The sequence below is a fragment of the Kitasatospora indigofera genome (assembly GCF_014655955.1).
Lineage (GTDB): Bacteria > Actinomycetota > Actinomycetes > Streptomycetales > Streptomycetaceae > Kitasatospora > Kitasatospora indigofera.
In genome coordinates, this window is sequence record NZ_BNBO01000024.1 from 1 (window position 1) to 56,021 (window position 56,021).

A 56,021-nucleotide genomic window follows, 5' to 3' on the forward strand; every position below is an offset into this window, starting at 1 on the left:
GACTGCGTCGGCCGCGGCGGGTCAGTCGCGGCGGATCGTGGGCTTCAGCTCCATGAACCGCGCGAGCAGGCCGTTGACGAACGCCGGGGAGTCGTCGGTGGAGAACTCCTTGGCGATCTCGACGGCCTCGTCCAGGACGACGGCGTCCGGGACGCCGTCCTCCCAGATCAGCTCGTAGGCGCCGAGCCGCAGGACGTTGCGGTCCGCGATCGGCATCCGGTCGAGGGTCCAGCCCACCGAGTAGGTGGAGATCAGCTCGTCGATGCGACGCGCGTGCTGGACGTACCCCTCGATCAGCTGCATGGTGTACTCGCCGATCTGCGGGGTGCCCTCGTCCGGCTTGGGCTCCCGGGCGCGGGCCACCCAGTCGGCGAGGACGCGCTGCGGGTCGACGTCCCGGTGGTCGGCCTCGAAGAGGATCTGGAAGGCTCGCGTACGGGCCTTGCTACGGGCGGCCGACACGGACTTACTTCACCCGGCCGAGGTAGCTGCCGTCGCGGGTGTCGACCTTGATCTTCTCGCCGGTGACGATGAAGAGCGGGACGGCGATCTCGGCGCCGGTCTCCAGCGTGGCCGGCTTGGAGCCACCGGTGGAGCGGTCGCCCTGGACGCCCGGCTCGGTGTGCTGGATGAGCAGCTCGACCGAGGCCGGGAGCTCGATGTACAGCGGGGAGCCCTCGTACATCGCCACGACGGCCTCGAAGCCCTCGAGCAGGTACTTGGCGGCGTCGCCGACGACGGCGGGCTCGATGATGACCTGGTCGTAGGTGTCCGTGTCCATGAACACGAAGTTCGAGCCGTCCTTGTACGAGAACTGCATGCCGCGCTTGTCGACGCTGGCGGTCTCGACCTTGGTACCCGCGTTGAAGGTCTTGTCGACGACCTTGCCGGTCAGGACCTCCTTGAGCTTGGTGCGCACGAAGGCGGGGCCCTTGCCCGGCTTGACGTGCTGGAACTCTACGACGGACCAGAGCTTGCCACCGTCGAGCTTGAGGACCATGCCGTTCTTGAGATCGTTCGTGGAAGCCACGGGCGCACTTACTCCTGGATATAGCTGTCAAGGAACCAAGGGGTGCGTCCTGGCCCCCGCCGCGTCGGGTGACGCGGCAACGGGACTACAGGGCGAGGAGCTCCTTGGTGGTGATGGTGAGCAGCTCGGGCCCGCCCTCTTCGAGGGGGCGCACCACGAGGGTGTCCTCGATCCGGACCCCGCCCTTTCCGGGGAGGTGAACCCCGGGGCCGACGGTGACCGGCACGCGATTGTCCAGTTTACCCATGTCTGCGGGACCGAGACGCGGCGCCTCCCGGATCTCCAGCCCGATGCCGTGCCCGACGGGGTGCGGAGAGGCCTCGGAATGACCGGCCGCCTGCAGGATCTCGCGCGCGGCCAGGTCGGGTACGCAGCTTTCGACCCCCGGCCCGAGGGCCTCCCGCCCGGCCCGCTGGGCGCGGAAGACCAGCCGGTGGAGCTCCACCTGCCAGGGCGCCGGGGAGGCGCCGATGACGAAGGTCCGGGCGGTGGAGACGCCGTAGCCGCGGTACTGGGCGCCGAGCACGACGGTCAGGAAGTCGCCCTCCTCGACCCGGCGGTCGGTGGGCTGGTGGTTCTCCTGCCCGGAGTGGCTGCCGGTGCCGACCGACACCGGGAAGGCCGCCTTGTCCGCGCCGTGGTCGATCATGCGGCGTTCCAGCTCCATCGCCAGGTGCCGCTCGGTCCGGCCGACCAGGATCGATTCGAGCAGTTCGCTCAGGGCCTGGTCGGCGATCTCGGCGGCGATCCGCAGGTCGGCGATCTCGTGCTCGTCCTTGACCACCCGCATCCGCTCGACCGCCCGGCCCAGGTCCGCCAGTCGTACGCCCTCGGCGAGGGCGGCCACCGCGCGGTGCCGGGTGACGGTCAGGTCGTGCTCCTCCACCACCAGGTCGCCCACCCGCAGCTGGGCGGCGGCCTCGGCGGCCGCGAGCGCGGTGTCGGCGCCGGCGGTCACCAGCAGTTGGCTGAGGTCCTCGCCGAGCAGGTGCTCGCCGGTGTCGTCCGGGGGCAGGTCGTCCGGCAGCGCGAGCAGCGCGCGCTCCCGGGTGAGCAGCAGGGTGGCACCGCACGGGCCGCATCCGGTGAGGTAGCGGACGTTCGACGGCCGGGTGATCAGCGCCGCGTCCGCCCCCTTCCCGCTGCAGTTCTCCCTCAGACGCTCCCGCCGGCCCGCGTACGCATCAGACATGGGTCGAGCGTACGGAGAGCGGCGGCGGTTCGCCCGGCGAGCGCTCCGGACGGCGGCACCCGGCGGCCTCCGGGCCGGGCGGACGGGACACCGGGGGCGGCCGGCGAAGGCGTCGGGGCACCGGGGAATGCACCGGGGGGCGGCCGTGTTGGAGGAGCCAGTGGTGGAAATGACATCCATTTTACTACTCGCTCCACGAGCTCCACGAGCTTCACGAGCTCCACGCACCACCAGCTCCACCGCGACACCGAAGGAGAGCCCCATGGCCCGCAACGAACTGCGCCCGGTCGTCCGACTCCGCTCCACCGCCGGCACCGGCTACACGTACGTGACCCGGCTGAACCGGCGCAACGACCCCGACCGGATGGCGCTGCGCAAGTACGACCCGGTCGCGCGGCAGCACGTGCTGTTCCGCGAGGAGCGCTGACACCGCCCGCGACACCACCGAACCGCCCCGGCCGGCCCCGCCCGCGCCCGACACCCCCGAGGAGCACTCCGATGCAGACCGGCATCCACCCCGCGTACCGCCCGGTCGTCTTCCGCGACCGCAGCGGCGACCTGGCCTTCCTCACCCGCTCGACCATCGGCACCGGCACCGGCACCGGCACCGGCACCGGGCGGACCGTCGAGTGGGAGGACGGCCGCAGCTACCCCGTCGTCGACGTCGAGGTCTCCTCGGCGAGCCATCCCTTCCACACCGGCCGGACCCGGGTGCTGGACAGCGCCGGCCGGATCGAGGACTTCCACCGCCGCTACGGCAGGCGGCACGGCTGACCCGATCCGACCCGACCGGACAGGACCCGGTACGACCTGACGCGCCTGCGCGGCGCCACCCCCTCGGCGGGTGGCGCCGCGCGGGCGTTTGCGGGCGGGCCTCAGCGCGGCGGCGGCACCGAGACGACCATGGTCAGCCGCACCGGCACGGCGCCGTCGTTGCGGTAGCCGTGGGCCTGGGAGGCCTCGAAGGAGGCGGTGCTGCCGGCCGGGACCACATGGTCGCGGTCGCCGTGCGAGAGGGTCAGCTCGCCGCTCTCCACCCGGACGATCTCGACCGTGCCGGCCGGGTGCGCCTCCGACGCGTACCCCTCACCGGGTTCGAGGTGCCAGGCCCAGAGTTCCAGCGGCCCCGGCGCCTCCACCCCGCTGAGCAGGGTGCCGCTGCCGCCGTCCGGGCCGGTCCAGAGCGGGACGGCCTGGTCGGCGGTGACGATCCGCACCGCGGCGCTCTCGTCGTAGTCGAGCAGCCGGGCGATCGAGGCGCCGAGCGCGTCGGCGAGGCGCACCACCGTGGCGACGCTGGGATTGGTCCTGGCCTGTTCGATCTGCACGATCATCCCCCGGCTGACGCCGGCCCGGGCGGCCAGCGCGTCCAGGGTGTGGCCGCGCTCGGTGCGCAGTCGCTTGAGGTTCCGGGCGAGCGCCTGGGTGACGAGATCGGGATCCGGCACGGGACAGTCCAATGAATTGATTCGGATAGTTCACTATGTTGCACTACGCTGCGGTCCGGGCAAGAAGTCCACCCGACTGTACTGCGGAGGCCACTGTGCTGTCCCACTCCCGTCCGCCGGCCGCTCCGGCACCCACTCCGCACTCCCCCGCCGGCCGGCCGGCCGTGGCCCGATGAGCGCGCTGCTCGCCCTGAGCGCCAGCCTGCTCTGGGGCCTGGCCGACTTCGGCGGCGGCGCCCTCACCCGGCGGCTGCCGGCCCTGGCGGTGGTGGTCGCCTCCCAGCTGGCGGCCACCGTGGTGCTGGTCGTCGCCGCCCTGGCGACCGGCGCCCTCGCCGACGCCGGCCCGATGCTCTGGTACGCCGTCGCGGCCGGGGTGATCGGCCCGTTCGCGATGCTGGCCTTCTACCGGGCGCTGGCCCTGGGCCCGATGGGGGTGGTCTCGCCGCTGGCCACCGTGGGGGTGGCCGTCCCGGTCGGCGTCGGGCTGGTGCTCGGCGAGCGGCCCGGCCTCGTCCAGGCGGCCGGGATCGCGGTGGCGGTGGTCGGCGTCGCGCTGGCCGGCGGCCCGGAGCGCGGCGGGCGGTCCGCCGGCCGGACGGTCCTGCTGCTCACCCTGGGCGCCGCCTTCGGCTTCGGCGCCGTGATGGCCCTGGTCGCGCACGCCTCCAGCGGCGGCGGGCTCCTGCTGACCCTCTGCGTCCAGCGGCTGTGCAACATCGCCGTCGGCGGCGCCGTGCTGGCCCCGACGCTGCGCCCGGCCGGGGCCGGCCGCGCCCTCGGCCGGGAGCTGCGCGGGCGGTTGCCCGCGCTGACCGCGGTGGGCGTGGCCGACGTGGCGGCGAACGGCGCCTACGCGATGGCCGCGCACAGCGGGTCGACCGCCGCGGCCGCCGTGCTCGCCTCGCTCTTCCCCGTCGTCACCGCCCTGATGGCGCGCGGTGTGCTCAAGGAGCGGCTGCGCCGGGTCCAGGTGCTGGGCGCCGGCCTGGCGGTGGCCGGGACGTTGCTGCTCGCCGCCGCCTGAGCCGGACCGGGCTCGTGCCCGGCCCGCGGCCCGGACCCGCACCGGGCGACCGCCCGGAGCCGGGTCAGGGCCGGGCGGCCCAGCGCTGCTCGACCCGGCCCAGCCGCCAGTACGCGATCGCCGCCGCCCAGACCACCACGAACAGGCCGACGATCACGTACCCGACGTTGTCGAGCGAGAGGCCGGCGATCCAGCCGCTGACCGGGTCGGTCAGGTCCAGCTTCTCGTGCAGCACCCCGACCAGTTCGATGGTGCCGATGATGAAGGCGACCGCGATCGACAGGCCGGTGATGGTCAGGTTGTAGTACACCTTGCGCACCGGGTTGGAGAACGCCCACTGGTAGGCGAAGTTCATGAACGTCCCGTCCAGCGTGTCGAACAGGCTCATCCCGGCGGCGAACAGCAGCGGCAGGCAGACGATCGCGTACCACGGCAGGCCCGCCGCGGCGCCGCTGCCGGCCATCACCATCAGGGTCACCTCGGTCGCGGTGTCGAAGCCGAGGCCCAGCACCATGCCGACCGGGAACATCTGGCCGGGCCGGGTGATCGAGCGGGTGGCCCGGTTCAGCACCCGGTTGAACAGGCCCCGGGAGTTGAGGTGCTCCTCCAGCTCCGCCTCGTCGTAGCGCCCGTCCCGCATCGCCCGGAACACCCGCAGGATGCCGAAGAGGGCGGCCAGGTTGAGGGCGCCGATCAGGTAGAGGAAGGCCCCGGAGGCGCTGGTGCCCAGCACCCCCAGCCACTGGTGGGTCACCGAGTCCTCGTCCATCAGGGTGGTGGCGAGCTGGGCGCCGCCCGCCACCAGGGCCGCCATCAGCACCACCATCGAGGAGTGCCCGAGCGCGAACCAGAAGCCCACCGAGACCGGCCGCCGGCCGTCCGCCATCAGCTTGCGGGTGGTGTTGTCGATCACCGCGATGTGGTCGGCGTCGAAGGCGTGCCGCATCCCCAGCGTGTACGCGGTGATGCCCAGGCCAACCCCGAAGACCTGGGTACCGACCGCGTACTCGTGCGGGGCGACCAGGAAGAACAGCGTCCCGAACGCCACCACGTGCATGGCCAGGATCACCGCCATCAGCCCGGCCGTCCGCACGGTGTCCTCGCGCCGCCAGCGGAAGGCGGGGAGCGCGGGGGCGTCCGCGGGCACCGCCGTTCGGGCAGCACCGATTTCGGGCAGGGTCATCCGGTCACGCTCCAGCACCTCGTGGATCACTTCGTGAGATGCCGTGGCCGGTCTCCTGGCTTTGGGGCACACCCGGCCGCGCGGTGGCGGCGGGTGCTGCGTGACCGCGCCAGGCCTTCCCGGACGCCTTAGCGTCCAGTGACCACCCGCCCGGGGGCGGGTACGGCACGGAGACTTCCCGTTCACAGTGGCGAGGGCCGCTCCGGGCTGGGACCTCTGAAGGTCCGTCACCGGTCTTCCCGAACACCACGGCGGGCCACACCGTACGGGGCGTCAGGTCATTTGTGCAAGGCTGCGCAGCTGCGCAGGTGTTCAGGATCACAGGCGGCCCCCGGACTGCGACAATGGCCCGCATGCATCTCGTACCGCCCGAGCGCGCGGAGCACCGGACCATCGACGGGCACCGGGTCTGCGAGGCCATCGCCGCCATCGGCGACCCCGCCCGGGTGCGCACCTGGGCCGAGCGCTTCTCGCTGCTCGCCGACCCCGGCAGGCTCGCGCTGCTGCTCGCCCTGCACCGCGCCGGGCCGCTCGCCGTCGGCGACCTCGCGGTGGCCACCGGCATGCGCGACCCGGCCGTCTCGCAGGCGCTCCGGCTGCTGCGCACCGCCGGTGTGGTGGCCGGGGACCGGGACGGCCGGGTGGTGCGCTACCGGGTCGTCGACCAGGAACTCGGCGCCCTGCTGGCCCCCTGCGTGGCGGCCGGGCACGTGGAGCCGGAGCCGGCCGTCGGCCGGCCGCGGGCCTGACGCCCGCCGGGGCCGGCCCGGGCGGGCGTCAGGCCTGCTGGCAGGTGGGGCACCAGAAGAGGTTGCGGGCGGCGTGCTCCTCGGTGCGGACGTCCGTCCCGCACACCAGGCAGGGCATCGCCGCGCGGCGGTAGACGTAGACCTCGCCGCCGTGGTCGTCCACCCGCGGGGGGCGGCCCATCGCCTCGGGGGTGTGCTCGGGGCGGACGGTGTCGATCCGGCCCGCGCCGACGCCCTCGTGCATCAGGCCCACCAGATCGGCCCAGACGGCGTCCCACTCGGCGCGGGTGAGGTCGCGGCCGGCCCGGTGCGGGCTGATGCCGAGCCGGAACAGCACCTCGGCGCGGTAGACGTTGCCGACCCCGGCCAGCACCTTCTGGTCCATCAGCAGGGCGGCGACCGTCGTCCGGCTGGCGGAGATCCGCCGCCAGGCCAGCACCGGGTCGGCGTCCGCGCGCAACGGGTCGGGCCCGAGGCGGGCGTGCACGGCGGCCTTCTCGGCGGCGGTGAGCAGCTCGCAGGTGGTGGGGCCGCGCAGGTCGGCGTACGCGTCGTCGTTCTCCAGCCGCAGGCGCACCACGCCGACCGGCGCGGGGGCCGGGCCCTCGCCGAAGGTGAAGCCGCCGTACAGGCCGAGGTGGACGTGCAGCCAGGCACCCTCCTCGAAGCCGAGGAAGAGGTGCTTCCCGGTCGCCTCGGCCGTGGCCAGCAGCTGGCCGTCGATCAGCTTGGCGCCGTCGGCGAACCGCCCCTGCGGGCTGGAGACCCGGACGGGACGGCCGCCGAAGGTCTTGAGGTTCTCGGCGGCGAGGCGGTGGATGATGTGGCCTTCGGGCACGGACTCGGCTCCCCCGGTGGATCAGCAGGACAGGTCCATCATCCCAGCCGGTACTGACAGCCGGCCCTGGCCGCCGGGCGTTGCCGGACCGGCCGGTGCCGGGCGGGCCGGTGCGCGCGTACGTACCGCACCGGGCGGCCGGGGGGAGCGTGCTCAGCGCACCGGGCGGCCCAGCAGCCGGGCCAGGATGACCTGGTCCAGGGCGGCGGCGGTGGCCGCGACGTCCAGCTGCGAGTTGTCGATGATCGGCAGCCCGGAGTTGTACCAGCCGGCCATCCGGCCGTGGATCCGGGCGACCTCCTCGTCGCTGAGGCGACGGTTGCCGCTGCGGCGGGCGTTGCGGGCGAGGACGGAGTCCAGGCCCGGGAGCAGCACCACGGGGATCATGCCGGGGCCGATGTGGCGCTTCCAGCCGCCGAGGCCGATCGCCGGGCGGTCGGGGAAGACCGCGTCGTCGATGATGCAGGAGATGCCGTTGGCGAGGTAGTTGCGACAGGCGAAGCCGCAGGTGCGGCGGGCCAGCCGGTACTGCGCCTCGGAGGCGTTGTTCCAGCCGGACTGCGGGTTGGCGAAGCCGGACTGCACCCACTCGCGGACGTCGTCCAGGCTGATGTGCGCGGTCGGGGACGGGCGGCGCTCGGCCCAGTGCCGGGCGACGGTCGTCTTGCCGGCGCCGGCCGGGCCGATCAGCAGGACGGCGATGGGGCCGGTGGGGGCGTGCTGCTGCGGGTGCGCCGGGAGCTGCACGGGCGCGCCGGACGGCAGCAGGAAGTGCCCGGTCGCACCGGCGGGCACGGGCCGGCCGGGCGGGCCGGGGGCGCCGTGCGCGCGCAGGGCCGGGTTGCCGTACGGGTGCTGCGGGGCGGAGTGGCCGGGGGGCGGCCCGGCCGCGTTGGTGCTGACGAGGAGCGGGGGCGCGGTCAGGGCGGCCGGCGCGGGGGCGGCGGTCCCGGGCACCACGGGCATGAGGGGGACGGTGGGTACGCCGGACGCGGCGGGCGCCGGCGGGTGCGCGACCGGTACGGGTCCGGCGGGCGGCCCGGCAGGTACGGCACCGGCGGGCGGCGCTGCGGGTACGGCCGGTCCGGGGGCGGCCGGTCCGGGGGCGGCGGCGGGACCGACGGGCGCGAATCCGGCGGCTGCGGGACCGGCGGGCGCGGCCGGGGCCGGCGGGGCCACCGGCCGGGGAGGCAGCTGCCCTCCCCCTGTGTACTGCGTCACGGTCACCTCCCGACACCGTCTCCGACGGGGACACTACACGTCGGCCCGGTGGCGGGCACAGTCCGCCACCGGGCCGATGATCTTGCGTCAGCGCGTGGTGAGCTGCTCCGCCAGGGCACGCAGGGCCAGCTCGTACGAGCCGAGGCCGAAGCCGGCGATGGTGCCGGAGGCCACCGCGGCGATCACCGAGGTGTGCCGGAACTCCTCGCGCGCGTACGGGTTGGAGATGTGCACCTCGATCAGCGGCGCCGTCCGCTGGGCGGCGGCGTCGCGCATCGCGTACGAATAGTGCGTGAAGGCGCCCGGGTTGATCACCACCGGCACCCGGCCGTCGGCCGCCTCGTGCAGCCACTCGACCATCCGCTGCTCGGAGTTGGTCTCGTGCACCTCGACCTCGAAGCCGAACTCCTTGCCGAGCGCGGTGCAGCGCTCGACCAGTCCGGCGTACGAGGTGGCGCCGTAGACGTCGGGCTCCCGGCTGCCGAGCCGGCCGAGGTTGGGGCCGTTGAGGACCATCACCCTGGTCACGCGGAGACCTCCGCGTAGGCGGCGGCCAGCAGCGACGGGTCGGGGCCCTCCAGCACGGAAGTCCTGGCCAGGCCGTCGAGGACGATGAAGCGCAGCAGGTCGCCGCGCGACTTCTTGTCGATCTTCATCGCGTCCAGCAGCTTCGGCCAGGCGTCACCGCGGTAGGTGAGCGGCAGGCCGACCGAGGCAAGCACCGTGCGGTGCCGGTCGGCGGTCTCGTCGTCCAGGCGCCCGGCGAGCCGGCCGAGTTCGGCGGCGAAGACCATGCCGACCGAGACGGCCGCGCCGTGCCGCCACTTGTAGCGCTCGTTGCGCTCGATGGCGTGCGCGAGGGTGTGCCCGTAGTTGAGGATCTCGCGGCGGCCGGCCTCCTTGAGGTCCCCGGAGACCACGTCGGCCTTGACCTGGATGGCCCGCCGGATGAGCTCCAGGGTGTGCGGGCCGGCCGGGCTCTTGGCGCCCTCGGGGTCGGCCTCGACCAGGTCGAGGATGGCCGGGTCGGCGATGAAGCCGGCCTTGATGACCTCGGCGAGCCCGGAGACGTAGTCGTGCCGGGGCACCGTCTCCAGGGTGTCCAGGTCGGCGAGCACGCCGGCCGGGGGGTGGAAGGCCCCGACCATGTTCTTGCCCTCGGCGATGTTGATGCCGGTCTTGCCGCCGACGGCCGCGTCCACCATGCCGAGCAGCGTGGTGGGCATGGAGATCCAGCGCACCCCGCGCAGCCAGGTCGCGGCGACGAAGCCGGCCAGGTCGGTGGTGGCGCCGCCGCCGAGGCCGACGATCACGTCGCTGCGGGTGAAGCCGGTCTGGCCGAGCACCGACCAGCAGTACGCGGCGACCTCGGCGCTCTTGGCGTCCTCGGCGTTGGGCACCTGAAGGGCGATCGCCTCGTAGCCCTCGGCCGCGAGGTCCTCGCGGATCGCCTCGCCGGTGGCCTCCAGGGCCTCCGGGTGGATGATCGCGACGCGGCGGGCCCGGGTGCCGATCAGCTTGCCGAGCTCGCCCAGCAGCTGGTGCCCGATCAGCACGTCGTACGGGTCGTGGCCGGCGCTGCCACCGACGTGGATGGTCACGGTGTCAGTCATGCGCCCCTGCTCGTTCATTTCGGCTGCAGCTCCAGTGCTTCGAGTACGGCGTCGGCGACCTGCTCCGGGGAGCGCCCCTCGGTGGCGACGACGGCGGTCGCCACCTCCAGGTACAGCGGCCGCCTGGCCTCCATCAGCTCGCGCCAGCTGGCCCGCGGGTTGACCGCGAGCAGCGGGCGCGGCGCATCCAGGCCGACCCGCTTGACCGCGTCGGCGAGGGCGACCTCCAGGAACACCACGGGCAGGCCCGCCAGCACGGCGCGGGTGGCCTCGGCCAGCACCGCGCCGCCGCCGAGGGCGAGCACACCGGGGTGGCTGGTGGCGGCGTCGCGGACGGCGGCCCGCTCCAGCTCCCGGAAGTGCGGCTCGCCCTCGTCGATGAAGATCTCCGAGATCGGCTTGCCGGCCAGCGCCTCGATGTCGGCGTCGGTGTCGCGGAAGCCGACCCCGAGCCGCGCGGCCAGCTCCCGCCCGACGGTGGTCTTGCCACTGCCGGGCGGGCCGACCAGCACGAGGACCGGTGCGGTCACCGGACGACCAGGTTGTCGAGGTAGCCCCGGACGTTGCGGCGGGTCTCGGAGACGTTGTCGCCGCCGAACTTCTCGCTCACCGCGTCGGCCAGCACCAGCGCCACCATCGCCTCGGCGACGATGCCCGCGGCCGGCACGGCACAGACGTCGGACCGCTGGTGGTGCGCCTTGGCCGGCTCGCCGGTGCGCACGTCCAGGGTCTGCAGGGCGCGCGGGACGGTCGCGATCGGCTTCATCGCGGCGCGCACGCGCAGCAGCTCGCCGGTGGACAGGCCGCCCTCGGTACCGCCCGAGCGGCCGGAGGTGCGCCGGACGCCCTCCGGGGTCGGGACGATCTCGTCGTGCGCCTGCGAGCCCGGGATCCGGGCCAGCTCGAAGCCGTCGCCGACCTCGACGCCCTTGATCGCCTGGATGCCCATCAGCGCGGCGGCCAGCCGGGCGTCCAGCCGGCGGTCCCAGTGCACGTGCGAGCCGAGGCCCGGCGGCAGGCCGTAGGCGAGCACCTCGACCACACCGCCGAGGGTGTCGCCGTCCTTGTGGGCCTGGTCGATCTCGGCGACCATCCGCTTGGAGGCGTCGGCGTCCAGGCAGCGCACCGGGTCCTCGTCCAGCCGGGCCTCGTCCGAGGGCAGCGGCAGCACGCCGGCCGGGGCCTTGGCGGCGGCCAGCTCCACGACGTGCGAGACCAGCTCGATGCCGCAGGTCTCCTTGAGGTAGGAGCGGGCGACCGCGCCCAGCGCCACCCGGGCGGCCGTCTCGCGGGCGCTGGCGCGCTCCAGGATCGGCCGGGCCTCGTCGATGGAGTACTTCTGCATGCCCGCCAGGTCGGCGTGGCCGGGGCGGGGGCGGGTGAGCGCCTCGTTGCGGGCGAGGCCGGCCAGGATCTCCGGGTCGACCGGGTCGGCCGACATGACCTGCTCCCACTTGGGCCACTCGGTGTTGCCGACCATGACCGCCACCGGGCTGCCCATGGTCAGGCCGTGCCGCACACCGCCGAGGAAGGTGACCTCGTCCTGCTCGAACTTCATCCGGGCACCGCGGCCGTAGCCGAGCCGGCGGCGGGCCAGCGCGTCGGCGACGAGCTCGGTGGTCACCGGTACGCCGGCGGGCAGGCCCTCCAGCGTCGCGACGAGTGCGGGGCCGTGCGACTCCCCCGCGGTCAGCCAGCGCAACGTACCCAACGGAGCTCCTTCGTCAGCGGACCGGCCGCTGCGCGCACCGCGCGGGCCGACCGGGCATTCTTACCGCGGGTCCCAGGTCGTGCCGGTCCCGCGTCTCTCCCCCGAATCCTTTCATGCCCGGGCGGCCACCGGACGCACGGTCCGCGTTGCGGACAGTGGCCGCCACCGGCCGGGACGGCACCGGGCGGGGCCGCCCGGCCGCCCGCGGCGCACCGGGAGGGGGCCGCGGCTCAGCCCGCGGCGAGGGCCGCCTCGCCCGCCTCGCGCATCGCGGCCAGCGGGCCCGGGGTGATCCCGGTGAACGCCTCGCTCTGCAGCACCGCCTGGTGCACCAGCAGGTCGAGCCCGCCCAGCACGGTGGCGCCGCGCTCCGCGCAGGCCGCGACCAGCTTGGTCGGCCACGGGTGGTAGAGCACGTCGAAGAGCGCGCCGGGCGCGGCGGGCAGGCCGGCGGTGAACCCGTCGGTGGCCCCGGCCGGGGTGGTGGAGACGGTCAGCGGACGCTCCAGCGCCTCGGCGCCGCGCTCCCAGTCGGCGGTCCGCAGGTCGAGGCCGAGCCGCTCGCCCAGTTCGGCCATCTCCCGGGCCCGCTCGGCGCTGCGGACGTAGACCGTCACCTCGCCGGTGCAGATCTGGGCCAGCGCGGCGAGCGCGGAGGAGGCGGTGGCCCCGGCCCCGAGCACGGCCGCGGCCGGGACGCTGCCGACGCCCCGCTCGCGCAGCGCGTTCACCAGGCCCGGGACGTCCGTGTTGTCGCCCGTCCGGCGCCCGTCCGGGTGGAACAGCACCGTGTTGACGGCGTCCACCGACCTGGCGGTGGCGCTCACCTCGTCCAGCAGCGGGATCACCGCCCGCTTGAGCGGCATGGTCAGCGAGAGCCCGGCCCACGCGGCCTCGTCCAGCCCGGCGAGGAACCCGGCCAGCCCGGCCTCGTCCACCTCGAAGCGCTGATAGCTCCACCGCTCCAGGCCGAGCGCCCGGAACGCCGCCCGGTGCAGCACCGGTGAGAGGGAGTGCGCGATCGGCGATCCGAGCACGGCCGCCCTGTGCTTGCTGTCCACGTTCCTTCGTCCTGCTCGTCCCGGGTGTCGGTGCCCGGTGCTGGGGCTACTTGGTGACGCAGTGGCCGCGGGCCTTGTCGAAGCCCTGGCCCGCCGCGGTGCAGTACTCCTGCACGTTGACCAGGTGCTGGGCATAGGTGTCGGCGAACCGGGTCTCGGTCGGGGACATCGCGATGAAGAACAGCCACTTCCCGTCCGGCGGGTTGAGCACCGCCTTCAGGGCGTCCGCGCCGGGGTTGGCGATCGGCGTCGGCGGCAGGCCCGCGTTCAGGTAGGTGTTGTACTTGTTGGACGCGTCGTCCATCTCCTTCTCGGTCAGGTTCTTGCGACCGAGGGAGTACTGGAGCGTGGTGTCCATGCCGAGGCGGTGCTGCGTCTGCGCCTCGTCGGCCAGGCGGTTCTGGATGGTGCGGGCCATCCTGCCGAAGTCCGCGGCGTTGTTGCCCTCCTTCTGGAGGATGCTCGCCTCGATGACCACCTCGTAGGCGTTCTTCAGGCCGATCTTCTGCGCGCCCGCGTCCAGGTTCAGGGCCTGGTACTGCTCGGTCGCCTTGGCGACCATCTGCTTGAGCAGCTCGACCGGCTTCATGTCCTTGGCGATGGCGTACCTGGTGGGGAAGAGGAATCCCTCCGGGTTGCCGCCCGCGAAGGCGGGCAGGCCGAGCTCGGCGACCTGGGCCTTGGCGACGCCGGCCGTGGTGCCCTTGGGCTGCTTCAGCTTGTCGTCGATCTTGGCGTAGATCTCCGCCGCGCTGAGGCCCTCCTGGAGGATCAGGTTCTCGCCGCCCGCCGAGTCGATCAGGATCTTCAGCGCGGCCGCGGCCGACATCTCCCGCTTCAGGGTGAAGAAGCCCGGCTGGATGCCCTGGGACTTCGGGTCCTTGCCGAAGGCGTCGGTGAAGGCCTCGACGCTCTTGACGACGCCCGCCGCCTTGAGCGCCTGGCCCATCTGGCCGCCCGAGGAGCCCAGCTTGATCTCGACCTGGACGGACGTGGTGCCGTCGCCCGCGAAGTCGGCGGGCGGCCCGAAGTGGCTCTGGTAGAAGCCGTAGCCCCACCAGCCGCCGCCGGCCACGCCGCCCATCAGCACCAGGGCCACCAGCAGGCAGGCACCGCCGTTGCGGCGGCCGGACTTCTTGCCCTTCTCCTTGCGCTTGCGCTTGGCCTCGCGGGAGTCGTCCAGGTCGCCGAGGAAGGAGCCCTGCTCCTCCTCCTGCTCGTCCTGGAACTCGTCCTCCGCGCCGTCCCACTGCTCGGCGTCGGGCTCGGCCCCGGCCGGCGCGGCGGCACCGGCCTCCAGTGCGGCGGCCTCCGCCTCCCAGTCGATGCCGTCCGGGCCGGGGCCGGCGGGCTCGGCCGGCTGCGGGCGGCGGCCCTGCTGGGCCGGCTGCTGCGGCCGGCCGAACGGCTGCTGCTGCCGGCCGGGGAAGCCCTGCTGCGGCTGGCCCTGCTGGGTCTGGCCCTGCTGCGGCAGCTGGCCCGAGGTCTGCGGCCCGCCCTGCTGCTGGTAGCCCTGCTGGCCGAACTGCTGCTGGCCCTGCGCGTACTGCTGCCCCTGCTGCGCGGGGTTCGGCTGCACCGGGTTCGGCTGCTGCTGGTAGCCCTGCTGGCCGAACTGCTGCTGGCCCTGGACGTACTGCTGCTGCCCCTGCTGCATCGGGTTCGGCTGCACCGGGTTCGGCTGCTGCTGGAAGCCCTGCTGGCCGAACTGCTGCTGGCCGTAGCCCTGCTGCCCGTACTGCTGCTGGCCCTGCGCGTACTGCTGCTGCTGGCCCTGCTGCTGGTGCGACTGCTGGGGGTAGCCGTGCTGGCCGTACTGCTGCTGGCCCTGGCCGAACGGATCGGGCTGCTGCACCGGGTTCTGCTGCCAGCCGCCGTCCTCCTGGCCGGGGACCGGCTGCTGCTGACCGCCGTACACCGGATCACCAGGGCGCCACGGCTCGGAGCCCTGGGAGCCGTAGCCCCGACCCAGATCAGTCATCGATCCCCTTATGCCGACGGAGACGACCGACGGATCCGACCGGTCGTCCGGGACGGCGTCCCGGCAAGTAACTCGAACCGGCGTGCTACCGCAACGCCTGAAGGGAGACGTTACCGTACCGCAGAACACCGAACGGCTCCCGGCGGGCCCCGTCAGTGCTTCTCGGCCCCCGGCGACGGACTGCCCTGCGCGGCCCGCAGTGCGTTGAACTCCGCGACGTTGCGGGCATGTTGCTCAAGACTGTCGGTGAACCGGGTGTCGCCGGGCTTGACCGTCACGAAGTAGAGCCAGTCCCCCGCCGCGGGCTCCGCGGCGGCCCGGATCGCCTGCCGGCCCGGGTTGGAGATCGGCGTCGGCGGCAGCCCCTGGTGCAGATAGGTGTTGTACGGGGAGTCGAGCTTGGTGTCGGTGACGGTGGTGTCGAGGGTGCTGCGCCCGAGCGCGTAGTTGATGGTGGAGTCGAGCTGCAGCGGCATCTTCTGCGCCAGCCGGTTGTAGATCACCCGGGCGACCTTGGCCATGTCCTCCGAGTTGTCCGCCTCGCCCTGGACGAGGCTGGCGACCGTCAGGACCCCGTACGGGGTCTGGCCCATGGCGGCCGCGACCGTCTCCACGTCCTCGCTGGCGAAGTCCTTGCCCGCCTGCTGGACCATCTGCTTGAGCAGGTCCACCGGCGTGGTGTCGCCGGTGACGCTGTAGGTGGCGGGGAAGAGGTAGCCCTCCGGCCGGCCGTTGGTGACCTCCGGCAGGCCCAGCTCGGCGACCTGCTCCTGGGCGGCCCGCTCGGTGGTGCCCTTCGGCAGCTTGAGCTTCTGGTCGATCGCCGCGAAGACCTGGGTGCCGCGCCAGCCCTCGGGGATGGTCAGGCCGTTGGCGTTCGCCGGGTCGATCAGGACGGCCAGCGCCGAGGCCGCCGACATCTTCAGCCGCAGGGTGTAGGTGCCCGCCTGGATCCGCCCGGCCGCCGACCCGCTGCCCGCCGCGGCCTTGGTGAAGGCCTGCGAGCTGGCCACCACGCCCTTGCGCACCAGCGTGCCGGCGATCTGGATCAGGCCGGCGCCCTGCGGGACGGAGATCTCCACCACACCCGTGCCGCCGCCGGCGTAGTCGGCGGTCGGCTGCTTGCGCTGGCCCTGCCACCAGGACCAGCCGGTCAGGGCCGCCCCGCCGATCAGCACCACCAGGGCCAGCGCGGTCAGCGCGCAGGCGAGGCCGGTGCGCAGCCGCTCCGGGTCCGGCGGCTCGTGCAGCGGGCCCAGGCCCGGCGGGCGGCCCTCCGGCTCGTTCGGGGGCGCCCCGAGGTGGCCGGGGGTGAGCCCGGGGGTGAAGTCCTGGTCGGTCATGGCGGTGCCCCCTCGGCTGTCCCGGACGGGCTTGCCGGACGAGTTGGCGGTGCCCGAACGCGCTTGGGAAAGGAAGAGGGGCCCGTGCGGACGCGTCCGCACGGGCCCCTCGTCAGGGACGCTAGTCCAAGCCGATCAGATGACCGGCTCGACGCTCTCACCAGGCGGTCTGCCGCTCACCCGTTCAGCCTCCAGGGCACTCTGCAGGATCACCACGGCGGCGGCCTGGTCGACCACCGAACGCCCCTTCTTCGCCTTCACGCCCGAGGCGCGCAGCCCGTGCGTCGCCGTGACGGTGGACATCCGCTCGTCCACCAGCCGGACCGGCACCGGCGCGAGCTTCACCGCCAGCTGCCCGGCGTACAGCCGGACCTTGGCGGCCGCCGGGCCCTCCTTGCCGCTGAGCGAGCGCGGCAGGCCGACGATCACCTCGATCGCGTCGTACTCCTCCGCGATGGCGAGGATCCTGGCCTGCGAGCGCCCGCCGGCCGGGACGGTCTCCACGGGCGTCGCGATCATCCCGTCGGGGTCGCAGGACGCGACCCCGATCCGGGCGTCACCGACGTCGACGGCGATCCGCCGGCCGCGGCGCCAGGGCGGGCGCGCCTCCGGCTGCGGCTCGGCCTCGTGCGAAACGTCCCGGTAGCGGTCGTTCATCAGGAGGCGCGCTCCGCCACCAGGGCGCGGACCGCGGCGATGGCCTCGTCCACGGCGGACGGGTCGGTGCCGCCGCCCTGGGCGACGTCGTCCTTGCCGCCACCGCCGCCGCCGAGGGTCTTGGCCGCGGTGCGGACCAGCTCGCCGGCCTTGACGCCGCGCGCGCGGGCGTCCTCGTTGGTGGCGATCACGGTCAGCGGGCGGTCGTTCGCCACGGTGAAGGCCGCGACCACGGCCGGGCGGGACCCGAGCCGGTTGCGGACGTCCAGCACCAGCTTGCGCAGCTCGTCCGCGCCCACGCCGTCGCTGACCCGGGCGGCGACCAGGGCGACGCCCCGGACGTCCTCGGCCGCGTCGGCCAGGCCGGCGGCGGCGGCCAGCACCTTCTCGGCGCGGAACCGCTCGATCTCCTTCTCGGCGTCCTTGAGCTTGGCGAGCATGCCCGAGATCTTCTCCGGCAGCTCCTCCGGGCGGCCCTTGACCAGCTCGGTGAGCTGGGCGACCACGGTGTGCTCACGGGCCAGGAACTTGTACGCGTCCACGCCGACCAGCGCCTCGACCCGGCGCACGCCGGAGCCGATCGAGGACTCGCCGAGCAGCTTCACCAGGCCCAGCTGGGCGGTGTTGCCGACGTGCGTGCCGCCGCACAGCTCCTTGGAGAAGTCGCCGATGGTGACGACCCGGACGGCGTCGCCGTACTTCTCGCCGAACATCGCGATGGCGCCGGCCTTGCGGGCCTGGTCCATCGTCATGACCTCGGCGGTGACGTCGAGTTCGCGGACCAGCACCTCGTTGATCTTCTGCTCGACGTCGGTCAGCACGCTGCCGGGCACGGCGGCGGGCGAGCCGAAGTCGAAGCGGAACCGGCCCGGCGCGTTCTCGGAGCCGGCCTGGGCGGCCGTCGGGCCGAGCGCGTCGCGCAGCGCCTGGTGGGTCAGGTGGGTGGCCGAGTGGGCGCGGGAGACGGCCCGGCGGCGGTCCACGTCGATGCTGGCGTACGCGGAGGCACCGAGCACGACCTCGCCGAACAGCACCCCGCCGGAGTGCACGGTCACGCCGGGCACCGGCTGCTGCACGTCACGGATCTCGACGACCGCGCCGGACTCCAGTCGGATCCGGCCGTGGTCGGCGAGCTGGCCGCCGCCCTCGGCGTAGAACGGGGTGCGGTCGAGGATGATCTCGACCTCGTCGCCCTCGGTGGCGGCGGGCGCCGGAACGCCGTTCACCAGCAGGCCCACCACGGTGGCCTCGCCCTCGGTGGCGGTGTAGCCGGTGAAGACCGAGGCGCCGGACCTGTCGGCCACCTCGCGGTAGGCCGCGACGTCGGCGTGGCCCATCTTCTTGGCCTTGGCGTCGGCCTTGGCGCGGTCCCGCTGCTCCTGCATGAGGCGGCGGAACCCGGCCTCGTCGACCTGGAGGCCCTGCTCCTCGGCCATCTCCAGGGTCAGGTCGATCGGGAAGCCGTAGGTGTCGTGCAGCTTGAACGCCTGGTCGCCGGAGAGCACGGCGCCGCCGGACTGCTTGGTCTCGGTGACCGCGGCGTCCAGCAGGTTGGTGCCGCTGCGCAGGGTCTGGAGGAAGGCGCTCTCCTCGGCGACCACGACGGTCTCGATGCGCTTGCGGTCGCTCTCCAGCTCCGGGTACTGCGGGGCCATCGCCTTGATGGTGATGTCCGTGAGGTCCTTGGCCACCGTGCCGGTGGCGCCCAGCAGGCGCATGTTGCGGATGGCCCGGCGCAGGATCCGGCGCAGCACGTAGCCGCGGCCCTCGTTGCCCGGGGTCACGCCGTCGCCGACCAGCATCACGGCGGTGCGGAAGTGGTCGGTGACCACGCGCAGCGAGACGTCCGACCTGTGGTCGGCGCCGTAGGTGTGGCCGGTGAGCTCGGCGGCGCGGTCGAGGATCATCCGGCTGGTGTCGATCTCGAAGAGGTTGTCGACGTCCTGCAGGATCGCGGCGAGGCGCTCCAGGCCGAGACCGGTGTCGATGTTCTTGCTCGGCAGGTCGCCGAGGATCTCGAAGCCGTCCTTGCCGTCGCCGTGGCCGCGCTCGTACTGCATGAAGACCAGGTTCCAGATCTCCAGGTAGCGCTCGCCGTTGACGGCCGGGCCGCCCTCCTCGCCGTAGGCGGGGCCGCGGTCGTAGTTGATCTCCGAGCACGGGCCGCACGGGCCGGGGACGCCCATCGACCAGAAGTTGTCCTTCATGCCGAGGCGCTGGATGCGCTCGGACGGCACGCCGATGACGTCACGCCAGATCTGCTCGGCCTCGTCGTCGTCCTGGTAGACGGTGATCCACAGCTTCTCCTTCTCCAGGCCGTAGCCGCCGTCCGCGACGGAGCCGGTGAGCAGCTCCCAGGCGAACTTGATGGCGCCTTCCTTGAAGTAGTCGCCGAAGGAGAAGTTGCCGCACATCTGGAAGAACGAGCCGTGCCGGGTGGTCTTGCCGACCTCTTCGATGTCCAGCGTGCGCACGCACTTCTGGACGCTGGTGGCGCGCGAGTACTGCGGCTTCACCTCGCCGAGGAAGTACGGCTTGAAGGGCACCATGCCGGCGTTGACCAGCAGCAGGGTGGGGTCGTCGGCGACCAGGGACGCCGACGGAACGACGGTGTGCCCGCGCTCCTCGAAGAAGCGCAGCCAGCGGCGGCGGATCTCTGCCGACTCCATTATTGGTCCTTCCGGTTCGGGGTGCTGCCCCGCGGCGAAAGCGGCCGGCGGGGCGTCGGTTCGATGGCTCTGGGGGTGGGACGGGCACTGCTGGACGGAGGCAGGGCGGCGGCCGGACTGCCGGGCGCCGCCGAGATAGCTCGGTACTCGGGCTCGCCGCGCAGCGCCCGGTGCCGGCGGGGCTCGACCACGGCGGTGCCGTCCAGGCCGAGGTCGGCGCGCAGTTGCTCCTCGCGCTCGGCCATGCCCGCGCGGACGTCGCCGGCGAAACGCTTCGCCACGTCGCCCAGGTGCAGCGCGCCGCGGGCGGCGGTGCCCGAAAGACTGTCAGGGGTGAGCCGGTGGACGGCCTCGTTGGCCTTGTTCATGGCCCAGACGGTGGCGCCGGCGCCGACCGCCATCCAGAAGATGCGCCGAACCATGCCGTCAGCCCCTCACCGCGCGCCGGACCCTGGAGAGCAGGCCGCCGCGCGGCGCGGTCGCGGCGCGCACCTCGGCCCGGACCAGCCGGGCCAGCGCCTCGCGCTCGGCCGGCTGCTGCGGCAGGCCCGCGGTGCCGTTCTGCTTGGCGACCGCCTTGCGGACGCCGTAGCTGAAGGCCGCGACCTTGACCAGCGGGCCGCCCAAGGTGGCGGCGACGGTGGAGGAGAGGGCGTTGGCGTTGGCGGCGGCGTCCTGCACGTTGGCGGTGATCTCGTCCACCCGCGCCAGCTGCTCGTTGGCGCTGCGGACCGCGCTGCCCGCGTCGACCAGCAGCGGGACGGCCTGCTCGGTGACGGCGGACACCAGGGCCGCGGCCTCCCTGAGCACCCGTGAGAGCCGGACCAGGACGACCGCGAGCAGGGTGACCAGGACCGCCCAGAACACGGCGACGAGCAGGCCGGCCAGCTCTCCCACGGACACCTTGCGCGCTCCCTCGCCTTGTCGGGTTCCCCCTCAGGGGGAACCCTATCGCGATCGCGGCCGGTTTCCGGACCGGGTTACGGGCAGGCGCGCGGCGCCCCACCTGCGGGCACGGGCACGGCCGGGCCGTCCGGCGGCGAACCCGGCCGGCCCGCGGGGCGGGCCCCGGGCGGGCGGACCCGGCCGGGACGTCCGCGCGTAACCTACCCGCCGGTCACCTCGTTGGGCCGGTGGGCCGGTCGTGCCGGCCCGCGCGGGCGCCCCGGCCGGTGGGCGCGCGGGCCACCGAGCGCGGACCGCAGGACGCGGACCGGGCGGCGCGGACCACGGGACCGCGGACCACGGAACGGGAGCGGCGGGTTGTCCAGCGAGTCAGCAGCAGGGCGGCGGGGGGCGGCGGCCGGCGGCCTCCCGGCCGAGGTGACCAGCTTCGTCGGGCGCCGGGAGGAGCTGACGGCGCTGGCCGGACTGCTGGCCCGGGCCCGGCTGGTGACGGTGACCGGCCCGGGCGGGGTCGGCAAGAGCCGGCTGGCCGTCCGCGCGGCCGCGCGGGCCGCCCGGAGCTTCCCGGACGGCGTCCAGCTGGTCGAGGTGGCCGAGGTCCAGGACGCCCTGCTGCTGGGCCACGCGGTGCTGGAGGCCCTGGGGCTGACCGACTCGACGGCCCGCCCGCCGCTGGACGTCCTGGTCGAGCAGCTGGCCGGGCGCCGGCTGCTGCTGGTGCTGGACGGCTGCGAACACCTGGTGGCCGCCTGCGCCGAGCTGGTGGACACCCTGCTGCGGGCGCTGCCGGGCCTCCGGGTGCTGGCGACCAGCCGGGAGTCCCTGCAGTCGGCCGGCGAGCACCTGCTGGCGGTCGCTCCGCTGCCGGTGGCGTCCGGCCCGGCCGGGCTCCCCGACGCGGTGCAGCTCTTCGCCGACCGGGCCCGGGCGGTGCTGCCCGGCTTCGCCCTCGGCCCCGCCGACGAGCCCGAGATCACCCAGCTCTGCCGGCGCCTGGACGGTATCCCGCTGGCGGTCGAACTGGCCGCCGGCCGGTTGCGCGCGCTGTCGGTGGAGCAGATCGCCGCCCGGCTGGACGACCGCTTCAAACTGCTCACCGGCGGCTCGCGCGGCGCCCTGCCGCGTCATCAGACCCTGCGGACGACCATCGGCTGGAGTCACGAACTCTGCACGGTGCAGGAACGTTTACTCTGGGCCCGCCTCTCGGTCTTCGCGGGGAGCTTCGAGCTGGAGGCAGCCGAGTACGTCTGCGCCGGGGACGGCATCGAGGCCGACGAGATGCTCGACCTGATCGGCGACCTGATCAACAAGTCCGTGCTGCTCCGGGTGACCGAGCCGGCCGGCCGGCCGGCGGGCCCCGGTACGCCGAGGCGGCCGGCCCGCTGGAGCACCGGCGCCGCCGCCGTGCGGTACCGGATGCTCGACACCCTGCGCGAGTACGGCGGCCAGTGGCTGCGGGCCACCGGCGACGAGCAGCGGCTGCTGCGCCGCCACCGCGACTGGTACCTGGGGGTGGCCACCTGGGGCGAGGTCGAGTGGTTCGGCCCGCGGCAGGCGGAGACCGCCGAGCGCACCGAGCTGGCGCACCCCAACCTCCGGGCGGCGCTGGAGTTCTGCCTGGCCGAGCCGGGCGAGGAGCAGATCGCGCTGCTGATGGCCGGCACCCTGTGGTTCTACTGGGTCGGCTGCGGGCACCTGGGCGAGGGCCGGCACTGGCTGGACCGCGCCCTCGCGCTCGCCCCCGAACCGACCGAGGCCCGGGCGAAGGCCCTCTGGGTCACCGGCTACATGGCCACCCTGCAGGGTGACCTGCACCGGGCCGGGCCGGCCCTGGAGGAGTGCCGGCGCCAGGCGCTGGCCACCGGCGACGACCGCGCCCTCGCCTACGCCCTGCACCGGCAGGGCTGCGCGGCGCTGATCGGCGACGAGCCGGGCCGGGCCACCGAGCTCTTCGAGGAGGCGCTCTGGCACTACAACACCATCGGCGAGCTCAACAGCAACGTCCTGATGGCGATGTTCGAGCTGGGCGTCGCCCACCTCTTCCAGGGCGAGACGGAGACCGGCGAGCTCTGGTTCGGCCGGGTCCGCGAGGTCTGCGAGGAGCACGGCGAGCAGTGGGCGTACGCCTACGGGCTCTACGCGATGGCGTACGCGCAGTGGCTGGCCGGGGACGTCCGGCTGGCACGGGCGTACGCGCGCGAGTGCGTCCGGCTCAACTACCTCTTCCGGGACCTGCTGGGGATCGTGCTGGGGGTGGAGGTGCTCGCGCTGCTGGAGACCGAGCCGGCGGGGCCGGGCGAGGACTGCGACCTGGTGGAGGCGCGGGTGCTGCAGGGCGCGGCGCACCGGATCTGGCAGGGCGTGGGCAAGCCGTTCTTCGGCTCGCGGACCTTCAACGGCGCGCACCAGGAGTGCGAGGCGCGGGCCCGGGCCGGGCTGACCGAGCAGGAGTTCCTGGAGGCCTTCGAGCTGGGCGCCGTCCTGGACCTGGACGCGGCGGTCTGCCGGGCGCTCGGGGACGAGGAGCGGCCGGGCGGGCCGGGCCGGCTGCCGGGCCCCCGGCCGTCGCCGCGCACGCCGTCGCCCTGGCCGGTGCGCAACCCGTGAGACGGTGCGGCCCGGTCAGGGGCACCGTCGGTGGCGGGGGGTCGGTGGCGGGGGCGTCGGGGGCGGTGGCGGTGGCGGTGGCGGGGGCGTCGGGGGCGGGTCGGCGGCCGCGAGGGCGGGCGCGGAATAGTTGAAGCTTCACCATTGCTGTGGGCGGCAGCACCCGCGAGAGGAGCACCTGCCATGACCATCACGACCACCCCGGCGATGACCGCCGGCCACGACAGCTCCAGGGAGTACGCCCTGGCGCGGTTCCACTTCGACGCGAAGGCGTACACCGACGCCGCCCGCCTGCTGGAGGGCGTACTGGCCGAGGAGCCGGGCAACCTCTCGGTCCGGCTGCTGCTCGCCCGCAGCCTGTACCACTCCGCGCAGCTCTCCCGGGCCGCCGACGAGCTGCGCCGCGTCCTGGAGCAGGACCCGGCCGAGGACTACGCCCGGCTGATGCTCGGCCGCACCCTCCAGCGCCAGGGCCGCCCCGACGAGGCCCGGGTGCACCTGCGGCTGGCCGCCGCGATGGGCGCCGAGACGGTCTGAGCGCGGCCGGCGGACCGGACGAGCCGGCGGACGCGTATGACCGGCGGACAAGAGAACGAGCCCCCACCGCCTCGAAGGGCGGTGGGGGCTCGTCCGGGTCCTGCTGCCGGCCGCACGGGGCGGCCGGCGCTCGCGGGTCAGCGCGAGTAGTACTCGACGACCAGCTGCTCGTCGCAGATCACGGGGATCTCACGACGCTGCGGGGCGCGGTCCAGGCGGAAGGCCAGGGCCTTGAGGTTGACCTCGAGGTACTTGGGGGTCTGGCCCTCGCCCGCGTAGCCACCCTCACGGGCGACCTGGAACGGAACCTTCTCCTTGCTACGGTCGCGAACGGTCACGACGTAGCCCGGCTTCAGCTGGAACGAGGGCTTGTTGACCTTGCGGCCGTTGACCTCGATGTGGCCGTGAACGACCATCTGGCGGGCCTGGTAGATGGTGCGGGCGATGCCCGAACGCAGCACCAGGGAGTCGAGGCGCACCTCCAGGTCGGCGACGAGCGCCTCACCGGTCTTGCCCTCGGCCTTCTTCGCGCGGTCGAACGCGCGGGCCATCTGGGTCTCGCTCAGGTCGTACTGCGCGCGCAGACGCTGCTTCTCGAGCAGACGGACCTTGTAGTCCGAGTTCTGCTTGCGGCCGCGGCCGTGCTGGCCGGGCGGGTACGGGCGGGCCTCGAAGTACTTGACGGACTTCGGGGTCAGCGGGATACCCAGCGCACGGGCAATCTTGACCTTGGGACGCTTCTGGTTCGCCATGAACCAAACCTTCCTTGCTCTTCCAATACGGCTTCACCAGGTGTTGACGGAGGTCGCTCCTCGCGACCCGGAGAAAAACCACCCCGAGGGGTGATCAGCCGCTCTCCGGAGCCGGGCACGGAAGTGCTTGCACACGAGTGGCCCACCGACGCGAACGTGGTGGGCTGCCCGCGACACCGAAACGGTGCGCGACGCTCCTGGAGGCCCCGTGAGGAACCTCGGGCCGATGCCCCGCTGGTGCGGCCGGTCAGATCAGGGTGACCCCTGCTGCCGTCCCGGGACATGGCACTCCGACCGAGTATACCCGGCGATCACTCGCTCTTTTCCCCGGTGCCCTTCTCCCCCGCGCCGCCCTCGGCGCCGCTCCCCTGCCCCGCCCCGCCCTCGGCCACCGCCGCCGTCGGCGCGGGCCCGGGGGCCGGGCCCTTCCGCGCCGGCTCCCGGGGGCCCTTCTCACGGGGCGGAGCGGCCGGTGCGCCGGACAGCCGGCCCCTGGTCCACTCCACCACGTCGGCGTAGCGGGCCTCGCCGCCGTGCCGGGTCGGCCGGTAGTAGACCTTGCCGTGGACCGTGTCCGGCGCGTACTGCTGGGCCGCGATGCCGCCGGGCAGGTCGTGCGGGTACTGGTACCCCTGGCCGTGGCCGAGCTTCCCGGCGCCGCCGTAGTGGGCGTCCCGCAGGTGCGGCGGCACGGCGCCGGCCAGGCCCTGCCGGACGTCGGCGAGGGCCGCGTCGATGGCCAGGTAGGCCGCGTTCGACTTGGCCGCCAGGGCCAGCGCGATGGCCGCCTGGGAGAGGATGATCCGCGCCTCCGGGAAGCCGATCAGCGCCACCGCCTGGGCGGCCGCCACCGCCGTCTGCAGGGCGGTCGGGTCGGCCAGGCCGATGTCCTCGCTGGCGGAGATCATCAGCCGCCGGGCGATGAACCGCGGGTCCTCCCCCGCCTCGATCATCCGGGCCAGGTAGTGCAGGGTGGCGTCCACGTCGCTGCCCCGGATCGACTTGATCAGCGCACTGGCGACGTCGTAGTGCTGGTCGCCGTCCTTGTCGTAGCGCACCGCCGCCTTGTTGACGGCCGTCTCGGTGGTCGCCAGGGTGATGGCCGGCTCGGACTTCTCCAGGGCCGCCCCGGCCGCGGCCTCCAGGGTGGTCAGGGCCCGCCGGGCGTCCCCGCCGGCCAGCCGGACGAGGTGGTCCTCGGCCTCCGGGCTCAGCTCCAGCGCCCCGCCGAGCCCGCGCTCGTCGGCCACCGCGCGGTGCAGCAGGGCCCGGACGTCGTCGTCGGTCAGCGACTCCAGGGTGAGCAGCAGCGAGCGGGAGAGCAGCGGGGAGATCACCGAGAAGTACGGGTTCTCGGTGGTGGCGGCGATCAGGGTGACCCAGCGGTTCTCGACGGCCGGGAGCAGCGAGTCCTGCTGCGCCTTGGAGAAGCGGTGGATCTCGTCGAGGAAGAGCACCGTCTCCTTGCCGCTCATGCCGACCGCCCGGCGGGCCCCCTCGATGACGGCGCGGACCTCCTTGACGCCCGCGGTGATCGCGGACAGCTCGACGAAGCGGCCCTCCACGGCCTGGCTGATCACGTGCGCCAGGGTGGTCTTGCCCGTCCCGGGCGGCCCCCAGAGGATCACCGAGCTGGTCGCGGCCGGGCCGCGCGAGCCGCTGACCAGGCGGCGCAGCGGTGAGCCGTCCTTGAGCAGCTGCCGCTGGCCGGCCACCTCGTCCAGGGTGCGCGGGCGCATCCGTACGGCGAGCGGGGCCCGCCCGGGCTCCTTGGCCTGGCGTTCCTCGGCTGCTGCGGTGAAGAGGTCCGGTTCGTCCACACCGGCAGCCTATGCGAGGGCGCCGACAGTCCGGCGCCGGTGAGCGGGGCCGGGACGGCGGGGGCCGGGGCCGGGACGGCGGAGGCCGGGGCCCGGGGTCAGCCCGCCAGGGTGGCCGCGTGGTCGGGGACGTACTTCTGCAGGTCGCGCGGCGGCCGGCGGTACCCCTCGGACGGCGGGCGGGCCGGCAGCTCGATCTCGGGCCGGACCACGTCGCGGTACGGGACGACCGACAGCAGGTGGGCGATCATGTTGATCCGGGCCCGGCGCTTGTCGTCGCTCTCCACCACGTGCCAGGGCGACTCGGGGGTGTCGGTGTGGACGAACATCGCGTCCTTGGCCCGGGAGTACTCCTCCCACCGGGTGATCGACTCGGTGTCCATCGGGGAGAGCTTCCAGCGCCGCATCGGGTCCTCCAGGCGGCCCCGGAACCGGCGCTCCTGCTCGGTGTCGCTGACCGAGAACCAGTACTTGCGCAGCAGGATGCCCGACTCGATCAGCATCCGCTCGAAGGTCGGGCACTGGTTCAGGAACTGCCAGTACTCCTCCTCGGTGCAGAAGCCCATCACCTTCTCCACCCCGGCCCGGTTGTACCAGCTGCGGTCGAACAGCACGATCTCGCCGGCGGCCGGCAGGTGCTCGACGTACCGCTGGAAGTACCACTGGGTGCGCTGGCGCTCGGTCGGGGTGGGCAGCGCGGCGACCCGGGCGATGCGGGGGTTCAGGTACTCGGTCACCCGCTTGATCGCGCCGCCCTTGCCGGCCGCGTCGCGGCCCTCGAAGACGACCACCAGCCGGGCCCCCTCGGCGCGCACCCATTCCTGGAGCTTCACCAGCTCGGCCTGCAGCCGCAGCAGCTCCCGCTCGTAGGGCTTCTTCGCGAGGCGTTCGTCTGCGGCCCTGCCTGCCATCTGGGTGCCCTCCCGAGCGAAGTCCCGCCCGGCGAGGTCCGGGAGGTGCCGATGAGCACTCACGCTAGGCCGGATCGGGGGCGGGCGCAGGTCATGTCCGGGGCCGGCGGCGTGGCGCGGGCCGGCCGGGGCGTCACGGGCGGGCCGCACGGGCGGTCGCGTCCGGTGGGCCGGAGGACCAGGGGCCGGAGGGCCAGGGGCCCCGGGGCCCGGTGGGTGGGGGCGGGGCGGGGCGGGACCGGGCGTTGGAAACCGGCCCCCCGTCCGACTCCCAACGCCACCGCCCCCGTTCGCCCGGCGCAAGCCCCCCACGGCGCGCCGGGCAGCCGGCAGGCGGCCCGGATCCCCCCTGGCCGCCGTCCCCCGTCCGGCTGGCCAACTCTGGCCCAGACCCGCCCGACGGGTCCAATTCCTCGTTCCATAACCTGGCGGCATGGACATCGACACCCGCCTGCTGCGCTCCTTCGCGGTGGTCTGCGACGAAGGACAGCTCACCGCGGCGGCGGCCCGGCTGCGGGTGTCCCAGCCGGCGCTCACCAAGCAGATCCGGCAGCTGGAGGAGCGGGTCGGCGCGGAGCTGTTCCGGCGTTCGCGGGCCGGGATGACCCCGACGGCCGCCGGCAACGCGCTGGCCGCCCACGCCGCCGAGCTGCTCGGCTCCTGGGACGACGCGCTGCGGGCCGTCCGGGACGCGGCGGCGCAGGGCGGGGCGAAGCTCCGGGTGGGCTTCGAGGGCGGCACGATCAACCTCGTCGGCCGGCAGACCGTGACGGACTTCACCACCAGGATGCCCGGCTGGCAGGTCGAGATACGGCAGAACAGCTGGTTCGACCCGGCCGCCGGGCTCACCGCCGGCGAGGTGGACCTCGCGCTGTGGCACGCGCCGCCGTGGATGGCGGAGCGCTACGCGACCAGCCTGCTGGGGACGGACCGGCGCTGCATCGCCCTGGCGGCCGGCCACCGGCTGGCCGGGGAGGGTGTGCTCGACTTCGCCGAGCTGCTGGAGGAGCCGTTCGTGGCGATGCCCGCGGAGGCCGGCCACTGGCGGGAGTACTGGCTGGGGGCGCAGGAGCGCGGCGGGCGGCCGGCCCGGATCGGCGCGGTCGCGCACAACGCGGACGAGTGGCTGGCGGCGGTGGCCTGCGGCCAGGGCATCGGCATCGCGCCGGAGACCATCAGCCGGCTGAGCACCCGGCCCGGCGTGGTGTACCGGCCGGTCCGGGGGCTCGGCCCGGGCCAGGTCGGGCTGTACTGGCCCCGGGAGCGGCCGTGCACGCCCGCGATGACCGCCTTCATCCGCAGCTGCCGCGCGACGGTGGAGATCGGCGGCCCGGCCGCCGCCGGGCCTCAGACCGCGTCGAAGGGCTCCGGGTAGCGACAGAGTCCGCGCGGACCGCCGTCGTACGCGGAGAGGGTGAGTGCCTGGAAGTAGCTGTCCGGCACCTCGAACGGGCCGGTCAGGTCGTGCTCGACGGCCGGGGCGAAACCGAACCGGCCGTAGTAGTCGGGGTCGCCCAGCACCACCACCACCCGCTCGCCCGCCTCGTCGGCGGCGGTCAGCGCGGCCCGGACCACCAGCTCGCCGACCCCCTTGCGCTGCCACTCGGGCGCCACCGCGACCGGGGCGAGCGCCAGGCCGTCCCCGTCGCCGACCCGGAGCCGGGTCAGCAGTGCGTGGCCGATGACGAGTCCGCCCTTGTCGACCGCCACCAGGGACAGTTCGGGCAGCCAGGCCGGGTCGCGGCGCAGCGCGTCGACGAGGTCCGCCTCGTCCGGCCCGGGGAAGGCCGCCATGTGGACCCGCCGGGTGGCCGGGGCGTCCTCAGGGGTCTCAACTCTCGTACGCAGGGTCATTCCCCGCTCCTTCGGTGTCGCACGCCATTGTGGACCGGCCCCGGCCCGGACGCGTCGTCCGCGTCCGTTCCGGGGCCGTGAAGGTATACCAGACCGGGCGTCAGGCCTGCTGCTCGGTCTCGCCCTTGGGCTTCGCTTCCTCACGAACCTTGGGCTGCGCGTCGACGCCCGCCTCGCGGCGCTGCGCCGGGGTGATCGCCGTGGGGGCACCGGTCAGCGGGTCACCGCCGGTGGACGTCTTCGGGAACGCGATGACGTCCCGGATGGTGTCGTACCCGCCCAGCAGCGTGACGATGCGGTCCAGGCCGAAGGCGACCCCGCCGTGCGGCGGCGGGCCGTAGTTGAAGGCGTCGAGCAGGAAGCCGAACTGCGACTGCGCCTCCTCTTCGGAGAGGCCGATCGCGTCGAACGCCCGCTTCTGCACGTCCCGCTGGTGGATACGGATCGAACCGCCGCCCAGCTCCGAGCCGTTGAGCACCAGGTCGTACGCGTTGGAGAGCGCGCTGCCCGGGTCGGTGTCGAAGGTGGCGAGCGACTCGGCGGTCGGCGCGGTGAAGGGGTGGTGGACGGCGTGCCAGCCCTGGAACTGCCCCTTGTCGTCCTCGATCGGCTCGAACATCGGGAAGTCGACCACCCAGAGGAAGGCCCACTGCGACTCGTCGATCAGGTCGCAGCGGCGGCCGATCTCCAGGCGGGCCGCGCCGAGCAGCTCCTGCGAGGCGGTCTTCTTGCCGGCCGCGAAGAAGATCGCGTCACCGTTCTTCGCCCCGGCGGCGGCGGCGAGGCCGGCCAGATGCTCCGCGTTGAGGTTCTTGGCGACCGGGCCGCGCAGCTCGCCGGTCTCGGCGTCGATGACGACGTAGGCGAGGCCGCGGGCGCCGCGCGCCTTGGCCCAGTCCTGCCAGGCGTCCAGCTGCTTGCGGGGCTGCGAGGCGCCGCCGGGCATGACGACCGCGCCGACGTACGGGGCCTGGAAGACCCGGAACTCGGTGCCCTTGAAGTACTCGGTGAGGTCGGTGAGTTCCTGGCCGAAGCGGACGTCCGGCTTGTCGGAGCCGTAGCGGTTCATGGCGTCCGCGTAGGTCATCCGGGGCAGCGGGTTCGGGATCTCGTACCCGTGCACCTCGCGCCAGATGGCGGCGACGGTCTTCTCGCCGAGGGCCAGGATGTCCTCCTGGTCGACGAAGGAGGCCTCGATGTCCAGCTGGGTGAACTCCGGCTGCCGGTCGGCGCGGAAGTCCTCGTCCCGGAAGCAGCGGGCGATCTGGTAGTACTTCTCCATCCCGGCCACCATCAGCAGCTGCTTGAACAGCTGCGGCGACTGCGGCAGGGCGTACCAGTGGCCCGGCTGCAGGCGGACGGGGACGAGGAAGTCGCGGGCGCCCTCGGGGGTGGAGCGGGTGAGGTACGGCGTCTCGATGTCGAGGAAGCCGTTCTCCTCCATCACCGTGCGGATGACGTGGTTGACCTTGGAGCGCAGGCGCAGCGCGCGGGCCGGGCCCTCGCGGCGCAGGTCCAGGTAGCGGTACCGGAGGCGGACCTCCTCGTTGACCGTGCCCGGCTCGTACTCGGCGACCGGGAAGGGCAGCGGGGCGGCCTCGGAGAGCACCTCGATCTCGCTGACGACGACCTCGACGGCGCCGGTCGCGATCTCGGTGTTCTCGTTGCCCTCGGGGCGGATCCGGACGTCGCCGGTGACCTTGACGCAGTACTCGGCGCGCAGGCCGTGCACGGAGTCCAGGTCGCGCACCACGATCTGCACGGTGCCGGAGGCGTCGCGCAGGTCGATGAAGGCGACGCCGCCGTGGTCGCGGCGGCGGGCGACCCAGCCGGCCAGGGTGATGGTGGTGCCGGCGTGCTCCGCGCGGAGCGTGCCCGCGTCGTGCGTGCGGATCACTGCTGCTTCTCCTTCAGGGTGGTGACGAGTGCGTCCAGGGCGACGGGGTTCTGCTCGCCGGTGGTCATGTCCTTGAGCTGCACGACGCCTTCGGCGAGGTCGCGGTCGCCCGCGATCAGTGCGAAGCGGGCGCCGGAGCGGTCGGCGGACTTCATGGCGTTCTTGATGCCCTTGACGCCGAACGCCAGGTCGGTGGCGACGCCGGCCCGGCGCAGCTCGACGACCTTGGCGAACAGGACGTTCTTGGCCTCCTCGCCGAGCGCGACGGCGTAGACGGAGGTGGTGGCGGGCAGGTCGAGGACGATGCCCTCGGCCTCCATCGCCAGGAAGGTGCGGTCCACGCCGAGGCCCCAGCCGACGGACGGCAGCGCGGGGCCGCCGAGCATCTCGGAGAGGCCGTCGTAGCGGCCGCCGCCGCCGATGGCGGACTGCGCGCCGAGGCCGTTGTGCACGAACTCGAAGGTGGTGCGGGTGTAGTAGTCCAGCCCGCGGACCAGCTTGGGGTCGTCCACGAAGGCGACGCCGGCGGCGGTGAGCAGCTCACGGACCTGCTCGTCGTACGCCTTGCAGTCCTCGCAGAGGAAGTCGCGCAGCTTGGGCGCGTCGGTCAGCTGGGCCTGCACGCTCTCGCGCTTGTCGTCCAGCACGCGCAGCGGGTTGATCCCGGCCCGGCGGCGGGTGTCCTCGTCGAGGTCCAGGCCGTCCAGGAACTCGACCAGGGCGGCCCGGTAGACCGGGCGGCACTGCTTGTCGCCGAGGCTGTTGAGCAGCAGCGAGTAGTCGCGCAGGCCGAGCGAGCGGAAGGCGTCGTCGGCGAGGATGATCACCTCGGCGTCGAGCGCCGGGTCCTCGGTGCCGATCGCCTCGGCGCCGATCTGGGCGAACTGGCGGTAGCGGCCCTTCTGGGCCCGCTCGTAGCGGTAGAAGGAGCCGGAGTACCAGAGCTTGACCGGCAGGTTGCCGAGCTTGTGCAGGTTGGCCTGGAGGGCGGCCCGGACGACGGAGGCGGTGCCCTCGGGGCGGAGCGCGAGTTCGTCGCCGCCCTTGGTGGTGAGGGTGTACATCTCCTTGTTGACGATGTCGGTGGACTCGCCGACACCGCGGGAGAAGAGCTTGACGTCCTCGAAGACCGGGGTCTCGATGTAGCCGTAGCCGGCCCGGCGCAGCGGCGCGGAGAGGCGCTCGCGGATCGCCAGGTACGTCGCGGAGCTCGGCGGCAGCAGGTCGTAGGTGCCCTTGGGGGCGGTGAAGGTGCTCAACTTCTCTTCCGTCACATTCCTCGTCGCGGGAAGCCGGGCGCGCCCTGCGCACCGGCCGCCTGCTGGAGGTAGGGGTTGGTGGCGCGCTCGCGGCCGATGGTGGTCTGGGTTCCGTGGCCGGAGAGGACCACGGTGGCGTCGTCGAGGGGCAGGCAGACCCGGGCCAGCGAGCGCATGATCGCGTCGCCGTCGCCGCCCGGGAGGTCCGTGCGCCCGATGGAGCCGGCGAAGAGCAGGTCGCCCGAGAACAGCACCGGAGGGAGGTCCGCTGCCGCCGGCGTCCTGAAGGTCACCGACCCCTTGGTATGGCCCGGGGCGTGGTCGACGGTGAGCCGCAGCCCGGCCAGGTCGAGGACGCTGCCGTCCTTCAGCTCGCGGACGTCGTCGGGCTCGCCGACGGTGATGGAGCCCATCAGCTGCTGTCCGAGGGACCGGCCGAGCGCCCGCTCCGGGTCCGCCAGCATGTAGCGGTCCTCGGGGTGGATCCAGGCCGGGACGCCGCGGGCGCCGCAGACCGGCACCACGGAGGCGACGTGGTCGATGTGCCCGTGGGTGAGGACGACCGCGACCGGCTTGAGCCGGTGCTCGCGGATGAGGTCCTCGACGCCCTGGGTGGCCTCGTGGCCCGGGTCGACGATCACGCACTCCTCACCGGGAGCGGGCGCGACCAGGTAGCAGTTGGTGCCCCAGGCTCCCGCGGGGAATCCGGCGATGAACACGCGAGTCCTCTGTGGTCGGCCGTCGGTCGGATGGTGCTTCCGTACAAGTCTCCGTGCAGCCTACCGGCGCCGTGGCACCGGTTGCGAACCAGATAGGCGGCGCCGCCCCGGCTCGTCCACGGACCACCCGGGCGTGCCGGAGGGGCCGGCCGCGGCGCCTCACCTCCGTCTTACGCGCGAGGTCCCTACACTTGGCCGCCAATGGGTGCGATGATCCGCAGGCGGCACCCGCAGGCACAGCAGTCCCAGAGTCCCTCCTCGTCCGCCAGTGGGCGGGGGGCCCACAGCGCATATGTAGGAGACACGGCCGGTGGTCACCAGCGAACAGCGGCGGCGGCAGCTCGCCCGCGAGAAGTACGAGCGTCAGGCCGAGCGCCGGGCCGAGGCCCAGAAGAAGGCCCGTCGTCGCAACAGCATCATCGGCGCCGCGCTCGCGGTCGTCGTGCTCGCGGGCGGCGGCGCCGTGATCGGCGGGGTGTTCGACTCGGGCGACACGAAGGACAAGACGGCCCAGGCCGCCCCCACCCCGACGGTCGCCGACCCGACGGCGGCGCCGACCCGCAAGCCCGTCGAGGGCTGCGCCGCCCCGGCGGACGGCAAGCCCAACGGCAAGCAGTGGACGGCCGAGCCGGCCCTGACGGTCGACACCAAGGCCGCGTACACCGCGACCCTGGACACCAACTGCGGCAAGGTGACGATCGCGCTGGACGCCGCCAAGGCGCCGCACACCGTCAACTCCTTCGCGTTCCTCTCCGGGGAGCAGTACTTCGACCACGTGAAGTGCCACCGGCTCACCACCGACGGCATCTTCGTGCTGCAGTGCGGTGACCCGACCGGCAGCGGATCCGGCGGCCCGGGCTACAAGTTCGCCGACGAGAACCTGACCGGCGCCACCTACCCGGCGGGCACCGTGGCGATGGCCAACGCCGGCGCGGGCACCAACGGCAGCCAGTTCTTCCTGGTCTACAAGGACACCCAGCTGCCGCCGAACTACACCCCGTTCGGCAAGATCACCGGCGGCCTGGACACCCTCCAGAAGATCGCCGCCGCGGGCACCCTGGACGGTGGCTCGGACGGCGCGCCGATGGCCGACGTCACCCTCAACTCGGTGGCCACCGCCAAGGGTTGATCCATTCCGTGCCGCGCGGCCGGTACCCTGCGGGGGCCGCCGCGCGGCGCGTGGCCGAAATCGCCCGGCCGGGTATGCGGACAGCACCCGCCCCGGTCGCCTATGTTGGCGTTGTATAGGGTGCCCAGACCCGTCGGCCGTCACCCTCGGCATCAGTACACGACGGGCGGGACGGCGGACTCATCGGTCCGCCGCACATCAACTGTGGACGACGGACGCGTGCCGCCCCGGCGCGGGCGCGACGTCATGTGGAGGACGCGCTATGAGCAGCGACCCGTGGGGCCGTGTCGACGAGCAGGGGACCGTCTATGTCAGGACGGCGGACGGCGAACGCGTCGTCGGCTCCTGGCAGGCCGGCTCCCCCGAGGAGGCCCTCGCCTACTTCGAGCGCAAGTACCAGGGCATCGCCGTGGAGATCGGCCTGCTGGAGAAGCGGGTACGGACCACCGACCTTGCGGCCAAGGACGCCCAGGCGGCCCTGGAGCACCTGCGTGCCCAGGTCGTCGAGGCGCACGCGGTGGGTGACCTGGACGCGCTGGCCAAGCGCCTGGACGCGCTGGGTGCCGACATCGAGACCCGCCGTGAGGAGCGCAAGGCCGCCCGCGCCAAGGCGCAGGACGAGACCCGCGCCGCCAAGGACAAGCTGGTCGCCGAGGCCGAGCAGCTCGCCGAGTCCACCCAGTGGCGGGAGGCCGGCGACCGGCTGCGCGCCCTGGTGGACACCTGGAAGGCGCTGCCGCGCCTGGACCGCAAGAGCGACGACGAGCTGTGGCACCGCTTCTCGCACGCCCGGTCGGTCTTCTCCAAGCACCGCAAGGCGCACTTCGCGACCCTGGACGCCGAGCGTGACCACGCCCGCGCGGCCAAGGAGAAGCTGGTCGCCGAGGCCGAGGCGCTCTCCGGCTCGACCGAGTGGGGCGACACCGCGGCCAAGTACCGCGACCTGATGACCCGCTGGAAGGCCGCCGGCCGCGCCCAGCGCGACATCGAGGACGAGCTGTGGGCGCGGTTCCGCGGCGCGCAGGACGTCTTCTTCCAGGCCCGCTCCGCCGTGTTCAGCGAGCGCGACGCCGAGCAGGTCGAGAACCAGAAGCTCAAGGAGGTGCTGGCGGCCGAGGCGGAGACCCTGCTGCCGATCGGCGACCTCAAGGCGGCCAAGGCGGCGCTGCGTGACATCAGCGAGCGCTGGGAGGCCATCGGCCACGTCCCGCGCGACGCCCGCCCGAAGCTGGACGCCCGCCTGGGCACCGTCGAGCGCGCGATCCGCGAGGCCGAGGACGCCGAGTGGCAGCGCTCCAACCCGGAGGCCAAGGCCCGTGCGGCCGGCATGGCCGGCCTGCTGCAGGCCAAGGCCGACAAGCTGAACGCCGACCTGGAGAAGGCCCGCGCGGCCGGCAACGCCTCCCGGGTGGCGAAGCTGGAGGGCGAGCTGGCCGGCCTGCAGACCCTGCTCGACCAGGCCCAGAAGAGCCTGGAGGAGTTCAGCGGCTGACCTGCCGCTCCGCTCCACGTGCGAGGGGCCCCACCGCCGCGGCGGTGGGGCCCCTCGTACGTCCCGGCCTACTTGTTGCGGGCCGAGGTGACCCGGTAGACGTCGTAGACGCCCTCGACGCCGCGGACGGCCTTCAGCACGTGCCCCAGGTGCTTGGGGTCACCCATCTCGAAGGTGAAGCGGCTCATCGCCACCCGGTCGCGGGAGGTCTGCACCGCCGCCGACAGGATGTTGACGTGCTGGTCGGACAGCACCCGGGTGACGTCCGAGAGCAGCCGGGAGCGGTCCAGCGCCTCGACCTGGATGGCGACCAGGAAGACCGAGGACTGGGTGGCCGCCCACTCGACCTCGATCATCCGCTCGGGCTGCTGGCTCAGCGACTCCACGTTGACGCAGTCCGCGCGGTGCACGGAGACGCCGTTGCCACGGGTCACGAAGCCGACGATCGGGTCGCCGGGCACCGGGGTGCAGCAGCGCGAGAGCTTGACCCAGAGGTCCTCGACGCCCTTGACGATGATGCCCGGGTCGCCCTTGGCCCGGCGCCGCATGGTGCGGCCGCCGTCGTGCGTCGGGGTGGCCGTCTCGGCGAGGTCCTCGGTGGCACCCTCCTCGCCGCCGAGCGCCTGCACCAGCTTCTGGACGATGTTCTGGGCCGAGACGTGGCCCTCGCCGATCGCCGCGTACAGCGAGGAGATGTCGGGGTAACGCATCTCGTGCGCCAGCGTGACCAGCGAGTCCCCGGTGAGGATCCGCTGGATCGGCAGGCCCTGCTTGCGCATCGCGCGGGCGATGGCCTCCTTGCCCTGCTCGATCGCCTCCTCGCGGCGCTCCTTGGAGAACCAGGCCTTGATCTTGTTCCGGGCGCGCGGGGACTTGACGAAGCCCAGCCAGTCCCGGGAGGGGCCGGCGTTCTCCGCCTTGGAGGTGAACACCTCGACGGTGTCACCGTTCTCCAGGGTGGACTCCAGCGGCACCAGCCGCCCGTTGACCCGGGCCCCTATGCAGCGGTACCCGACCTCGGTGTGCACCGCGAAGGCGAAGTCCACCGGGGTGGCCTGGGCGGGCAGCGCTATCACGTCGCCCTTGGGGGTGAAGACGAAGACCTCGTTGTTGGAGAGGTCGAAGCGCAGCGACTCCAGGAACTCGCTCGGGTCCTCGGTCTCCTTCTGCCAGTCCAGCAGCTGCCGCAGCCAGGCCATCTCGTTGACGGCGCCGGCCTTGTCGTCCTTGCGGGTCTGCGAGGGCGTGTCGGTGCGGACCTTGGAGGCGCCGGCCACCGCGCGCTGCTTGTACTTCCAGTGCGCCGCGATGCCGTACTCGGCCCGGCGGTGCATGTCGAAGGTCCGGATCTGCAGCTCGACCGGCTTGCCGCCGGGGCCGATCACCGTGGTGTGCAGCGACTGGTACATGTTGAACTTGGGCATCGCGATGTAGTCCTTGAACCGCCCCGGCACCGGGTTCCACCGCGCGTGGATGGTGCCCAGCGCCGCGTAGCAGTCGCGGACGGTGTCGACCAGGACCCGGATGCCCACCAGGTCGTAGATCTCGGCGAAGTCGCGGCCCCGCACGATCATCTTCTGGTAGACCGAGTAGTAGTGCTTCGGCCGGCCGGTGACGGAGGCGGTGATCCGCGCGCCCCGCAGGTCGCCCTGCACCTGGTCGATGACGGTGGCCAGGTACTCGTCCCGCTTGGGGGCGCGCTCGGCGACCAGCCGCACGATCTCGTCGTACATCTTGGGGTAGAGGATCGCGAAGGCGAGGTCCTCCAGCTCCCACTTGATGGTGTTCATGCCCAGCCGGTGCGCCAGCGGGGCGTAGATCTCCAGCGTCTCGCGGGCCTTCGCCTCCTGCTTCTCCCGCTTGAGGTAGCGCATGGTGCGCATGTTGTGCAGCCGGTCGGCGAGCTTGATCACCAGGACCCGCGGGTCCTTGGCCATCGCCACGACCATCTTGCGGACCGTCTCGGCCTGCGCGGCCTCGCCGAACTTCACCCGGTCCAGCTTGGTGACGCCGTCGACCAGCAGGGCCACCGAGTCGCCGAAGTCCTTGCGCAGGGTCTCCAGGCCGTAGTCGGTGTCCTCGACGGTGTCGTGCAGCAGCCCGGCCATCAGCGTCGCGGCGTCCATGCCCAGCTCGGCCAGGATGGTGGAGACGGCCAGCGGGTGGGTGATGTACGGGTCGCCGCTCTTGCGCTTCTGCCCGCGGTGCCACTTCTCGGCCACCGCGTAGGCCCGCTCGATGTCCCGCAGCAGGGCCGGGTCGGCCTTCGGGTCGTTGGCCCGGATGCTGCGGAAGAGCGGCTCCAGCACCGGGTTGAGCACCGTGCTGCGCTGGCCGCCGAGCCGGGCCAGCCGGGCCCGCATGCCGCTCGCCGAGGTCGGGCGGGCGGCCGGGGCCACCGGTCGCGGCGAGGGTGCGGCCGGGCGTGCCGGGGCGGCCCCCGCGGGCGCGGGCTCGTTCTCGGGGGCGGCCGGTGCGGCCGTGGGCACAACCTCGTCGGGCAAGGACACTCCTCGGGGCGCGGGGCCGACCCCTCGCGCGAGCGGCAAGGGTGAATCTTCATGGTACCGAGCCTGGCGGGCCGGTGTTCCGCCGCGCCCCCGCACGTGTCGGCCCGGCACGCGCCGAGGGCGGTGGCCGCGACCGCGACCACCGCCCTCGACTGCTTGCGCAGGTGTCCCTCAGACCACGACCAGCGTCTCCAGCGGGGCGCCGTCGAGGTGCGCCGCCAGGCGCTCCCGGCCGTCCAGGAAGCCCAGCTCCATCAGGACGACCACCCCGGCGAGCTCGGCGCCGGCCCGCCGGACGAGGTCCAGCGAGGCGCCGATGGTGCCACCGGTCGCGAGCACGTCGTCGACCACCAGCACCCGCTCACCCGGGGTGAAGGCGTCGCACTGGACCTCCAGCGTCGCCGAGCCGTACTCCAGGTCGTAGGACTGCGCGTGGACCTCGCCGGGCAGCTTGCCCTTCTTGCGGACCGGCACGAAGCCGAGCCCGGCCGCGAAGGCCGCCGGGGCCGCCAGCACGAAGCCGCGCGCCTCCAGGCCCACCACCTTGGTCGCCCCGAGCGCCGTGGCCCGCTCCGCCAGCGCCCGGGTGAGGGCCGCGAAGGCCTCGGCGTCGGCGAGCAGCGGCGCGATGTCCTTGAACAGCACGCCGGGCTTCGGGTAGTCCGGAACGTCGCGGATCCTGCTGCTCAGCAGGCCGGCGAGGTCGGTGGCGGGGGAGGTCACGAGCAGTCCTTACGACGGGGAGGGGTCAGCGCTTGCCGGTCGGGCGGCCCTTGGCGCGCGAGCGCCCGGCCGCCTGGCCACGCTGCCCGACCATACCGGCCGGCAGGTCCTCGTCGGCGAACTCCTCGCCTTCGGGGGTGCCGTCACCGGCCGCCTCGGCGGCCGCCTTGGCCTCCGAGGCGCGCCGCTGCGCGACCCGCTTGGCCAGCGCCTTCATCTCGGGCTGCTCCTCCTTGAGCTGCGCGAGCAGCGGGGTGGCGACGCAGATCGAGGAGTAGGCACCGGCGGCGAGGCCGATGAACAGCGCGAGCGAGATGTCGTTCAGGGTGCCGGCGCCCAGCAGGCCGCCGCCGATGAACAGCAGCGCGGCGACCGGCAGCAGGGCGACCACGGTGGTGTTGATGGACCGCACCAGGGTCTGGTTGAGGCCCGCGTTGGCCGCCTCGCTGTAGGTGAGCTTGCTCTGCTTGGTGAGCCCCTTGGTGTTCTCCTTCACGGTGTCGAAGACGACGACCGTGTCGTAGAGCGAGTACCCGAGGATGGTCAGGAAGCCGATCACCGTACCGGGGGTGACCTCGAAGCCCACCAGGGCGTAGACGCCGATGGTGATCAGGAGGTCGTGGATGAGGGCGACCAGGGCCGCCACCGCCATCCGCCACTCGAAGGCGATGGCCATGTAGACCGTCACCAGCACCATGAAGATGACCAGGCCGAGCAGCGCCTTGTGGGAGATCTGCTCACCCCAGCTGGGGCCGATCACCTGGCTGTCGATCTCCGCGACCGGGACGTTCAGCTCCTTGGCGAGGCCGCTGCGGATGCTGTCCGGGGACTGCTCGATCTCGGAGCTGATCTGGATCCGGACCTTGCCGTTGTCCGTGGACTGCACCAGGGCGGTGGTGCCGTGGGTCACGTCGTTGACGGCGGTCTGCGCCTGGGCGACGGTCAGGCCGGACTTCTGGACGGTGTAGACCGAGCCGCCCTTGAACTCGATGCCCAGGTGCAGGCCCATGGCCAGGCCGATGGCCGCGACCAGCACGATGACGCCGGAGATGCTGTACCAGAGCTTGCGGCGCCCGACGAAGTCGAAGCTGACCTCGCCCTGGTAGAGCCGGTGGCCCAGATTGGAGAAGCGTGACATTGCGTCAGGCCTCCTTCGTGGCGGCGGGAGCGGAGTTCCGGCGACGGGTGCCGCGGATCGGCGGGCGGGCGCCCAGGCGCTTCGGGTCCAGGCCGGACCACGGGTGGCCGTCCGAGAAGAACTTCTTCCGGGCGAGCAGCGTGATCAGCGGCTTGGTGAAGAGGAAGATCACCACGACGTCGAGGGCGGTGGTCAGGCCGAGGGTGAAGGCGAAGCCCTGCACCTTGCCGACCGAGACCAGGTAGAGCACCGCGGCGCAGAGGAAGGAGACGAAGTCCGACACCAGGATGGTGCGCCGGGCGCGCGGCCAGGCCCGCTGGACGGCCGGGCGCAGCGGCGCGCCCTCGCGGACCTCGTCGCGGATGCGCTCGAAGTACACGATGAAGGAGTCCGCGGTGATGCCGATCGCGACGATGGCGCCGCAGACCGCCGGGAGGTTCAGCGCGAAGCCGATCCCGGCGCCCAGCAGGCTCATGATCGAGTAGGTCAGCGCGGCCGAGACCAGCAGACCGGCGATCGAGACCAGGCCGAGGCCGCGGTAGTAGACCAGCGAGTAGAGGATCACCAGGATCATGCCGATCAGGCCGGCGATCAGGCCCGCCTTCAGCTGATCCCCGCCGAGCTGCGGCGAGACGGTGACCACGTCGCTCTGCGCGAAGCTGAGCGGCAGGGCGCCGAAGTTCAGGACGTTGGCGAGGCCCTGGGCCTCGTCCTGGGTGAAGCTGCCGGAGATGACGGCGGAGCCGCCCGGGATCGACTCGCGGACCTGCGGGTGGGAGACCACGCCGCCGTCCAGGACGACCGCGAACTGGTTGGCCGGCGGGGCCTGGGTGGCCAGCTGGCCGGTGGTGGTCGCGAAGGCCTTCGACCCGTTGTCGTTGAACTGCAGCTGGACCTGCCAGCCGGCGGCGTTCTGGGTGTCGATGGTGGCCTGGGCCTTGGAGATGTCCGAGCCGTTCACCTGGACGGGGCCGAGGGCGAACTTGTTGTAGTAGCCCTGCTCCTTGTCGGAGCTGCAGGCGACCGTCGGCTTGGTGAGGTCGGACGTCTGGTAGTCCTTGCGCTGCGCGTCGACCGAGCAGTCCAGCGCGGCGAACTGCGCCTGCAGCTCGGCCGGGACGGTGCCCTGGGTCAGCGCGGCGGAGAGGTCCGCGGCGGACGGCGCGGTGGCGGCGGCGCTGGGGTCCGCGGCCGGGGCGCTCGCGGCCGGCGAGGCGGCCGGCGCGGTGGCCGTCGGGGACGGCGACGCGGCGTCGGCGGTCAGGGCCTCACCGAGGGCACGGCCGGCCTTGGTGCCGCTCGCGCTGGGCGTCGGGGCGGCGGCGGTGGAGCCGCCGGTGGCCGTCGCGCTCGCGGTCGGCGCCGGGGCCGCGCTGCCGGAGGCCGAGGCGCTCGGGCTCGCGGTGGGCGCCTGGGCCTGCACGCCGCTGGGGGCGTAGGCCAGGACCGGGCGGAAGAAGAGCTTCGCAGTCGTGCCGACCTGGTCGGCCGCAGACTCCTTGTCCCCACCCTTGGGGATGTTGACGACAATGTTCTTGTCGCCCTCGGTCTGCACCTCGGCCTCGGAGACACCCATCGCGTTGACACGCTTCTGGATGATCGCGACAGCGATGTTCATGTTGGACTTGTTGATCGCCTTGGGGTCGTCCGACTCGGCGGTCAGCGTGATGCTGGTGCCGCCGGCGAGGTCGATCCCGAGGCGGGGCTTGGTGTTGCCCGTCCCGAACATGAGGGCGACCAGTCCGACGGTGACCACCAGGATGAGGGCCAGGGCCCGTCCCGGGTAACCGTCGCGCGGACGCGACTTGGGTGTTGCCACCTTGCTCGTTTCTCCCTGTCCATGCCAGCGCCCGCCGGGCCCCCGTCCGGCGTGGGGCGGGACGGGGGGAAGACGTGACGAGCGAAGGCCCTGAGGTCCTGTGGGCGCGCGGCGGAGTGCCGCGGCGGCCGGATGAGCCCGACCGTACTACTTGCTCGCGGGAGCCCCGCCGTCGGCGTCGCCCTTGTCCGCGCCGTCCTTCGAGAGCGAGAGCGGCTTGTCGCCCTCCTCGGCCGACCCGGCCTCGTCCGCCTCGACGGACTCGGCCAGCTCGGCGAGCTCGTCCTCCAGCGGACGGCCGTTGATGATGGCGTCGTACTCCTGCGGGTCCAGCACCGCGGCGATCGCGCCCTTGGTGAAGTGGCTGACCACGCCGGGCGCGATCTCCAGCTCGACGGTCTCGTCGTTGACCGCCTTCACCTGGGCGTACAGGCCGCCGATGGTGCGCACTCCGGCTCCCGGCTCCAGCGAGGTCTGCATCGACTGCTGCTGCTGCTGGCGCTTCTTCTGCGACCGGAACATCAGGACGATCGCGATAATCGGGAGGAGAAGGATGATGAGGTTCACTGCAGCCAGGGTCCTTTACGGGCCGCCGCCCGGCGGCCTGTGGTGATGGTCGGCCCGTCAGGTGAGAGGGGCGGTCCGGCGGAGTCTAGGCGACCCGAACTGATCGGACAACGCCAAGCATCGCATCCTGCCGCCGAAAGTGGCGACCCTCCGCATGCACAGATTCCTCAGGGTTCCTCCACGGCCCCGAACAGGTCGGACTGCGCGGGCACCGGGCCGCGCGGGCCCTGGCCGGACGCCGCCCGGGCAGGACCGGTCTGGACCGGTGGGACGAGCCCGAGGTGCTGCCAGGCGGCGGGGGTCGCGATCCGCCCGCGGGGGGTACGGGCCAGCAGTCCCTCACGGACCAGGAAGGGCTCGGCGACCTCCTCGACCGTCTCGGCCTCCTCACCCACGGCGACCGCCAGTGTCGACAAACCGACCGGGCCGCCGCCGAACAGCCGGATCAGCGCGTCCAGCACCGCGCGGTCCAGCCGGTCCAGGCCCCGGGCGTCCACCTCGTAGACCTTCAGCGCCTGGGCGGCGATCGTCCGGTCCACCACGCCGTCGTGCTTGACCTGGGCGTAGTCCCGGACCCGGCGCAGCAGCCGGTTGGCGATCCGGGGCGTGCCCCGGGAGCGGCCGGCGATCTCGGCGGCGCCGGCCGGGTCGATCTCCACGTCCAGCAGCGCGGCCGAGCGGTGCACCACCCGCTCCAGCTCGGCGGGGGCGTAGAACTCCATGTGGCCGGTGAAGCCGAAGCGGTCGCGCAGCGGGGGCGGCAGCAGTCCGGCCCGGGTGGTGGCGCCGACCAGGGTGAACGGCGGCAGCTCCAGCGGGATGGCGGTGGCGCCGGGGCCCTTGCCGACGATCACGTCGACCCGGTAGTCCTCCATGGCCATGTAGAGCATCTCCTCGGCCGGCCGGGACATCCGGTGGATCTCGTCGAGGAAGAGCACCTCGCCCTCGGTGAGCGAGGACAGGATGGCCGCGAGGTCGCCGGCGTGCTGGATGGCCGGGCCGGAGGTGATCCGGATCGGGGCGTTCAGCTCGGCCGCGATGATCATGGACAGGGTGGTCTTGCCCAGCCCGGGCGGGCCGCTGAGCAGGACGTGGTCCGGCGCCGTGCCGCGCTTGCGGGCAGCCTGCAGCACCAGCGAGAGCTGCTCGCGGACCCGCTCCTGCCCGATGAACTCGTCCAGCAGCTTGGGGCGCAGCGCCGCCTCGACCGCCTGGTCCTCGCCGTCGGCGGCGGCGGTCACCAGCCGGTCTGCCGGTTCGGAGTCGTACGGGGTCATCGGGGCGGGCTCCAGTCTCGGCGGTCGGGCGGGCGGGCAGCGTTCGGGCGGTCAAGCAGCGGTCAGGCAGCCGGGCCGGCGGCCGTCGGTCGAGCAGCGTGCGGGCGGTCGGGTCACCGGTCGGACGGCCCGACCGGAAAGGTCGACACGTCGACCGGCCGGGGCCCGGGCCGGCGGCCCGGGAGCGGTCGCCGGACGGGGTTCAACGAGTCCGGTTCAAGGTCCGCAGCGCGGCCTTCAGCAGGGCGCCGATGTCCGGCGAGGACTGCATCTCGGCCTCCGGGGTGACGGCCGCGACCGCGTCCTCGGCCTCCCGCGGAGCGTAGCCGAGACCGACCAGGGCGGCCTGCAGCTGCTCGCTCCACGGCGCCGGGCCGGCCGCGAGCGGCTTCTGCGCGGGGACGCTGCCGTGCGGGGCCCCGAGCTTGTCCTTGTACTCCAGGAGCAGTTTCTGCGCGCCGCGCTTGCCGATCCCGGGCACCGCCATCAGGGCCTTCTCGTCACCGGTGGCCACCGCCAGGCGCAGCGCGTCCGGACTGTGCACGCCGAGCATGGCCTGGGCCAGCCGGGGGCCGACACCGCTGGCGTTCTGCAGCAGTTCGAAGGTGGCGCGCTCGTCCTCGTCGGCGAAGCCGTAGAGCGTGAGGGAGTCCTCCCGGACCACGAGCGAGGTGGCGAGCCGGGCCGGCTCGCCGAGCCGCAGCGCGGAGAGCGTGGTGGGCGTGCACTGGAGGGCGAGGCCCACGCCGCCGACCTCGACCACGGCGGTGCCCGTGGAGAGGGCCGCGACCTGGCCCTGGACGAACGCGATCACGGGCGGTGCTCCTGTCGGACGGCGGGGCGGGCGGCGGCCCGGACGACGGCGGCGGCGGACCGCGCAGGCGGCGCCTTGGCCACCGCGGCGGCGATCCGGCCGGCGGCGGCGCCGCGCCAGATGTGGCAGATGGCGAGCGCCAGGGCGTCGGCGGCGTCGGCGGGCTTGGGCGGGGCGTCGAGCCGCAGCAGGCGGGTGACCATGGCGGTGACCTGGGCCTTGTCGGCGCGGCCGGAGCCGGTGACCGCCGCCTTGACCTCGCTGGGGGTGTGCAGGGTGACCGGGATGCCGCGCCTGGTCGCGCAGAGCATGGCGACCGCGCTGGCCTGGGCGGTGCCCATCACCGTCCGGACGTTGTGCTGGGCGAAGACCCGCTCGACGGCGACCATGTCCGGCCGGTACTCCTCCAGCCAGGCCTCTATGCCCTGCTCGACGAGCAGCAGCCGGGGCCCGATCTCGGCGTCCGCCGGGGTGCGCACCACGCCGACGCCGGCCATCTTCAGCGGGCGGCCCGGCGCGCCGTCGACCACGCCGACACCGCACCTGGTCAGCCCGGGGTCCACTCCCAGTACCCGCACGTCGTGCCCGCCTCTCCAAGACCACCCGAAGGGTATCGGGCACCGCTGACAACGAACCGGCCGGACACACCCCGGGCCGGCCGGGACGCACTGCGCCCGGTGGTCCCACGGACCACCGGGCGCGGCTGCGGGGCCTTCGGCCCTACTCGGCGTCGAGCTCGGCGCCCACGGCGTCCGGGATGTCGAAGTTGGCGAAGACGTTCTGCACGTCGTCGCTGTCCTCCAGCGCGTCGATCAGCTTGAAGATCTTGCGGGCGCCGTCGGCGTCCAGCTCGACCTGCACGCTGGGCACGAAGTTGGCGTCGGCCGAGTCGTAGTCGATCCCGGCGTCCACCAGCGCGGTGCGGACCGCGACCATGTCGGTCGCCGCGCTGATCACCTCGTAGGTGTCACCGAGGTCGTTGACCTCCTCGGCGCCGGCCTCCAGGACGACCTCGAAGACCTTGTCCTCGTCCACGCCGTCGGCCTTGGGCACGATGATGACGCCCTTGCGGGTGAACATGTACGACACCGAACCCGGGTCGGCCATGTTGCCGCCGTTGCGGGTCATCGCGACCCGGACGTCGGAGGCGGCGCGGTTGCGGTTGTCGGTGAGGCACTCGATGAGCACCGCGACGCCGTTGGGACCGTAGCCCTCGTACATGATGGTCGAGTAGTCGGCCCCGCCGGCCTCGGCACCGTCGCCGCGCTTGACGGCGCGGTTGATGTTGTCGATCGGGACCGAGCTCTTCTTCGCCTTCTGGATGGCGTCGTACAGCGTCGGGTTGCCCGCCGGGTCGCTGCCGCCGGTGCGCGCCGCCACCTCGATGTTCTTGATCATCTTGGCGAAGAGCTTGCCGCGCTTGGCGTCGATCACGGCCTTCTTGTGCTTGGTGGTAGCCCACTTAGAGTGGCCGGACATCGCCAGCTCCTTTACGTCGCCAAAAGGGAAATGAACAGGAGAGATCTTACCGGTGCCGCAGTGCGGCGGGGGCACCGGTTCAGCGCGCGGCGGCTTCGACCATCCGCACGAAGTACTCGTGCACCCGGTGGTCGCCGGTCAGCTCGGGGTGGAACGAGGTTGCCAGCAGGTTGCCCTGACGGACCGCCACGATCCGGCTCTCCGGACCGTCCGCCGCCGACAGCTCGGCCAGCACCTCGACGCCCGCGCCCACGGCCTCGACCCAGGGGGCGCGGATGAAGACGCCGTGCACGGCCTCGCCGGCCGGGCCCTCGCCCTCGATGCCCTTGAAGGCGATCGCGGACTCGAAGGACTCGTTCTGGCGGCCGAAGGCGTTGCGCCGCACCGTCATGTCGATGCCGCCGACCGTCTCCTGGTCGTCCCGGCCGTCGAGGATCTTGTCGGCCAGCATGATCATGCCGGCGCAGGACCCGTAGACCGGCATCCCGGCGGCGACCCGCTCGCGCAGCGGCGCCATCATCCCGAAGGCGAGCGCCAGCTTGGACATGGTGGTGGACTCGCCACCGGGGATCACCAGCGCGTCGACCTCGGCGAGCTCCTCGGGGCGGCGCACCGGGCGCGCCAGGGCGTCGGCCTCGGCAAGCGCGATCAGGTGCTCGCGGACGTCGCCCTGCAGGGCCAGGACGCCGATGACTGGAGTACGGCTCGACACGGTTGCTACCTCTTCAGAATTCTCGTACGGACGACGCACGACGGCCCGCCGCGCTCCGTGAATCCGCGCGGCGGGCCGTCGGGCAGGGACTACCAGCCGCGGTTGGCGTACCGCTCGGCCTCGGGCAGGGTGTCGCAGTTGATGCCGACCATGGCCTCGCCCAGGCCGCGCGAGACGTCCGCGATGACCTTCGGGTCGTCGAAGAAGGTGGTGGCCTTCACGACGGCGGCGGCGCGCTTGGCCGGGTCGCCGGACTTGAAGATGCCCGAGCCCACGAAGACGCCCTCGGCACCGAGCTGCATCATCAGGGCCGCGTCGGCCGGGGTGGCCACGCCACCGGCGGAGAACAGCACGACCGGGAGCTTGCCCAGCTGCGCGACCTCCTTGACCAGCTCGTACGGCGCCTGGAGGTTCTTCGCGGCGACGAAGAGCTCGGTCTCGTCGAGGGTGGTGAGGCGCTTGATGTCGGCGCGGATCTGGCGCATGTGGCGGACGGCCTCGACCACGTTGCCGGTGCCGGCCTCGCCCTTGGAGCGGATCATGGCCGCACCCTCGGCGATCCGGCGCAGGGCCTCGCCCAGGTTGGTGGCGCCACAGACGAAGGGGGTGGTGAACGCCCACTTGTCGGAGTGGTTGACCTCGTCGGCCGGGGTCAGCACCTCGGACTCGTCGATGTAGTCCACGCCGAGCGCCTGGAGGACCTGGGCCTCGACGAAGTGGCCGATCCGGGACTTGGCCATCACCGGGATGGAGACGGCGTTGATGATGCCGTCGATCATGTCCGGGTCGGACATCCGGGCCACGCCGCCGTCCTTGCGGATGTCGGCGGGGACCCGCTCCAGGGCCATGACGGCCACGGCGCCGGCGTCTTCAGCGATCTTCGCCTGCTCGGCGTTGACCACATCCATGATCACACCGCCCTTGAGCTGCTCGGCCATGCCGCGCTTGACCCGGGCGGTACCGATCTGCGGCTGGTCTGCGGTGATGGGGGTGGTGGACACGTGAGACCTCACTCGAAGATGAAAGTGCTATCGCCTTATGTTAGGCGGACATGGGCCCGGCCCCATGCGCCACCAAGTCCATGCGGGCTTGCGGGATACGACAAACAGGCCGAAGCCAGGCGGGCCCTGCGGCCACCTAGGCGGGGGCTCCCTCGGGGGTCAGTGCGAGCGGAGGGGCGTCGTCCATTTCGAAGGCCATCGGGAACGGCGCCTTCCCCGCAAGGCGGAAGTAGCGCACCAACCGGTGCTCGCGCACCGCGCGGGCGGCCCGGACGGCGTCGTTGTGGAAGCGCCTGGCCATCGGCACCCGGCGGACGGCGGCCGTCAGATCCTTCACAGCTTCTTCACCGCCGGGGGCCGCGACCAGCACCGCGAGCTGCTCCGGCTCGGCGAACACCGCCCGCAGCGCCAGGCTCAGCTCGCTCTCCGCCACCTCGCGGTGCTCGTCCTCGGACTGCCTCGCCGAGTGCGAGGCCTCGTAGAGCAGCAGCGAGGCCGCCGGGTCCAGCAGGCCCGAGGTCGCCAGCTCCAGCGTCACCGAGGCCCGCCGGACCAACTGGGCGTCCAGCGCCGCACGGGCCGCGTCGATCCGGGCGTGCAGCCGGTCGAGGCGCCCCGCCGTCCAACTCAGGTACATCCCGCACAGCACCACGGCCACGGCCGCCCAGATCCAGGTAGTCACGGGGCGCAACGCTACCGGGTGCCCGCCGGTCAGCCGTCGAGCGTGGTGCCCCGGTAGCTGTCACTGTCCATGTCGACCACCTTCACCGCGGTGTGCAGGCGACGGCCCGGCGCCGCCGGCAGGTGCTCGGCCAGCAGCGCCAGCACCGCCTCGGTGAGCCCCGCCTTCGCCTCCGGGCTGCGCCCGGGGAAGATCTGGAAGTCCACCAGGACGAGGTCCTGGCCCTCGGCCCGCTCCCCCACCACGACGGTCTCGTCGGCCCGGCGGAAGCGCGTCTTGCAGCCGTCCGGGGCGACGGTGAGGAACTTCACCGCGAGCTGGTTCAGGGCCAGGCCGAGGGCCCGGCGGTCGAAGGCGTCCGCCAGGTTCGCGGAGTAGTCGACGGAGATCTGCGGCATCTGGGCCTCCGGGCTCGGACGGGCGTGGGTGACGGCGCCCGCCGTCCGACGGGCCCCCGGCACACCCTAACCAGCGCGCGGACCGGACCGGCCCGGGCCCCGCACCGCCACCGCCCGCCCGGTCCGTTCGGGCCGGCCCGCCCGGGCCGCGCTCAGTCCCGGGCCAGCCCCAGCCGGCCGCGCCAGCCCGTCCGCTCGTCCTCCACCCGCACCACCGCGGCCGTACCGTCGGTGACCGTCTCGTACACCGCCAGGATGTCCGCGCCGACCGTCGACCAGTCGAAGCGCCGCACGTGCCGCGAGGCCGCCTTGCGCAGCTCCTCCAGCCTGCCCGGGTCGCCCAGCAGCCGCAGGGCCGCGACGGCCAGCGCGTCGGCGTCCTCGACCGGGAACAGCTCCCCCGCGTCACCGCCGTCCAGCACCTGCTTGAACGCGTCCAGGTCGCTCGCCAGCACCGGCGCACCGGCCGACATCGCCTCGACCAGGATGATCCCGAAGCTCTCGCCGCCGGTGTTCGGCGCCACGTACAGGTCGACGCTGCGCAGCAGCCGGGCCTTCTCCCGGTCGCTGACCATGCCGAGGAACTCCACCTGGGCCCGGACCTCGGGGGCGAGGCCGGCCACCGCCTCCTCCTCGTCGCCCTTGCCGGCCACCAGCAGCCGCACGCCGGGGCGCTGCGCCAGGATCTTCGGCAGGGCCGCCAGCAGGGTCGGCAGACCCTTGCGCGGCTCGTTGATCCGGCCGATGAAGCCGATCGTGCCGGGCTCGCCGTCCGCCGCGCCGCCCGTCCAGCGGTCGTCCGGCTCGGCCTCGGCGAAGAAGCCGACGTCGACGCCGTTGGGGATGACCACCGCGTCGCCGCCCAGGTGCTCGACCAGGGTGCGCCGGGCGTACTCGCTGACCGCGATCCGGGCCCGCATCTTCTCCAGGCCGGGCTGCAGGATCGGCGAGGCCGCGATCATCGCCCGCGAGCGCGGGTTGGAGGTGTGGAAGGTCCCCACCATCGGGCCGGTGGCCGACCAGGCCGCCAGCATCGACAGGCTCGGCGAGGCCGGCTCGTGCACGTGCAGGATGTCGAAGCGCCCGTCGTTCAGCCAGCGCCGCACCCGGGCCGCCGACAGGATGCCGAAGCTGAGCCGGGCCACCGAGCCGTTGTAGGGCACGGCCACCGCTCGCCCGGCCGAGACCACGTACGGCGGCAGCGCCTCGTCGTCCTCGGCCGGCGCCAGCACCGAGACCTGGTGGCCCAGCGCGATCAGGTGCTCGGCGAGGTCCCGGATGTGGAACTGCACGCCGCCGGGGACGTCCCAGTCGTACGGGCAGACGATGCCGATCTTCACCAGGTTCCTCTCACGCTGCTTCAGGGCCCGGCCGGCTCGGCGGCCGGCTCGGTACCGGGGGCGGGCACCGGCGCGGCCGGCTCGGCCGGCTCGGCGGCGGCGGGCTCGCGGACCGCCAGGTCGGCCAGCCAGAGCCGTTGCAGCATGTGCCAGTCCTCGGGGTGCTCGCGGATGCCCTCGGCCCAGACGTCGGCCGTCGACTGGACCATCGCCGCCGTCCGCGCCTTCGGGTCGTCGCCGGCCGGCGGCAGCACCTCGGGGTGGATCCGGGCCCGCATCACCGGGCCGTCGTACCAGAGCGTCACCGGCAGCAGCGCGGCCCCCGTGCGCAGGCACAGCGCGGCCGGGCCGGCCGGCATCCGGGTGGCCTCCCCGAAGAAGGTCACCTCCACGCCGGCCTCCGAGAGGTCCCGGTCCCCGACCAGGCAGACCAGCTTGCCGGCCCGCAGCCGCCGGGCCAGCGTGCCGACCACCGACACGTCGCTGCCGGTCAGCGGCAGCACCTCCATGCCGAGGCTCTCCCGGTACGCCACGAAGCGCTCGAACAGCCGCTCCGGCTCCAGCCGCTCGGCGACGGTGGTGAACGGGTACCCCACGTGCGAGGCCACCCAGGCGCCGGCCAGGTCCCAGTTGCCCATGTGCGGCAGCGCTATCACCGACCCGCGCCCGGACTCCATCGCCGCGGTGAGGTGCTCCAGGCCCTCCACCGCCATGCTCCGGGCGATCCGCTCCCGGCTCCACACCGGCAGCCGGAACGACTCCATCCAGTACCGCAGGTAGGAGCGCATGCCGGCCCGGGAGAGCTCCCGCAGCCGGGCCTCGTCCGCGTCCGGGCGCACCCGCAGCAGGTTGGCCTCCAGCTGCAGCACCCGCTTGCCCCGCTTGCGCCAGGCCGCGTCGGCGATCTGGTCGAACAGCCCCGCGGCCGCCCGCTCCGGCAGGTGCTTCAGTGCCGCCCAGCCCAGCGCGTACGCCGAGTAGACCAGTCGGTCCTTCACGCCGTCCCCCGACTCCCCGCCTCCAGGCGGTCCGCCTCGAACGCCTCCCTGCGCACGGTCAGCATCCGCTGGAACACCGTCACCAGGCTCCCCGCGGCCACCACCCAGAGCGCGAACGGCAGCAGCCACTCGACGTACGGCACCCCGAAGGTGTGCAGCCCCGCGACACCCGCCGCGACCAGGCTGATCACCAGCCGCTCGGCCCGTTCCACCAGCCCCGACACGTCGCACGGCAGGCCCTGGCTCTCCGCCCGGGCCTTGGTGTACGAGACCACCAGGCCGCTCGCCAGGCAGAAGACCGCCACCGCGCAGAGCAGGTTGTTGTCGCCCTTGCCCGCGTACCACATGGCCAGTCCGCCGAAGATCGCCGCGTCCGCGACCCGGTCCAGCGTCGAGTCCAGGAACGCGCCCCACTTGCTGGTACGGCCCAGCTGGCGCGCCATGTTCCCGTCGACCAGGTCGGAGAAGATGAACAGGGTGATCGTGATGGTGCCCCAGAAGAACTCCCCGCGCGGGAAGAACACCAGCGCACCGGCGACCGAACCGGCCGTCCCGATCAGCGTCACGGCGTCCGGGCTCACGCCCAGGCGGATCAGGAAGGCGGCGAACGGGGTCAGGACACGTGTGAAGAAGGCACGCGCGTATTTGTTGAGCATGGCCTTCCGGACCGCTCCGATCTCACCGGTGTCCGCCGAGGGCCGCGATCCGCGGCAGGCGGCCGAGTGGATCAGCCCACCCGGCTGACCCATGGTATCCACGCCCGCCACGCACTCCCGCGCACCGCACCGGCGAGCAGGCTTTCGGCCCAACTGTCAACTACTCAAAGCTCTTCGGCGGGCACACGGGGTGATCGCCCGGCTCCACCGCACGCGCCCGCGCGGGTACCGAACCTAGACTTGGAGCCGTCCGTCGCCACGGGAGGAGAACCCCGATGCCCGACCGCGCCACGGTACGAACGAGGCAGGCGCCGCCCGTCGAACGCCCCGAGCAGCTGCGCAACGTCGTCCTGATCGGCTGCAGCGGCGCCGGCAAGACCACCCTCGCGGAGTCCCTCGCCCTCGCCGCCGGTGCCGTCACCCGGGCCGGCCGGGTCCCCGACGGCAACACCGTCTCCGACCACGAGGAGATCGAGCACAAGCAGCAGCGCTCGGTGCAGCTCGCCGTCCTGCCGCTCGAATGGCGGGGCACCAAGATCAACCTGCTGGACCCGCCCGGCCACCCCGACTTCGCCGCCGAACTGCGCGCCGCCCTGCACGCGGCCGACGGCGCCGTCTTCGTGGTCTCCGCCACCGACCCGGTCACCGCCCCCACCCGCGCCCTGTGGCGCGAGTGCGCCGCCGCCGGCATCCCCCGGGCCGTCGCCGTCGCCAAGTTCGACATCGCCCGCAGCGGCTTCGACGAGATCCTGACGGCCTGCCACGACGCCTTCGGACTGGGCCCCGACACCCTGCGCCCGCGCTACCTCCCGCTGCACCACGACGGCCGCCCCACCGGCTCCCTGGACCTGCTCACCGGCCGCGGCTACGGCGACGACGGCCCCGCCCCCGAGCCGACCCCGGAGAGCGCCGCCGCCCGGGAGAGCCTGGTCGAGGCCATCTCCGGGCAGGATGACACCCTGATGGAGCGCTACCTCGCCGGCGAGGAGCTGGACGCCGACGCCCTCGCCGACGGGCTGCGCCGCGAGGTGCTCGACTGCGCCCTGCACCCCGCGCTGGCCACCACCGAGAACGGCTTGGGCGCGGCGGAACTCCTCGACCTGATCGCCACCGCCTTCCCCGACCCCACCCACCGCCGCCCGCCGGCACCCGACTGCGACCCCGACGCGCCCCTCGCCGCCCAGGTGATCCGGATCACCGGCGACGCCTACGTCGGCCGGATCAGCCTGGTCCGGATGCTCGCCGGCACCCTGCGCCCGGACACCCACGTGGAGATCACCGGCCCGGACGGCCGCGAACCCGCCGAGGAGCGCGTCACCACCCTCACCAGCCCGTTCGGCAAGCAGCAGCACCCCGTCCCGCACGCCCTGCCCGGCGACCTCGTCTGCGTCGCGAAGCTCGGCTCCGCCCGGGCCGGCGACACACTCAACGACCCCGGCCACGGCGCGCCGCTCGACCCGTGGCCGCTCGCCGAGCCGCTGCTGCCGGTCGCCGTCGAGGCCCACAGCAAGGCCGACGACGACAAGCTCTCCCAGGCCCTCACCCGGCTCACCGCCGAGGACCCCGCCCTGCGGCTGGAGCAGAACGCCGACACCCACCAGCTGGTCCTGTGGTGCACCGGCGAGGCGCACGCCGAGGTCGTCCTCGACCGGCTGCGGGGCCGGCACGGCGTGCACGTCGACACCGTCCCGCACCGGGTGGCCCTGCGGGAGACCTTCGGCACCGCCGCCGCCGGGCACGGCCGCCTGGTCAAGCAGTCCGGCGGCCACGGCCAGTACGCCATCTGCGACCTGGAGGTGGAACCGCTGCCGGCCGGCTCCGGCTTCGAGTTCCAGGACCGGGTGGTCGGCGGCAGCGTGCCCAAGCACTTCATCCCCTCCGTCGAGAAGGGCGTCCGGGCGCAGCTGGCCAAGGGCGTCAGCACCGGCCACCCGCTCACCGACGTCCGGGTCACCCTGGTCGACGGCAAGGCCCACTCGGTGGACTCCTCCGACTCCGCCTTCCAGAGCGCGGCCGCCCTCGCCCTGCGCGACGCCGCCGGGAACGCGGTGATCCGGCTCCTCGAACCGGTCGCCGCCGTCAGCGTGCTGCTGCCCGACGACTTCCTCGGCGCCGTGCTCGGCGACCTCTCCGCCCGCCGCGGCCGGGTCCTCGGCACCGAGATCGGCGGCCCCGGCCTGACCCTGCTGCGCGCCGAGGTCCCCGAACTCGAACTCGCCCGCTACCCCGTGGACCTGCGCTCGCTCACCCACGGCACCGCCGAGTTCTCCCGGGCGCACCTGCGCCACGAGCCGATGCCCGCCGCGCTGGCGGCCAAGGTCGCCGCCGGGGAGCCGTAGGGCCTGTCCGGACGGCGACCGGCAGGAGGCCCGGCCGGACGGGGACCGGGCCGGAGGGGCGTCCTGGCGGGGCGCCCCTCCGGCCCGCCGCGGGCGGTACCGGCGGCCGTTCCGGGCGGTACGGGCGGCGGCTGCGGCGGGGCCGGGAGTCCGGTAGCGAAACGTTATGCCGGGGGTGTGACGCCTGGGGCGGCAGTGGCGCTGAAGGACGTGAGACGGCCCCGAACGGTCCCCCCGGACCGGCTCGGGCCCTCACCCCCACTCCTGACAGCGAACGGTAACCATGCGCGCTTCCTTCACCACCCGCGCCGCCATCACGGCGGCGGCGGCCGGTCTCCTGCTCCTCCCCGCGGCGCCGTCGGCCCTCGCGAGCACCGGCACCACCTACACCGTCCCCGTCCACCAGACCGTCCCCGTCACGGCCGCCGGGTTCGGCGAGCACGAGACGAAGTGCGGGACGATCGGCACCGACCAGGACGGCTGGCACTTCGTGCTTCCCGGCAACTCGACGGACTTCGTCAAGCTGACGGTCGCCTTCGACAACGGCACGCCGCAGGTCGTCACCGTGTTCGGGCCGCCCACCACCAAGCACGCCTACGTCGCCTCGGCTCCGGGCGCCAAGCTCACCTCGGCCAGCGCCGAGGTGAAGGGCGGCGAGGTGAAGTGGTTCAACCTCTCGCACACCTGCCCGGCCGTCAGCTCCTCCCCCAGCCCCAAGCCGTCCACGCCCGTGCCGTCCACCTCCACCTCGCCCGCGGCCACCTCCCCCGCGGCGACCGTGTCCCCGAGCGCCACCACCTCGGTGACGCCCTCGGGCTCCGCCTCCGCCTCCACCGGTGTCCCGTCCGGCCCGGCGGCCACCGCCGCCCCCTCGACCGGCTCGACGGTCGACGCGGCCGCCGGCGGCTCGCCCTCGCCCACCGCCTCCACCGAGGCGACCGGTTCCGGCAGCCTGGCCTCGACCGGCGCCAACGTCGGCCTGACCGTGCTCGCCGCGCTCGGGCTGGTCGGCGCGGGCTCCGTCCTGGTCATGCGCCGCCGTCAGGCGGGCCGGCACTGACCTGATCGCACCGGACGGTGCCGGCGGCACCGCCGCCGCCACCGCCGCCGGGGCGGGCCCGCGCGCGCAGCGCCCGGGCCCGCCCCCCGCCCGCCATCAGGCCGCGGTGCGCCGCCACCCAGCGGTACACCGCGGCCGCCACCGGCCGCACCGGCGCCAGCGCCAGCGCACCGCCCAGGTACGCCCACACCCCGCCGGAGCGCATCAACAGCCGCGCCACCGCCTGTGCGCCGGCGTGCACCCGCCCGTCCGGCGTCACCCAGAGCACCTCCCGCTCGGCCCGCTCCCGGGTCACCTCACCCCGCCCGCCGGCCCGGGCGTCCAGCTCCGCCAGCGCGGCGAACTGGAACGGCACCGCCTCCCAGCCGCCCGAGGCCAGGGTCTGCCGCAGATACCGCTCCGCCACGTTCACGCAGGTCGTGCAGAAGGCGCAGTCCCCGTCGAAGACCAGCACCGGATCCCTCGTCACCGCTCGGCTCATGACCCGATCGTCCCCCATCCGGACGCAGCCGGGGCACCGGAACCGCCGTCCGAGGATCGAAGCGGCCCGATCCGGGGAAACATGCCGGAACGGCCGGTACCCGACGTTGCGTGACAACTGTTCAGACGATCACCCGCGCGGCGGCACCGGGGCACGGTAACCTGCCGCTGACAAGGGGAGGAGGGCACACCACCCGTGACCAAACTCGACATGACCCCGGGCGCGCAGATACCCCGTACGGACGCGGGCCCGCAGACGGCGGTCACCCAGGCGCTCTCCTCGGTCGCGTACCGCGACTCGGACCTCACGGCCTTCGAGGACGTCCAGCCCGGCAAGATCAAGGGCGGCCGGTTCAAGCTGCTGCGGCCCAACCTGGGCGAGGCCTTCAGCAAGGCCGTCGTCTCGCGCACCCTCGGCGCCA

General features: G+C 73.4%; 54 protein-coding genes and 1 riboswitch (1 of these 55 running past the window's edge). Of the genes, 12 read left to right on the forward strand and 42 right to left on the reverse strand.

Annotation, left to right across the window (positions count from 1 at the left end; all coding sequences use genetic code 11):
- Positions 1-21: 21 nt before the first annotated feature.
- From nusB to IE329_RS20755, 3 genes are all read right to left on the reverse strand, one after another.
- A complete protein-coding gene (gene nusB / locus IE329_RS20745; protein WP_190212449.1) occupies positions 22-462 on the reverse strand; it encodes a transcription antitermination factor NusB in 441 nt (146 codons plus the stop codon).
- Between the two features lie 4 nt (positions 463-466).
- The gene (gene efp / locus IE329_RS20750) at positions 467-1,030 is read right to left on the reverse strand and encodes an elongation factor P (RefSeq protein ID WP_073921457.1); all 564 of its coding nucleotides are present in this window, start codon (positions 1,028-1,030) and stop codon (positions 467-469) included.
- Positions 1,031-1,115: 85 nt separating this feature from the next.
- A complete protein-coding gene (locus tag IE329_RS20755; protein WP_190212450.1) occupies positions 1,116-2,222 on the reverse strand; it encodes a M24 family metallopeptidase in 1,107 nt (368 codons plus the stop codon).
- 262 nt (positions 2,223-2,484) lie between these two features.
- On the opposite strand from IE329_RS20755, the gene rpmG reads away from it, so the two are divergent.
- A complete protein-coding gene (rpmG, locus tag IE329_RS20760; protein WP_073921459.1) occupies positions 2,485-2,649 on the forward strand; it encodes a 50S ribosomal protein L33 in 165 nt (54 codons plus the stop codon).
- 71 nt (positions 2,650-2,720) lie between these two features.
- Positions 2,721-2,996: a type B 50S ribosomal protein L31 gene (locus IE329_RS20765; protein WP_190212451.1), complete on the forward strand. Its 276-nt coding sequence runs from the start codon at positions 2,721-2,723 to the stop codon at positions 2,994-2,996.
- Positions 2,997-3,097: 101 nt separating this feature from the next.
- On the opposite strand, the gene IE329_RS20770 is transcribed toward IE329_RS20765, so the two are convergent.
- A complete protein-coding gene (locus IE329_RS20770) occupies positions 3,098-3,670 on the reverse strand; it encodes a helix-turn-helix domain-containing protein (RefSeq protein ID WP_190212452.1) in 573 nt (190 codons plus the stop codon).
- A gap of 172 nt (positions 3,671-3,842) precedes the next feature.
- On the opposite strand from IE329_RS20770, the gene IE329_RS20775 reads away from it, so the two are divergent.
- Positions 3,843-4,697 carry an EamA family transporter gene (locus tag IE329_RS20775; RefSeq protein WP_190212453.1) on the forward strand — a complete coding sequence of 285 codons (855 nt, stop codon included), beginning with the start codon at positions 3,843-3,845 and terminating at the stop codon, positions 4,695-4,697.
- A gap of 64 nt (positions 4,698-4,761) precedes the next feature.
- Here IE329_RS20775 and nicT read toward each other — a convergent pair whose 3' ends face one another.
- Positions 4,762-5,880 (reverse strand): Nickel transporter NicT, encoded by a 1,119-nt coding sequence (gene nicT / locus IE329_RS20780; RefSeq protein ID WP_190212454.1) that lies wholly within the window; start codon positions 5,878-5,880, stop codon positions 4,762-4,764.
- Between the two features lie 28 nt (positions 5,881-5,908).
- A riboswitch (cobalamin riboswitch) is annotated at positions 5,909-6,146 on the reverse strand.
- A gap of 87 nt (positions 6,147-6,233) precedes the next feature.
- Between nicT and IE329_RS20785 the strand changes: the two genes are divergently transcribed.
- On the forward strand, positions 6,234-6,629 hold the full coding sequence (locus tag IE329_RS20785; protein WP_190212455.1) for an ArsR/SmtB family transcription factor: 396 nt from the start codon (positions 6,234-6,236) through the stop codon (positions 6,627-6,629).
- 28 nt (positions 6,630-6,657) lie between these two features.
- Here the strand turns inward: IE329_RS20785 and IE329_RS20790 are convergent, their stop codons facing one another.
- The 13 genes from IE329_RS20790 to IE329_RS20850 form a co-directional block, all read right to left on the reverse strand.
- Entirely contained in the window at positions 6,658-7,467 is an 810-nt protein-coding gene (locus IE329_RS20790) for an Fpg/Nei family DNA glycosylase (RefSeq protein WP_190212456.1), read from the reverse strand.
- A gap of 153 nt (positions 7,468-7,620) precedes the next feature.
- On the reverse strand, positions 7,621-8,433 hold the full coding sequence (locus IE329_RS20795; RefSeq protein WP_229927620.1) for an AAA family ATPase: 813 nt from the start codon (positions 8,431-8,433) through the stop codon (positions 7,621-7,623).
- A gap of 342 nt (positions 8,434-8,775) precedes the next feature.
- Positions 8,776-9,204, reverse strand: coding sequence for a type II 3-dehydroquinate dehydratase (gene aroQ / locus IE329_RS20800; protein ID WP_190212534.1), 429 nt, complete (start codon positions 9,202-9,204; stop codon positions 8,776-8,778).
- Positions 9,205-9,212: 8 nt separating this feature from the next.
- On the reverse strand, positions 9,213-10,301 hold the full coding sequence (gene aroB, locus IE329_RS20805) for a 3-dehydroquinate synthase (RefSeq protein WP_190212457.1): 1,089 nt from the start codon (positions 10,299-10,301) through the stop codon (positions 9,213-9,215).
- Positions 10,302-10,315: 14 nt separating this feature from the next.
- Positions 10,316-10,831, reverse strand: a complete 516-nt coding sequence (locus IE329_RS20810; protein ID WP_190212458.1) for a shikimate kinase — start codon at positions 10,829-10,831, stop codon at positions 10,316-10,318.
- Positions 10,828-12,012 carry a chorismate synthase gene (aroC, locus tag IE329_RS20815; RefSeq protein WP_190212459.1) on the reverse strand — a complete coding sequence of 395 codons (1,185 nt, stop codon included), beginning with the start codon at positions 12,010-12,012 and terminating at the stop codon, positions 10,828-10,830. Before aroC ends, IE329_RS20810 begins: the two co-directional genes overlap by 4 nt.
- Positions 12,013-12,242: 230 nt before the next feature.
- The gene (locus IE329_RS20820; protein WP_229927621.1) at positions 12,243-13,073 is read right to left on the reverse strand and encodes a shikimate dehydrogenase; all 831 of its coding nucleotides are present in this window, start codon (positions 13,071-13,073) and stop codon (positions 12,243-12,245) included.
- A 46-nt stretch (positions 13,074-13,119) separates the two neighbouring features.
- Positions 13,120-15,054 (reverse strand): endolytic transglycosylase MltG, encoded by a 1,935-nt coding sequence (gene mltG, locus IE329_RS20825; protein WP_190212461.1) that lies wholly within the window; start codon positions 15,052-15,054, stop codon positions 13,120-13,122.
- Positions 15,055-15,206: 152 nt separating this feature from the next.
- Positions 15,207-16,397 (reverse strand): endolytic transglycosylase MltG, encoded by a 1,191-nt coding sequence (gene mltG, locus IE329_RS20830; protein ID WP_190212462.1) that lies wholly within the window; start codon positions 16,395-16,397, stop codon positions 15,207-15,209.
- 135 nt (positions 16,398-16,532) lie between these two features.
- Complete coding sequence (ruvX, locus tag IE329_RS20835) at positions 16,533-17,054, reverse strand: Holliday junction resolvase RuvX (protein ID WP_190212463.1); 522 nt, start codon at positions 17,052-17,054, stop codon at positions 16,533-16,535.
- Positions 17,054-19,723, reverse strand: a complete 2,670-nt coding sequence (alaS, locus tag IE329_RS20840) for an alanine--tRNA ligase (RefSeq protein WP_190212464.1) — start codon at positions 19,721-19,723, stop codon at positions 17,054-17,056. The genes ruvX and alaS overlap by 1 nt, the downstream gene beginning before the upstream one ends.
- Entirely contained in the window at positions 19,723-20,145 is a 423-nt protein-coding gene (locus tag IE329_RS20845; RefSeq protein WP_190212465.1) for a DUF6167 family protein, read from the reverse strand. Before IE329_RS20845 ends, alaS begins: the two co-directional genes overlap by 1 nt.
- Before the next feature lie 4 nt (positions 20,146-20,149).
- Positions 20,150-20,626, reverse strand: coding sequence for a DUF948 domain-containing protein (locus IE329_RS20850; protein WP_190212466.1), 477 nt, complete (start codon positions 20,624-20,626; stop codon positions 20,150-20,152).
- Positions 20,627-20,986: 360 nt separating this feature from the next.
- Here IE329_RS20850 and IE329_RS20855 point away from each other — a divergent pair, with 360 nt between their 5' ends.
- Both IE329_RS20855 and IE329_RS20860 read left to right on the forward strand, forming a co-directional pair.
- Complete coding sequence (locus IE329_RS20855; protein WP_190212467.1) at positions 20,987-23,236, forward strand: ATP-binding protein; 2,250 nt, start codon at positions 20,987-20,989, stop codon at positions 23,234-23,236.
- A 207-nt stretch (positions 23,237-23,443) separates the two neighbouring features.
- On the forward strand, positions 23,444-23,773 hold the full coding sequence (locus tag IE329_RS20860) for a tetratricopeptide repeat protein (protein ID WP_190212535.1): 330 nt from the start codon (positions 23,444-23,446) through the stop codon (positions 23,771-23,773).
- A 137-nt stretch (positions 23,774-23,910) separates the two neighbouring features.
- Here IE329_RS20860 and rpsD read toward each other — a convergent pair whose 3' ends face one another.
- The 3 genes from rpsD to ppk2 all read right to left on the reverse strand — a co-directional run bounded on the left by rpsD (position 23,911) and on the right by ppk2 (position 27,256).
- Complete coding sequence (rpsD, locus tag IE329_RS20865; protein WP_190212468.1) at positions 23,911-24,525, reverse strand: 30S ribosomal protein S4; 615 nt, start codon at positions 24,523-24,525, stop codon at positions 23,911-23,913.
- 311 nt (positions 24,526-24,836) lie between these two features.
- A complete protein-coding gene (locus IE329_RS20870; protein ID WP_229927622.1) occupies positions 24,837-26,345 on the reverse strand; it encodes a replication-associated recombination protein A in 1,509 nt (502 codons plus the stop codon).
- Positions 26,346-26,443: 98 nt separating this feature from the next.
- A complete protein-coding gene (gene ppk2, locus IE329_RS20875) occupies positions 26,444-27,256 on the reverse strand; it encodes a polyphosphate kinase 2 (RefSeq protein WP_190212469.1) in 813 nt (270 codons plus the stop codon).
- 433 nt (positions 27,257-27,689) lie between these two features.
- Between ppk2 and IE329_RS20880 the strand changes: the two genes are divergently transcribed.
- Positions 27,690-28,631, forward strand: coding sequence for a LysR family transcriptional regulator (locus IE329_RS20880; RefSeq protein ID WP_190212470.1), 942 nt, complete (start codon positions 27,690-27,692; stop codon positions 28,629-28,631).
- Here IE329_RS20880 and IE329_RS20885 read toward each other — a convergent pair.
- From IE329_RS20885 to IE329_RS20900, 4 genes are all read right to left on the reverse strand, one after another.
- Positions 28,604-29,110, reverse strand: coding sequence for a GNAT family N-acetyltransferase (locus tag IE329_RS20885; RefSeq protein WP_190212471.1), 507 nt, complete (start codon positions 29,108-29,110; stop codon positions 28,604-28,606). The genes IE329_RS20880 and IE329_RS20885 overlap by 28 nt on opposite strands.
- Positions 29,111-29,210: 100 nt before the next feature.
- A complete protein-coding gene (gene aspS / locus IE329_RS20890; protein WP_190212472.1) occupies positions 29,211-31,007 on the reverse strand; it encodes an aspartate--tRNA ligase in 1,797 nt (598 codons plus the stop codon).
- On the reverse strand, positions 31,004-32,266 hold the full coding sequence (gene hisS / locus IE329_RS20895; protein ID WP_190212473.1) for a histidine--tRNA ligase: 1,263 nt from the start codon (positions 32,264-32,266) through the stop codon (positions 31,004-31,006). The genes aspS and hisS overlap by 4 nt, the downstream gene beginning before the upstream one ends.
- 11 nt (positions 32,267-32,277) lie before the next feature.
- A complete protein-coding gene (locus IE329_RS20900; RefSeq protein ID WP_190212474.1) occupies positions 32,278-32,985 on the reverse strand; it encodes an MBL fold metallo-hydrolase in 708 nt (235 codons plus the stop codon).
- Between the two features lie 310 nt (positions 32,986-33,295).
- Here IE329_RS20900 and IE329_RS20905 point away from each other — a divergent pair, with 310 nt between their 5' ends.
- Together IE329_RS20905 and IE329_RS20910 are read left to right on the forward strand one after the other, a co-directional pair.
- Positions 33,296-34,114: a peptidylprolyl isomerase gene (locus IE329_RS20905; RefSeq protein ID WP_190212475.1), complete on the forward strand. Its 819-nt coding sequence runs from the start codon at positions 33,296-33,298 to the stop codon at positions 34,112-34,114.
- A 262-nt stretch (positions 34,115-34,376) separates the two neighbouring features.
- Positions 34,377-35,606, forward strand: a complete 1,230-nt coding sequence (locus IE329_RS20910) for a DUF349 domain-containing protein (protein WP_190212476.1) — start codon at positions 34,377-34,379, stop codon at positions 35,604-35,606.
- Between the two features lie 68 nt (positions 35,607-35,674).
- Here the strand turns inward: IE329_RS20910 and IE329_RS20915 are convergent, their stop codons facing one another.
- From IE329_RS20915 to pgsA, 16 genes are all read right to left on the reverse strand, one after another.
- Positions 35,675-38,116, reverse strand: a complete 2,442-nt coding sequence (locus IE329_RS20915; RefSeq protein ID WP_073921486.1) for a RelA/SpoT family protein — start codon at positions 38,114-38,116, stop codon at positions 35,675-35,677.
- A 171-nt stretch (positions 38,117-38,287) separates the two neighbouring features.
- Entirely contained in the window at positions 38,288-38,839 is a 552-nt protein-coding gene (locus tag IE329_RS20920; RefSeq protein ID WP_190212477.1) for an adenine phosphoribosyltransferase, read from the reverse strand.
- Between the two features lie 25 nt (positions 38,840-38,864).
- On the reverse strand, positions 38,865-39,977 hold the full coding sequence (gene secF / locus IE329_RS20925; protein ID WP_190212478.1) for a protein translocase subunit SecF: 1,113 nt from the start codon (positions 39,975-39,977) through the stop codon (positions 38,865-38,867).
- 4 nt (positions 39,978-39,981) lie between these two features.
- On the reverse strand, positions 39,982-41,796 hold the full coding sequence (gene secD, locus IE329_RS20930) for a protein translocase subunit SecD (RefSeq protein WP_373311244.1): 1,815 nt from the start codon (positions 41,794-41,796) through the stop codon (positions 39,982-39,984).
- Between the two features lie 147 nt (positions 41,797-41,943).
- Positions 41,944-42,363, reverse strand: a complete 420-nt coding sequence (yajC, locus tag IE329_RS20935) for a preprotein translocase subunit YajC (protein ID WP_190212479.1) — start codon at positions 42,361-42,363, stop codon at positions 41,944-41,946.
- Positions 42,364-42,530: 167 nt separating this feature from the next.
- Complete coding sequence (ruvB, locus tag IE329_RS20940; RefSeq protein WP_229927623.1) at positions 42,531-43,640, reverse strand: Holliday junction branch migration DNA helicase RuvB; 1,110 nt, start codon at positions 43,638-43,640, stop codon at positions 42,531-42,533.
- A gap of 202 nt (positions 43,641-43,842) precedes the next feature.
- On the reverse strand, positions 43,843-44,454 hold the full coding sequence (gene ruvA, locus IE329_RS20945; protein WP_190212480.1) for a Holliday junction branch migration protein RuvA: 612 nt from the start codon (positions 44,452-44,454) through the stop codon (positions 43,843-43,845).
- Positions 44,451-45,032 (reverse strand): crossover junction endodeoxyribonuclease RuvC, encoded by a 582-nt coding sequence (gene ruvC, locus IE329_RS20950; RefSeq protein WP_073921492.1) that lies wholly within the window; start codon positions 45,030-45,032, stop codon positions 44,451-44,453. Before ruvC ends, ruvA begins: the two co-directional genes overlap by 4 nt.
- Positions 45,033-45,174: 142 nt before the next feature.
- Positions 45,175-45,933 carry a YebC/PmpR family DNA-binding transcriptional regulator gene (locus tag IE329_RS20955; protein ID WP_190212481.1) on the reverse strand — a complete coding sequence of 253 codons (759 nt, stop codon included), beginning with the start codon at positions 45,931-45,933 and terminating at the stop codon, positions 45,175-45,177.
- A 79-nt stretch (positions 45,934-46,012) separates the two neighbouring features.
- The gene (gene pdxT, locus IE329_RS20960; RefSeq protein ID WP_190212482.1) at positions 46,013-46,645 is read right to left on the reverse strand and encodes a pyridoxal 5'-phosphate synthase glutaminase subunit PdxT; all 633 of its coding nucleotides are present in this window, start codon (positions 46,643-46,645) and stop codon (positions 46,013-46,015) included.
- Between the two features lie 89 nt (positions 46,646-46,734).
- Positions 46,735-47,646: a pyridoxal 5'-phosphate synthase lyase subunit PdxS gene (gene pdxS / locus IE329_RS20965; protein ID WP_073921495.1), complete on the reverse strand. Its 912-nt coding sequence runs from the start codon at positions 47,644-47,646 to the stop codon at positions 46,735-46,737.
- Positions 47,647-47,782: 136 nt separating this feature from the next.
- Positions 47,783-48,283 carry a hypothetical protein gene (locus IE329_RS20970; RefSeq protein ID WP_073921496.1) on the reverse strand — a complete coding sequence of 167 codons (501 nt, stop codon included), beginning with the start codon at positions 48,281-48,283 and terminating at the stop codon, positions 47,783-47,785.
- A 74-nt stretch (positions 48,284-48,357) separates the two neighbouring features.
- A complete protein-coding gene (locus IE329_RS20975) occupies positions 48,358-48,726 on the reverse strand; it encodes a 5-carboxymethyl-2-hydroxymuconate Delta-isomerase (RefSeq protein ID WP_190212483.1) in 369 nt (122 codons plus the stop codon).
- 152 nt (positions 48,727-48,878) lie between these two features.
- Positions 48,879-50,066: a glycosyltransferase family 4 protein gene (locus tag IE329_RS20980; protein WP_190212484.1), complete on the reverse strand. Its 1,188-nt coding sequence runs from the start codon at positions 50,064-50,066 to the stop codon at positions 48,879-48,881.
- 20 nt (positions 50,067-50,086) lie between these two features.
- Positions 50,087-51,064, reverse strand: a complete 978-nt coding sequence (locus tag IE329_RS20985; RefSeq protein WP_190212485.1) for a phosphatidylinositol mannoside acyltransferase — start codon at positions 51,062-51,064, stop codon at positions 50,087-50,089.
- On the reverse strand, positions 51,061-51,720 hold the full coding sequence (pgsA, locus tag IE329_RS20990) for a phosphatidylinositol phosphate synthase (protein WP_190212486.1): 660 nt from the start codon (positions 51,718-51,720) through the stop codon (positions 51,061-51,063). Before pgsA ends, IE329_RS20985 begins: the two co-directional genes overlap by 4 nt.
- A gap of 275 nt (positions 51,721-51,995) precedes the next feature.
- Here pgsA and IE329_RS20995 point away from each other — a divergent pair, with 275 nt between their 5' ends.
- Together IE329_RS20995 and IE329_RS21000 are read left to right on the forward strand one after the other, a co-directional pair.
- Positions 51,996-54,059 carry an elongation factor G-like protein EF-G2 gene (locus IE329_RS20995; RefSeq protein ID WP_190212487.1) on the forward strand — a complete coding sequence of 688 codons (2,064 nt, stop codon included), beginning with the start codon at positions 51,996-51,998 and terminating at the stop codon, positions 54,057-54,059.
- Between the two features lie 283 nt (positions 54,060-54,342).
- Complete coding sequence (locus IE329_RS21000) at positions 54,343-55,119, forward strand: LPXTG cell wall anchor domain-containing protein (RefSeq protein WP_190212488.1); 777 nt, start codon at positions 54,343-54,345, stop codon at positions 55,117-55,119.
- Here IE329_RS21000 and IE329_RS21005 read toward each other — a convergent pair.
- Positions 55,088-55,600, reverse strand: a complete 513-nt coding sequence (locus tag IE329_RS21005) for a thiol-disulfide oxidoreductase DCC family protein (protein ID WP_190212489.1) — start codon at positions 55,598-55,600, stop codon at positions 55,088-55,090. The genes IE329_RS21000 and IE329_RS21005 overlap by 32 nt on opposite strands.
- 195 nt (positions 55,601-55,795) lie before the next feature.
- Here IE329_RS21005 and IE329_RS21010 point away from each other — a divergent pair, with 195 nt between their 5' ends.
- Positions 55,796-56,021, forward strand: the 5' end (the start) of a protein-coding gene (locus IE329_RS21010) for a hypothetical protein (protein WP_190212490.1). 1,424 nt of this gene lie beyond the right edge of the window; only the first 226 of its 1,650 coding nucleotides appear in the window; the start codon lies at positions 55,796-55,798; the stop codon falls past the right edge of the window.

What these genes read in the sequence shown, in the direction of transcription:
- IE329_RS20955 (WP_190212481.1), bottom strand. Translation starts at nt 45,933, where the DNA reads ATGTCCGGCCACTCTAAGTGGGCTACCACCAAGCACAAGAAGGCCGTG.
- IE329_RS20765 (WP_190212451.1), top strand. Translation starts at nt 2,721, where the DNA reads ATGCAGACCGGCATCCACCCCGCGTACCGCCCGGTCGTCTTCCGCGAC.
- pgsA (WP_190212486.1), bottom strand. Translation starts at nt 51,720, where the DNA reads ATGCTCAACAAATACGCGCGTGCCTTCTTCACACGTGTCCTGACCCCG.
- IE329_RS20785 (WP_190212455.1), top strand. Translation starts at nt 6,234, where the DNA reads ATGCATCTCGTACCGCCCGAGCGCGCGGAGCACCGGACCATCGACGGG.
- mltG (WP_190212462.1), bottom strand. Translation starts at nt 16,397, where the DNA reads ATGACCGACCAGGACTTCACCCCCGGGCTCACCCCCGGCCACCTCGGG.
- IE329_RS20775 (WP_190212453.1), top strand. Translation starts at nt 3,843, where the DNA reads ATGAGCGCGCTGCTCGCCCTGAGCGCCAGCCTGCTCTGGGGCCTGGCC.
- IE329_RS20970 (WP_073921496.1), bottom strand. Translation starts at nt 48,283, where the DNA reads ATGTACCTGAGTTGGACGGCGGGGCGCCTCGACCGGCTGCACGCCCGG.
- aroB (WP_190212457.1), bottom strand. Translation starts at nt 10,301, where the DNA reads ATGACTGACACCGTGACCATCCACGTCGGTGGCAGCGCCGGCCACGAC.
- ppk2 (WP_190212469.1), bottom strand. Translation starts at nt 27,256, where the DNA reads ATGGCAGGCAGGGCCGCAGACGAACGCCTCGCGAAGAAGCCCTACGAG.
- nicT (WP_190212454.1), bottom strand. Translation starts at nt 5,880, where the DNA reads ATGACCCTGCCCGAAATCGGTGCTGCCCGAACGGCGGTGCCCGCGGAC.
- IE329_RS20795 (WP_229927620.1), bottom strand. Translation starts at nt 8,433, where the DNA reads ATGCCCGTGGTGCCCGGGACCGCCGCCCCCGCGCCGGCCGCCCTGACC.
- IE329_RS21005 (WP_190212489.1), bottom strand. Translation starts at nt 55,600, where the DNA reads ATGAGCCGAGCGGTGACGAGGGATCCGGTGCTGGTCTTCGACGGGGAC.
- ruvX (WP_190212463.1), bottom strand. Translation starts at nt 17,054, where the DNA reads ATGAACGACCGCTACCGGGACGTTTCGCACGAGGCCGAGCCGCAGCCG.
- IE329_RS20860 (WP_190212535.1), top strand. Translation starts at nt 23,444, where the DNA reads ATGACCGCCGGCCACGACAGCTCCAGGGAGTACGCCCTGGCGCGGTTC.
- IE329_RS20880 (WP_190212470.1), top strand. Translation starts at nt 27,690, where the DNA reads ATGGACATCGACACCCGCCTGCTGCGCTCCTTCGCGGTGGTCTGCGAC.
- IE329_RS20755 (WP_190212450.1), bottom strand. Translation starts at nt 2,222, where the DNA reads ATGTCTGATGCGTACGCGGGCCGGCGGGAGCGTCTGAGGGAGAACTGC.
- IE329_RS20995 (WP_190212487.1), top strand. Translation starts at nt 51,996, where the DNA reads ATGCCCGACCGCGCCACGGTACGAACGAGGCAGGCGCCGCCCGTCGAA.
- rpmG (WP_073921459.1), top strand. Translation starts at nt 2,485, where the DNA reads ATGGCCCGCAACGAACTGCGCCCGGTCGTCCGACTCCGCTCCACCGCC.
- IE329_RS20910 (WP_190212476.1), top strand. Translation starts at nt 34,377, where the DNA reads ATGAGCAGCGACCCGTGGGGCCGTGTCGACGAGCAGGGGACCGTCTAT.
- IE329_RS20845 (WP_190212465.1), bottom strand. Translation starts at nt 20,145, where the DNA reads ATGGTTCGGCGCATCTTCTGGATGGCGGTCGGCGCCGGCGCCACCGTC.
- IE329_RS20885 (WP_190212471.1), bottom strand. Translation starts at nt 29,110, where the DNA reads ATGACCCTGCGTACGAGAGTTGAGACCCCTGAGGACGCCCCGGCCACC.
- ruvB (WP_229927623.1), bottom strand. Translation starts at nt 43,640, where the DNA reads ATGACCCCGTACGACTCCGAACCGGCAGACCGGCTGGTGACCGCCGCC.
- rpsD (WP_190212468.1), bottom strand. Translation starts at nt 24,525, where the DNA reads ATGGCGAACCAGAAGCGTCCCAAGGTCAAGATTGCCCGTGCGCTGGGT.
- alaS (WP_190212464.1), bottom strand. Translation starts at nt 19,723, where the DNA reads ATGGAGTCGGCAGAGATCCGCCGCCGCTGGCTGCGCTTCTTCGAGGAG.
- aroQ (WP_190212534.1), bottom strand. Translation starts at nt 9,204, where the DNA reads ATGGTCCTCAACGGCCCCAACCTCGGCCGGCTCGGCAGCCGGGAGCCC.
- IE329_RS20975 (WP_190212483.1), bottom strand. Translation starts at nt 48,726, where the DNA reads ATGCCGCAGATCTCCGTCGACTACTCCGCGAACCTGGCGGACGCCTTC.
- secF (WP_190212478.1), bottom strand. Translation starts at nt 39,977, where the DNA reads ATGTCACGCTTCTCCAATCTGGGCCACCGGCTCTACCAGGGCGAGGTC.
- IE329_RS21000 (WP_190212488.1), top strand. Translation starts at nt 54,343, where the DNA reads ATGCGCGCTTCCTTCACCACCCGCGCCGCCATCACGGCGGCGGCGGCC.
- mltG (WP_190212461.1), bottom strand. Translation starts at nt 15,054, where the DNA reads ATGACTGATCTGGGTCGGGGCTACGGCTCCCAGGGCTCCGAGCCGTGG.